This window comes from Methylobacterium sp. 1973 (assembly GCF_040545035.1).
GTDB lineage: Bacteria > Pseudomonadota > Alphaproteobacteria > Rhizobiales > Beijerinckiaceae > Methylobacterium > Methylobacterium fujisawaense.
The window spans coordinates 1-57,671 of the sequence record NZ_JBEPLA010000019.1; the positions used below are offsets into that span (position 1 = coordinate 1).

Here is a 57,671-nt window from a genome sequence, read left to right on the forward strand (position 1 = left end):
CCGGCCAATCCCGCCGCTTGTCAGAAGATGCCTCAGCGCCCGGTCCACTTCCGCGGCCGGCGCCGATGAGCCGGGGTATAGGCCCTCGGGTTCGGCCCGTCAACCGGCGTTTCGCGATTCCGTTCCGAACCGCCGCGTCTTCCCGTTCTCGCCGGCCTTGGCCAACATGTCGGTTCCTCCAACGGCCAGGGGTCAAGGCGCCTCAATCTCGACACGCTGGGCCGTGAGATGAGTTCATAGGGACAGATGCCGCTTCCGGCATCATCAGATTCGGCTTCAGCGCCTCGAGTCCTGCGAGGACGCCCGTTCGCCGTTGTGTTTTCAGGGCCTTCGAGTGAAGCGCGAGCGACTCAAGATCGGCGATGTGGCCGCCCTCTCCCCGGCGCGTGGAGTTCAGGCGCCCCTCGATCATCTCGGCGCAACGGCGACCCAGATCGACCGTCGCGCCGTCAACCTGCGATGGCTCTGCGCCAGCAGCCTCACCGGCCTGACGGGGGCCGGCCTGATCGCGGCGGCCCTCCATGTTTCCCTTCAGGGAGACGTGTCCTTCGCGGCCATTCCCGAGAAGGCGACGGTCTTGCCGCGACCGCAGCCGAGCGAAAGCGGCGCCAATATCGCCCGGAAGGGTGACCGACTGATCCGCAACCTGATGATCGCGTCGGCCAAGCAGAGCTTCCGGGCGCCGGTCACGGTCCGCCTCGGGGATCGCGAGATCATCAAGGCCAAGGCGTTCGTACGGCTCACCACACCCCTGTCGATGACGACGGGCGTTTACGCGAGCGAGCCCCCCCGCTTCGATCCGATGAAGTTCGTATCCGACGAACCGTTGGAGCGTGCCCCCGAGGCCTCTGCCGATGCCCCCGGCGCCGAGGTCACCGTGGTGAAGCGCGATCTGGCTGAGGCCGCCGTCGACCCCAACGCACCCGCACTCACCGACGACGACGTCACCGCGCAGGTGGAGGAGGAGCGCCGCATCGCCGCCGAGGCGGGCCGTCGTGCCGCGATCCCGATCGCCCCGCAGATCATGCTGTCGCGCACGCTCCAGCAGGGCGCGACGGGGGATGGTGACGGCACGGCGCCGAAGGATGCCAACCCGTTCAAGGCGATCGAGGTGCTGGTCGTCCCCGAGAATGTCACGAAGGTCGCCAAGGTCGAGCTCAAGCCCAATGAAGCGCCCCTCGTCGAAGAGCGCGACCTCGCGCTGAAGCGCGGCGAGACCCTGGAATCGACCCTCAAGGCCATCGGCTTCGCCAGCGACGACGCGATCCGCGGCATCGTCGCGGCGCTCGGCGGCAAGGCCCGCACGGCCGCCCTCAACGAGGGCCAGCCGATGCGCGTGCAGATCGCGCCGGGCCCTCATCCCGGCGATCCGCGCCAGGTGACCCGCGTCGTGCTCTATGGCGAGAACGGCATCGAGGGCATCGCCGCCCTGAACGATCGCGGCGCCTTCGTCTCGGTGGCGCCGCCCTCCGAGGAATCCCCCTCCCCCAAGCCGCAGGCTCAGGCTGAACCCGGCGAAGACGAGGATGCGGATTCCGGTTCGGGGCCGCGGCTGTATCAGAGCCTCTACGAGACGGCCGCGCGCCACGACCTGCCGCGGGCCGCCGTCGAGGATATCGTCCGGGTGTTCAGCTACGACCTGGACTTCCAGCGCCGCATCAGCAGCGGCGACGGGCTCGACGTGTTCTACAGCACCGACGACGATGCCAGCGCCGACCGTCCGGACCTTCTCTACGCGGCGCTGACGCTCGGTGGCGAGACCCGCAAGGTCTATCGCTTCCAATCCCCGGATGACGGGACGATCGACTATCTCGACGAGCAGGGCCGCTCGCTGAAGAAATTCCTGCTGCGCAAGCCCATCGCCGACGGGATCATGCGCTCCGGCTTCGGCTACCGGCGCCATCCGGTCCTGGGTTATGCCAAGCTTCACACCGGCGTCGACTGGTCCAATCCGATCGGCACCCCGATCATGGCAGCCGGCAACGGCGTGGTGATCCGCTCCGAGATGACCTCGGGCTACGGCAACCGGGTCGAGATCCAGCATGTCAACGGCTACGTGACGACCTACAACCACATGTCACGGTTCGGCCGCGGCATCCGGGAGGGCGTCAAGGTCCGGCAAGGGCAGGTCGTGGGCTATGTCGGCTCGACCGGCCTGTCGACCGGCGCCCATCTTCACTACGAGGTGATCATCAACGGCCACTTCGTCGATCCGATGAAGATCCGTGTCCCGCGCGGCCGGGAGCTCGACGGGCGCCTGCTCGCCGAGTTCAAGCGTCAGCGGGAGCAGATCGACGCCACCATGCAGAAGTCGAAGAGCGCCACCGCCATCGCCCAGCGCGATGCGGCGGTGCGCTGAGGCGATCGCTCAGGCGAAGCCGAGCCGGGCGCGGATGTCCCCGGGGGTCTGGCCGGCTTGCCGAAGGTCGGCGAGGGATTGCGAGCCGCGCGATTTGGACAGCTTCTCGCCCTCAGCGTCGTGCAGCAGCGGGTGGTGGTGGTAGCGCGGCGTCGGCAGGCCGAGCAGCGCTTGCAGGAGCACGTGCAGGTCGGTGGCGGACTCCAGGTCGCGGCCGCGAACCACATGGGTGATCCCCTCGGCGGCATCGTCGTGAACCACCGCGAGGTGGTAGCTTGTCGGCACGTCGCGGCGCGCGATCACCGTATCGCCCCAACGCCCCGGATCGGCCGCGATCCAGCGCTCGCCCGCCTCGTCGAAGGCGACGTAGCCGTGCGTCGAGCCTGCGCCGCGCAGGGCGGCCGCCATGTCGAGACGCCAGGTATGCGGATCGCCCCTGGCGAGACGGTCCGCCACGGACACGGCAGATTCGTGCCGGCAGGTGCCGGGATAGAGCGGCACGCCATCCGGATCGCAGGGGACCTCGCCCGCAGACGCGATCCGCGCCCGGATCTGCCCGCGCGAGCAGAAGCAGGGATAGGCGAGCCCGCGGCCGACGAGCCCGTCGAGGGCCGTCCGGTAGGCATCCATATACCGGGACTGACGCCGCACCGGCTCGGGATAGCTCAGCCCGAGCCAGGCGAGGTCCGAGACGATCCCGTCGATGAAGTCCGGCTTCGAGCGCGCCGGATCGATGTCCTCGATCCGCAGGCGGCAGAGGCCGCCCAGCCGGGTGGCGAACTGCGCGTTGAGAAGCGCCGAGTAGGCGTGGCCGAGGTGCAGGCGTCCATTCGGGCTCGGCGCGAAACGCAGGACCGGTCCTCCCGCACTTCTGAGCCGCTCCGCCGAGGCGCCCGGATCGGCCGGTCTGCGCGGGTGCCGCGTCAGCCCTCGCGGCGGCGGAGGCATTGCAGCGCGCCGGGCTGGCAGGCGAAGCCGGGGAGCGAGCAGGCCGGGCCGTCTGCGAGCCGCTGACAAACCTTGCAGCCGTCGCTCCATTCGAGGCAGGCCGGATCCTCGGCCGCCGAGCGCAGCGGTGCTGGGTGACGGGCGGGCGCCAGGGCGCCGATGAGCACGGTGGCGATCACGAGGATCGCGATGCCCCAGGCGGCAAGCGCGCCGCTCGACGAGCGCGGTGCGGGCGGCAGAGGGCTGGCTGTCGACATGGGCGTCCTGTTGGCGCGGGACTCGCCCGCCTGTCAACGCGCGCCCTCAGGCCGCGCGCGCGGATTGGCGCTCCAGCAGCGGGGGGAGCAGCTTCAGATTGAGCGGCTTGGCCAGGAACCCGTCGAAGCCGGCCGCCCGGGCGGCGATCTCGTCCTCGCGGCCCGCATTGGCGGTCAGTGCGACGAGATGGAGCCGGTGCGCGCAGCCCGATTCGGCCGCGCGGATCCGCCGGGCGGTCTCGTGCCCGTCGAGGCGCGGCATCCGCACGTCGATCAGCGCCAGGTCGAAGGGGCCGTCCGACTCAAATCGCTCGAGGGCCTCGACGCCGTCGGCCGCATGGACCACCGTGGCGCCGAGGCGTTCCAGCGCCCGGGTCGCCAGCAGGGCGTTGATCGGATTGTCCTCTGCCAGCAGGATCCGAAGGTGGCTGCCGGTATGCGAGGGGGCCTCGGGCGGGGCGGCTGCGGCCTCGACCGGGCCCGTCGATGCGAGCAGGCGCTCGAAAAGGGAGCGCGGGCGGACCGGTTTGATCAGGTAGCCGTCGAAGCCCGCCGCACCGGGCGCCCCGAAGCCGCGCCGGTCGAACGGCGAGAGGAGCACGAGGCTCGTGCGAACCCCGCAGGCCCGCGCCGCATCGGCGATCTGCCGCACGGCACCGTCGCCCAGCGCCCGGTCGGCCAGCACCACGTCGAAGGCGGCGCCCGACAGGGCGTCGAGACCCGACTCGAGGCTGTCGACGATCACGGTGGCGGCTCCGGCCCGGGACAGGCTGCGGGCGAGGTACGGCGCCTGGAACGGCGAGTCGGCGACGATCAGACAGCGTCGCGCGGAGAGCGGCGGCAATGGGACCCGTCCGCCGTCATCGATGCCGGCCACCTCGGCCAGCGGCAACAGGACCCGGAAGGTCGAACCCCGCCCGAGGCGCGACTCCGCCTCGATCCGGCCGCCCATGCGGGTCACCAGACGCCGCGTGATGGCGAGACCCAGACCGGTGCCTTCATGGCTGCGGCTCGCGCTGCCGTCGCCCTGCTCGAACTCCTCGAACAGGATCGGCAGCCTCTCCTCCGGGATGCCCGGGCCGGTATCGGCCACGGCGAGCACGACCTCGCCGCCGGCTGCGGTCCGCACGAAGCTCAGGCTGACGCCGACGCCGCCCCGCTCGGTGAACTTGATGGCATTGCCCGCGAGATTGATCAGGATCTGCCGCACCCGGTCGGCGTCGCCCAGAACGGCGGCCGGAAAGTCCTCGGTCACGTCGAGGGCGATCTCGATCCCCTTGTCCTGCGCGCGGGGCGCGAGCAGCTCGACGACGCCCTCGGAGAGGGCCGGCAGGTCGAAGGGCTCGGCCGCGAGGTCGAGGCGCCCGGCCTCGATCCGCGAGAAGTCGAGGACCCCATCGATCAGGCCGAGCAGCGCTTGGCCGCTGGTGCGCACCGCCTCCACGTAGGTGCGCTGCTCGGGGTTCAGCTCGGTTCCGAGCACGAGGTCGGCCATGCCCAGGATGCCGTTGAGCGGCGTCCGCATCTCGTGGCTCACCGTCGCCAGGAAGCGGGATTTCGCGACGCTCGCCGCCTCGGCGCGCTCCAGGGCCGCGTCGCGGCTGCGGATCGCCTCGACCCGCGCGGTGACGTCCCGGCCCGCGCGGAGCCAGTGCGTCGCGTCGCCGTGCGCCACCGGCATCTCCACGAAGGCGAACCAGCGCGCCCGCCCGTCCGCCGCCCGGACCTGCGCCTCCAGGCGGCGGACCCCGTCCGGCCCGATCTCCACGGCGTTGCGGTCGAGGATCTCGAGATCGTCCTGAGAGCCGATCAGCGCGATCGGCTCGCGGCCGAGCAGGCGGGCGAAATCCTCGTTGGCGTAGGTGATGCGCCCGCGGGCATCGCGCTGGACGATGATCTCGGTGGTGGCGGCCACCAGGGCGCGATAGCGGTCCTCGCTCTCGCTGATCCGCCAGATGCGGTCCTGCAGCCGCTCGGTCTCGCGCTCGGCGCGCCGCGTTCCGCGCACGCGCCAGAGGCCGAGGCCCAGCGCGGCCGCTGTCAGGAGCGCCAGGATAGGCGCCATCATGTCGATCATTCCGGCCTCCCCGGCTTCAGGCCGGTCCGCCGCAGGATCGCAGCCGAAGCTGAAGGCCGCGTTGGGAAAGGCGCTTAACCGCCGGTTGCAGACTTCGCGGAGCCCGGGACGCCGCGCGCGCTTAACGGAACCGTGAGGTGATCCGAAAAGCGGCTCGCGAGTTGCCTGCCAGGACGCAGGTCCGGACGGAGACGCGACATGCCCGGTGAGCACTACGACGTCATCATTGTCGGGTCCGGTCCCGGCGGCGGCACGATGGCGTGGCGCCTCGCCCAGACGGGCAAGCGGATCCTGCTGGTCGAGCGCGGCGACTACCTGCTGCGGGAGCCGCGGAACTGGGACAGTCAGGCGGTGATCGTCGACGGCTACTACCAGGCCAAGGAGACGTGGTACTCCTCCGACGGCAAGAGCTTCCACCCTGGCCTTCACTACTATGTCGGCGGGAACTCGAAGTTCTACGGATCGATCCTCTTCCGCCTCCGCGAGAAGGACTTCTCCGAGATCCGCCACCAGGACGGCGTCGCGCCGGCCTGGCCCGTCGGCTACGACGTCTTCGAGCCGTACTATCAGGCGGCCGAGGAGCTGTTCCACGTCCACGGGCTGCGCGGCGAGGACCCGACCGAGCCCTGGTCGACGAAGCCCTACGCCCATCCGCCGGTGGCGCACGAGCCGCGGATCCAGGAGCTGTTCGACAACCTGAAGCGGGCCGGCCACCACCCGTTCCACCTGCCGGTGGGCGTGCGGCTGGTGGAGAAGGACGGCCGCGCGGTGCCGACCTCGCCCTGCATCAAGTGCGAATCCTTCGACGGATTCCCCTGCCCCACCAACGGCAAGTCCGATGCCCAGACCATGGTGGTGGACCCGGCCCTGCGGGACTGCCCGAACCTGACGCTGCTCACCCGCACCTATGTCGAGCGCCTCGTCACCGACACCTCCGGCCGCACCGTCACGGGCATCGTCGGCGCGCGCGACGGCGCGCCCTTCGAGGCCTCGGCCGACCTCGTGGTGGTGGCCTGCGGCGCCCTCTCCTCGGCGCTGCTGCTGCTGCGCTCGGCCAGCGACCGACACCCGAACGGCCTCGCCAACGGGTCGGACCAGGTCGGGCGCAACTACATGCGCCACAATAACTCGACGGTGCTGGCGATCTCGAAGGTCCCGAACCCGACCCGATTCCAGAAGACGCTCGGCCTCAACGACTTCTACTTCGGCGATCCGGACCCGAAGGACGGCTGGGAGTTCCCCCTCGGCCACATCCAGATGGTCGGCAAATCGGACGGGGCCCAGATCCACGGCGAGGGCCTGCCGGGCTTCCTGCAATGGTTCCCCGACAAGCCCTTCGACTGGATCGCCAAGCACTCCGTCGATTTCTGGCTGACCTCGGAGGACGTGCCGCTCCCGCAGAACCGGATCTTCTACAAGGACGGCAAGGTCCATCTCGACCTCACCGAGACGAACGTCGAGGCGCACAAGCGGCTCCGGCAGAAGCTGCGCGAGATCTGCAGCTTCACCGACATCCACCCGCACCTGTTCGACCGCTCGCTCTATCTCGGCAAGAACGTCCCGATCGGCGGGACGGCCCACCAGGCGGGGACCCTGCGGTTCGGCGAGGATCCGAAGACGTCGGTGCTCGATCCGAACTGCAAGGCGCACGAGTTGGACAACCTCTACGTGACCGATGCCAGCTTCTTCCCGTCGATCGGCGCCGTGAACCCGACGCTGACCATCATCGCCAACGCCCTGCGGGTCGCCGATCATCTCGTCGCCCGGATGGGGGCCCGGGACGCGATCGCGCCGCCCCGGCTCTTCGATCACACCGAGCCGCGGGAGCCGCTGCCCGCCTGAGGATCGGGGGGCGCGGAACACCGCTCCCGCCCGGCGCCGCATCCTGAAGTACCCGCGCCGGCGGGCCTCGAAAGCGGCTTCCAGGACGCGCGCGACCTGTGGAGGGCTCTCCCGAGGTCGCCGCGCTCCGGCACCTCGGGATGCGGGGCCGGCTTCGGATGTGCGTTATCGTCCCCGCGCGCCGGTGGCGCCGGGGGCATGGCCCGGGAGCGAACACGAGGGACGCGGGACGCCGCGGGAACCCAGGTGTCGGCCAAAGTCGCGCGGGATCCGATCCCCGCGGCGCCCCGCGGCATCGACCGGGCGCCTCCCCCGGCCGGTGCCGTCTTTCTCGTCGCGGCGTCTCCAGCGCCCCGGTCCTGCGACTCCCTGTTAGCGGTCTCGGGCGAGGCCCAGGCACGCCGTGCCCGCACCTCCGGAACCCGCATCAGCGCCGTGGCCTTCCAGCCGCCCCCCGCCTCGTAGTGGGCGGGTCCGCAGGTCGCTCAGGGTCGGCCCAGAGGCGGGTCGGCGCGGGGGCATTTCCTCGACCCCGCCGGGCAAACTGCCGCCCGGTCTCACGCCCGCTTCCGAGACACGCCCCGCACCGGTCCGCCGCCCGGGGCGATGGCGGCTGAGAGCCACCGACGCGGGCGCCGCCCCGCCCCCGGACCCGCCCGGTCAGCCACCGGGCGGGTCCCCGAAGGACGCCCCGGGATCGCTCCCGGGCCGCCGCGGACAGGAAGCACAAAATAGGAACATTGTCAAGATGCGGGCGGCGCGGCAGGCGGGACAGGGCCTGTCCGCCGCGGACTCCCGCCCGCCGCCGAGCCGTCATTCCGGGGCGCCGCGGGCGCGCCGGAAATCCGGTGCCGCGGTCGGCGCGTCCGGATCCCGGGCTCCGCGCAGCAACACCGGGATGACGGGGAAGCGGCCGCGTCTGCTATGTCGGCGGTCCGAATCCTCATCGATCGCGCCGCCCGTGGCCATTGACCATATCGATCTCAGCCGGATCGACCTGAACCTGCTGGTCGCACTGGATGCGCTGCTCGACGAGCGCAGCGTCACGCGGGCGGCCGCACGGGTGGGGATCGGTCAGTCGGCGATGAGTTCGAGCCTCGCCCGCCTGCGCCGCCTGTTCGACGACGAACTCCTGACCCGGGCGCCGGACGGGATGCGGCCGACACCCCGCGCCCTCAAGATCGCCGAGCCGCTGCGGGCCACCCTCCGGCAGGTGCAGGCGCTGGTGCATCGGGAGGAGCGGTTCGACCCGGCCACCGTCGAGCGCAGCTTCACGGTGAGCCTGCCGGACAGCGTCGAAGCGCTGCTCGGGCCGCGGCTGATCGCGCAGCTCCGCCGGGACGCGCCCGGCATCCGGCTCCTGCTGCGCTCGGTCGACCGGACCCGGATCCTCGACGAACTCGACGCCGACCAGGTCGATCTCGCCATCGGCCTGTTCTCCGAGGGGCAGCTCCACCACAAGCAGCGCCTCCTCTACCGCGACAGCTACGTGGTGCTGTTCAACGCCGCGCTGATCGGCCTGGAGCCGCCGATCGGGCTGGACGACTACCTGCGCTTCCCCCACGTGCTGACGTCCCTGCGCGAGACCGCCCACGGGGTGGTCGACGACGCCCTCGCGTTGATCGGCCGCTCGCGCACCCTGGCGGTGACGACCCCGCGCTTCCTCGTCGTCCCGTTCATGGTCCGGGCGGCGCCGGTGATCGCCACGATGCACGCCCGGCTCGCCACCTCCTTCGCCAACGCTCTCGCGCTCAGCGTCAGCCCCGTGCCGGTGCCCCTCGACGACGTGGCCGTGTCGATGCTGTGGCACGCCTCGTACGACCACGACCCGGCCCATCGCTGGCTCCGGGATCTGCTGGTCCGGCTGGCCCACGAACCGCCGGCCCCCGGCATCCTCTGAGTTCGGCGCTCACAGCTCGGCGCTCACAGGCAGGGATCGTCCGCGGTCTCCAGGCGGCCGCTCGCGATCGCCGCGCGGAACAGCGCGAAATCGGCCGCATTGCGCTCCGCATAGGCCGCAGCCCAGTCGGCGATCGCCGCGCAGAGGTCGTCGTGTTTGCCGCTGCCGCAATAGCCGGCGATCGCCGCCGCATCGCCGGTCCGCGCATGGGCGCGGGCGAGGAGCGTGCCGTAGGCGTACGAGAAGGTCAGGAGCGGCGCGCCGGACATCCGCGCCAGCGGGATCGCGCCCTTCAGATTCTTCATCTGCCGGACGTAGAACGGGCGGCCCGCGATGCTGGTCCAGCCGAGCAGCGGATCGCCCACCGCCTGGAGCAGGCGCTGGCCGTAGATCACGCGCTCGCCCTCGTGCCCGGAAAAGGGCGCCGGCACCCGCGGCAGGTACGGCGCGTGCGCCGGACGGACCGCCTCCTTGACCTGGAGGAAGAGTGCGTCCGCGTCGGAATTGCCGAACAGCAGCGCCAGGTAGGCGCGGGTCCCGACGCTGCCCACGCCGACGACCCGATGGGCGACATCGACCACGTGGTAACGGTCGAGCATGAAGCGCCGCTCCCGCGGCAGGGTCTCGGCGTAGCGCTCCAGACCGGTGACGACGCCCTCGCGGGTCGCCTCGTCCACGGGCGTCAGGATCGGCGGATCGGTTTGCAGGCGCCAGCTGCCGTCGGTGCGCCGCTCGGCGACCTGGGCGAGGAGGCTGCGGTTGTTCCGCCGCCGCGCCTTGTCGACGGCCCGCCGCACCACGGCCCGGGCCTCGGCATCCATCTGCAATCCGGCGATGTGCGGCGCGTCGGCACGCGTGGTCTGGTACCAGACGTCGAGGGAGCCCTGCGGCGCCAGGCGCCGCATCGTGTGCTGGTAGCCGGAGACCGCCTCCATGACGGAAGCGCGCCGCTCGGCCGCCGGCGCGCCCGCATCCGCGATGGCGACCGCGAGGCCGGCCGCGAGGCGCTTGAGATCCCATTCCCACGGGCCGATCGTGACCTCGTCGAAATCGTTGAGGTCGAGGACGACGTCGCGCTGCGGCGTACCGAACAGGCCGAAATTGTCCGTGTGCGCGTCGCCGTTCATCACCACGTCGATGCCGCTGCGCGGCCCGCGCGACAGGTCCCAGGCCATGACATGGGCGGCCCCGCGCAGGAACGCGAAGGGCGAGGACGCCATCCGGGCGACCCGCAAGGGGATCAGATGCGGCTGACGGCCCTTATGCGCGGCCTCGATCAGGGCGATCGGGTCGGGCCGGTCCGGACCGGGATCCAGCGTGGCTTGGCTCGCATGGGGCACCTCGGCGCGCAGCCGCTTGCCGGCCTTGCGGCGCTTGTCCCAGGCCTCGACGCCCACGCGGAGGTCGATCCGCGGAAACTCCGCGACCGGCGCGAGCACCGAGTCCATACCCGGGGCGTCGGAGACGCCGGTTTCCGGGGCAGTCCTGTCGCTCTCGATGCGATCCATCGATGTCCCATCGCGGCATGCAGGGCGGCCGCGGCCGTACGGGTCTCCCCCCCGAGCCGGGAGCGATTTCCATACGGTAGCATCGGCCCCGCTCTGTGACGTCCCGGGCCCGAACGGCCCTTGACCACTCTATAGGCGAGCCCTCTAACGAACCGAGTATTCGCGGGGCGTTTCCGGGTGCCGGGCCGTTCACAGCGTCGCGATCAGAGTTCCGGAAGTGGACGGGGCGTTCCGGGAACGCCGTTGCATCAGCGAGACTTCGCATGCCCAAGGGTTCAGATCTCCTTGTCGCCGCCCTCGAGAACGAGGGGGTCGACCGAATCTTCGGGATTCCCGGCGAGGAGAATCTCGACGTCGTCGAATCCCTGCGCAACTCCAAGATCGAGCTGATCCTGACCCGCCACGAGCAGGCGGCGAGCTTCATGGCCGCCACCCATGGCCGCCTCACCGGCCGCCCCGGCGTCTGCCTCTCGACCCTGGGTCCCGGCGCGCTGAACTTCTCCACCGGCGCCGCCTATGCCCATCTCGGCGCGATGCCGATGATCATCATCACCGGCCAGAAGGGCATCCTGTCGTCGCGGCAGGCCAAGTTCCAGATCGTCGACGTGATCAGCTCCATGAAGCCGATCACCAAGATGGCCCGGCAGATCGTCTCGGCCTCCTCGATCCCCACCATCGTGCGCGACGCCTTCCGGGTCGCCACCGAGGAGCGGCCGGGCCCGGTGCTGCTGGAGCTGCCCGAGGACATCGCGGCCGAGGAGGCCGAGGCCCACCTCGTGCCCTCGCACCCGATCGACATCCCGGTGGCCCATCCCACCGCCATCGCGCGCGCCGCCGCCATGATCCTGAAGGCCGAGCGCCCGCTGATCATGCTGGGCGCTGCCGCGAGCCGCCCCCGGGCCACCGGCGAACTCGGCGGCTTCGTGCAGCGGACCCAGATCCCGTTCTTCACCACCCAGATGGGCAAGGGCACGGTGGCGAGCGGCACGAACCTCTACATGGGCACGGCGGCGCTCTCCGAGCGCGACTACGTCCACGAGGCGATCGACCGGGCCGACCTGATCATCGCCATCGGCCACGACACGATCGAGAAGCCGCCCTTCTTCATGGGCCAGCACGACCAGAAGGTCCTGCACATCAGCTACATGCCGGCCAATGTCGAGCAGGTCTACTATCCCGACGCCGAGGTGGTGGGCGACCTCGGCCCCACCCTGAAGCTGCTCGCCGACCAACTCGACGGCAAGCTCCCCAACGCCGGCGCCCTGCTCCACCTGCGCGAGCACATCCTCAACCACATCGCCGACCGGGCCGGCGAGGACCGGTTCCCGGTGACGCCGCAGCGGCTCGTGCGCGACGTGCGCCGGGTGATCCCCGAGGACGGCATCGTCTGCCTCGACAACGGGATGTACAAGATCTGGTTCGCCCGGAACTACCGGACCTACGTCGCCAACACGCTGCTCCTCGACAACGCGCTGGCCACGATGGGCGCGGGCCTGCCCTCGGCCATGATGGCGGCGATGCTCTACCCGAACCGGCGCGTCATGGCGGTGTGCGGCGACGGCGGGTTCATGATGAACAGCCAGGAGATGGAGACCGCGGTCCGCCTCAAGCTCAACCTCGTGGTGCTGGTGCTGGACGACTCGGCCTACGGGATGATCCGCTGGAAGCAGGCGGTCGACAAGTTCGCCGATTACGGGATGACCTTCAGCAACCCGGACTTCGTGCTCTACGCCAAGTCGTACGGGGCCACCGGCCACCGGGTCGAGTCGGTCAACGACCTCGTGCCGACCCTCGACCGGGCCTTCGCGGCGGGCGGCGTCCACCTCGTGGCGGTCCCGATCGACTATTCCGAAAACACCCGCGTGCTGGTCGACGAGCTGCGCGCCAAGGTGAAGGATTTCGAGCCGGCCGAGTGAGGCTGGTGTCGCAGTTGGGTCGGGACCAAGACAGGGCAGCGTGATGAACCCGTTCACCTTCCAGACCACGCCGAACGTGCTGTTCGAGGCCGGCGCCTCCAGGAAGCTGCCCGAGATCGTCGGCCGCTTCGGGGCGAAGCGCGTCCTGCTGGTCACCGACAAGGGCGTGCGCGGCGCCGGGCTGACCCAGGCCGCCGAGGCGGCGTTGGCGGCGGCCGGCGTCACCCTCGACGTCTACGAGGACGTAGTGGCCGATCCGCCCTCCACGGTGATCGAGGCGGCGGCCAAGCGCGCCCGGGAGCTCGGGGCCGACCTCGTCCTGTCGATCGGCGGCGGCTCGGCGCTCGATACCGCCAAGCTGGTTGCCTACCTCGCCAAGTCCGACGAGCCGCTCGACGCGATCTACGGCGTCGGCCTCGCCACGGGCGACCGGCTTCCGCTGATCCTCGTTCCCACCACCGCCGGCACCGGCTCGGAGGTGACGCCGATCTCGATCGTCACGACGCCGACCACCGAGAAGAAGGGCGTCGTCGCGCCGAAGCTCCTGCCCGACTGGGCGGTGCTCGACCCGGAGCTGACGCTGGGCCTTCCGTCCCACGTGACGGCCGCCACCGGCATCGACGCCATGGTCCACGCCATCGAGGCCTTCACCAGCAAGAACAAGAAGAACCCGATCTCCGACCAGCTCGCCAAGCAGGCGCTGGCGCTGCTCTCGGCCAACATCCGCACCGCCTGCACGGACGGGGCGAATCTCGAGGCGCGCTCCGGCATGCTGCTCGGCTCGATGCTCGCCGGCATGGCCTTCGCCAACGCGCCGGTGGCGGCGGTCCACGCCCTGGCCTACCCGGTCGGGGCGATCTTCCACGTGCCGCACGGGCTCTCGAACGCGCTCGTGCTGATGGGCGTGATGCGCTTCAACCTCTCGCACGCGGAGGCGCTCTACGCCGAGCTGGCGCCGATCCTCGATCCCGCGGCCGCGGATCTGCCGCCGTCCGAGGCCGCCAAGCGCTTCGTGGAGAGCCTCGACGCGATCTGCCGCGACTGCAAGGTTCCGGCGTCCCTCGCCGAGGTCGGCGTCGCCCGGCAGGATCTGGAGCGCATGGCCTCCGACGCGATGAAGCAGACGCGGCTCCTCGTGAACAACCCGCGCGAGGTCACCTACGACGACGCGTTCGCGATCTACGCCGAGGCGCTGGGCGAGGCACGCCCGGCGGCGTGAGGGCGGAAGCGGCGCTGGACTGCCGCTCGGCCAGTCCCGGCCACGCCGTCATCGCGAGCGCAGCGAAGCGACCCAGGGCAGCGCGACCTCGCCGAGCGAGACGCTGCTGGATTGCTTCGCTCCGCTCGCAAGGACGGAGGCGACGTTTCAGCCCTAGGGCTGTGAGGAGAAACGCCAGCATGGACCAGTTCGACGCGTTCCGGGCGATGGGCGAGTTCTGGACCCGGGCGGGCACGGGCTTCTTCACGCAGGGTCTGGGGCCATCCGCGCCCGGCTTCGGCTGGCCGACCTTTCCGGCGCCCGATCTCGCCGGCATGGCTGCCGCCCAGTCCAAGCTCACCGAGGCCTGGACCGCCGCCAACACCCTCTCGCAGACACTCGCGACATCGCTCCAGGGCGGCCCCGGGGCGCCGGACCCGACCGCCGGGGCGGTGCTCGCCCGGATCTTCGATCCCCAGGCCTGGCTCGGCGGCTCGGGCGAGTTCGACGCCGCGCTGACCCGCATGGCCGAGGGCCCGCAGCTCGCCGACCTGTGGCAGACCGAGCGACGCTACGCGGCCCTGTTCACCGCCTGGACGACGCTGCGGCGAGCGCAGAGCGAGCATCAGGCCGTGATGCTCGACGCCTGGACCCGCGCCGCCGGCACCTTCGCCCAGGAGGCCAATGCCCGCGCCGAGCGCGGCGAGAGCTTCGCCTCCGCCCGGGAGATGATGACGCGCTGGATCGAGACCGCCAACGCGGTCCTGCTGGAGGTCCAGCGCTCGGACAAGTTCCTGGCCTCGCAGCGGGCGGTGCTGCGGGCCTCCACCGATCTCCGGCTCGCCCAGCAGGACGTCGCGGCCTTCCTGTCCGAGTTCTACGGCCAGCCGACCCGGGCCGAGCTCGACGACGTCCACAAGAGCCTCACCGAGCTGCGCCGCGAGGTGCGGGCGCTCCGCCGCGAGCGCCGGCAGGCCGGCAAGGTCGCGCAGGCGGGTGGTTCAGAGGTCGGGAAGGAAGCCCATGGCTGACCAGGAAAGCCCGAAGGGGCCGGCCGCTCCGCTGAATCTCACACCCGCCGCGTTGCTGGCCGAAGTCGGCACCCTCGGCCGCCGGATCAGCGAGGGGGCCAAGCTGTTCGCCGATGTCAGCGACGCCGACGTCGCGATCGCCACCACGCCGAAGGATCTGGTCTGGAGCCAGGACAAGGTCCGGCTCTACCGCTACCGGCCCCTCGCCGAGAGCAAGGGCCTGCCGCCGGTCCTGATCGTCTACGGCCTGATCGGCCGCTACACGATGGCCGACCTGCAGGAGGACCGCTCGCTGGTCCGCAACCTGCTGAACCTCGGCCTCGACCTCTACGTGGTCGATTGGGGCAATCCCGGCCGGGCCGACCGCTACGTCACCATCGACGATTACGTGGACGGCTACCTCGCCGAGTGCGTCGCCGTCATCCAGGAGGCGGCGAAGCGCGACAGGATCAGCCTGCTCGGGATCTGCGAGGGCGGGGTCTTCACCACCTGCTACGCGGCGCTCTACCCCGAGACCGTCAACGCGATGGTGCTGACCATCACGCCGATCGACTTCCATGCCGATGCCCGGGATGCCCGCGCCGGCCACGGCTTCATCAATGTCTGGACGCGCTCGCTGACGCCCGAGGACGTGGACCGGCTGATCGACGCGCAGGGCTCCCTGCCCGGCGCTTTTATGGGCTCGGTGTTCTCCATGATGACGCCGATGCGCACCCTGACGAAGTACAACCTCGACCTGCTCGACGCCCTCGACGACAAGAAGAAGTTCTTGAACTTCCTGCGCATGGAGAAGTGGATCGCCGACCGTCCGGACCATCCCGGCGAGGCGGCGAAGCAGTGGCTCAAGGATCTCTACCAGGACAACAAGCTGGTCCAGAGTGCCTTCGAGCTCGGCGGCCGGACGGTGGATCTGAAGGCCATCACATGCCCGGTGCTGAACGTCTTCGCCCAGGACGACCACATCATCCCGCCCGCCACCTCGCAGGCGCTGAAGGACAAGATCGGCACCGCGGATTACACCGAGATGGGGCTGCCCGGCGGCCATGTCGGCGTGTTCGTCGGCGGCAAGGCCCAGAAGCTGCTTGGGTCGGGCATCGCCGACTGGCTCGGCCAGCGGGGGTAGGATGTCGGCCCGACGGTTCTCGATGAGCAGGACGCCCCTCCCCTCCCCCCGCTGTGGGGACGGCGACTGGACACACCCATCGTGCGCTGCGCCGCGGCGGCGGGATCAAGCGCGGGTCCCCTCTCCCGTGCGGGAGAGGGACAGGGTGAGGGATCAGGTCCGTCCGATAAAGGCGCGACCTGACGGCGCTTCGAGGGCGTGCTCCATCCTGACGCGGCCCGTCCCTGACCCCGACCCTCTCCTGCACGGGAGAGGGGGCGCCTCGCGATCTGCCGCGGAGGCCAGCGTTCAATCCGGGCCGATGGACATCGTCGCTTCCCGGAGAAGGGCGAGCGCAGCCGCTCCGGCCGCATCCCGGGCGCCGAGGATCACCCGATGGGCAGCCTGAAGAACAAGATCGTCAGCGCCGACGAGGCAGTCGCCATCCTGCAGGACGGTGACATGGTGGCGGTGTCGGGCTTCGTCGGCATCGGCACGCCCGACGAGCTGATCCTGGCGCTCGCACGCCGCTTCGAATCCGGCGCCGGCCCGCACGGGCTCGGTCTGATGTTCGCCGCCGCCCCCGGCGACGGCAAGGAGCGCGGCCTCAACCGGCTGGCGCTCCCGGGCCTCGTCCGCCGCGTCGTCGGCGGCCACTGGGCCCTGGTGCCGAAGCTCGGCGCCATGGCGGTCGAGGGCCTGATCGAGGCCTACAACCTGCCGCTTGGCGTGGTCTCGCACCTCTACCGGGAGATCGCGGCCCACACGCCGGGCCACATCACCAAGGTCGGCCTGCGCACCTTCGTGGACCCGCGGCTGGAGGGCGGCAAGCTCAACGCCGTGACGCACGAGGACCTCGTCAGCGTGGTCGAGCTCGGCGGCGAATCCTGGCTCCACTACAAGGCGTTTCCCATCAACGTCGCGCTGATCCGCGGCACCACGGCCGATCCCGCCGGCAACATCACCATGGAGCGCGAGGCGCTCACCCTCGACAACCTCGCCGCCGCCATGGCGGCGAAGAACTCGGGCGGCTTCGTCATCGCGCAGGTGGAGCGGCTGGCCGAGGCCGGCTCGCTCAACCCGCGCGAGGTGCAGGTGCCCGGCGTGCTGGTCGATTGCGTGGTGCTCAGCCAGCCCGAGAACCACCGCCAGACCTACGGCACGCCCTACAACCACGCCTTCACGGGCCGCCAGCGGGTGCCCCTCGACCGGATCGCCCCCATGGCGCTCGATGCCCGCAAGGTCATCGCCCGGCGCTGCGCCTTCGAGTTGCCGCCGGGCGGCGTGGTCAATCTCGGCATCGGCATGCCGGAGGGCGTCGCGGCGGTCGCCGCCGAGGAGCGGGTGCTGAAATACCTGACGCTCACCGCCGAGCCCGGCGTGATCGGCGGCCTGCCGCAGGGCGGGCTCGATTTCGGCGCCGCCCTGAATCCGGCCGCGGTGCTGCACCAGAACCAGCAGTTCGATTTCTACGACGGCGGCGGCCTCGACCTCGCCTGCCTGGGCCTCGCCCAGTGCGACGCGGAGGGCAACGTCAACGTCAGCCGCTTCGGCAAGCGGCTCGCGGGCGCGGGCGGCTTCATCAACATCTCGCAGAACGCCAAGAGCCTCGTCTTCGCCGGCACCTTCACGGCCGACGGGCTCAAGGTCGCGGTGGAGGATGGCGGCATCCGGATCCTCACCGAGGGCCGCTCCCGGAAGTTCATCGCCGCGGTGGAGCAGGTGACCTTCTCGGGGGCCTACGCGGCCGAGCGCGGCCAGCCGGTGCTCTACGTGACCGAGCGCTGCGTCTTCCGGCGGACGCGGGCCGGCATGGAGCTCGTGGAGGTCGCGCCGGGCATCGACGTCGCGCGGGACATCCTGGGCCAGATGGGTTTCGCGCCCATCGTGCAGGACCCGAAACCGATGGATCCGCGCCTGTTCCGCGAGGCCGTGATGGCCCTGGAGCCCTGGCTGCTGGGCCTCTCGCTGTCGGAGCGGATCAGCTACGACCCGGAGCGCAACATCCTGTTCTCGAACCTGGAGGGTTTCCAGGTGCGGACCATCGACGACGTCGAGCTGGTGCGCCGGGAATACGAGCGCGCCTGCCAGGAGATCGGCCGCAAGGTCCACCTGATCGCCAATTACGACGGGTTCGAGATCGACCCGACGGTGAGCGACGCCTATTTCTCGGCGATCGCCTATCTCGAGAACCGCTATTACGAGACCGCGTCGCGGTACACCACGAGCGCGTTCCTGCGATTGAAACTCGGCGCCTCGTTGGCGAGCCGCGATCTGGCTCCCCATGTCTTCGAGACCAAAGCCGAGGCGCAGGCGCGGAACACCGCCCAGAGCGTGCCCCTCAAGCCGCGCCCCGGCCTGTCCCAGCCCGACAGATCGCAGCCGCCGAAGGAACCGTTGGATGCCTGAGTTCGAGACCCCCGCCCTGACGGACCGCGCCTTGCTGGTCGATGCCTGCCTGATCGGCGGCACATGGTCGAAGGCCGGCTCCGGCAGCATCGACGTCACCAACCCGGCGACCGGCGCCCTGATCGCCCGGGTGCCGAATGCCGGCGCCGCTGAGACGGCCCAGGCGATCAAGGCCGCCCACGCGGCCTACCCGGCCTGGCGCGCCAAGACCGCCAACGAGCGCGCCGTGCTGCTGCGCAAGCTCGCGGCGCTCGTTACCGAGCATCAGGAGGACCTCGCCCAGATCCTCACCGCCGAGCAGGGCAAGTCACTGACCGAGTCCCGCGGCGAGGTCGCCATGTCGGCCGCCTACGTGCTGTGGTTCGCGGAAGAGGCGCGCCGCGTCTACGGCGACGTCATTCCCTCCCCCTGGGGCGACCGCAAGATCCTCGTCACCAAGGAGCCGGTCGGCGTCGTTGCGGCGATCACGCCGTGGAACTTCCCGTCCTCGATGATCGCCCGCAAGATCGCCCCGGCTCTGGCCGCCGGCTGCCCGATCGTGATCAAGCCCGCCTCGCAGACCCCGCTCTCGGGCCTCGCCTGGGGCGTCCTGTGCGAGCGCGCCGGCTTCCCCGCCGGCACGGTCTCGATCCTCACCGGCTCGGCCCGCGCCATCGGCGCCGAGATGACCGGCAATCCGCTCGTCAAGAAGATCACGTTCACGGGCTCCACCGAGGTCGGCAAGGTGCTGCTGGAGCAGGCCGCCCACACGGTGAAGAAGGTCTCGATGGAGCTGGGCGGCAACGCACCCTTCATCGTGTTCGACGACGCCGACCTCGACAAGGCGGTGGCCGGCGCGATGCTCGCCAAGTACCGCAATTCCGGCCAGACCTGCATCTGCACCAACCGCTTCCTGGTGCAGGACGGCATCTACGACGCCTTCGCGGAGAAGATGGCCGAGGCGGCCAACCGCCTGAAGGTCGGCAACGGCGTCGAGGACGGCGTCGCCCAGGGGCCGCTGATCGACATGGCCGCGGTGGAGAAGACCGAGGCGCATATCCGCGACGCGCTCGAGAAGGGCGGCCGGGTGATCGCGGGCGGCCACCGGCACGCGCTCGGCGGCCAGTTCTTCGAGCCCACCGTGATCACCGGCGCCACGCCCGCCATGGCGGTGGCCCGGGAGGAGACCTTCGGACCGCTGGCGCCGCTGTTCCGGTTCCGCGACGAGGCCGAGGCGATCCGCATGGCCAACGACACCGAGTACGGGCTCGCCTGCTATTTCTACACCCGCGACCTCGGCCGCACCTTCCGGGTCGCGGAGGCGCTGGAATACGGCATGGTCGGGATCAACGAGGGGATCATCACCACCGAGGTGGCGCCCTTCGGCGGCGTGAAGGAATCCGGCCTCGGCCGCGAGGGCTCGTATCAGGGCATCGAGGATTACCTGAACACCAAGTACCTCTGCGTGGGCGGCCTCGGCGCGTAGGGCCGAGTCCCAGGTCGACCCGGATCGGGGCCTGATTGGTTCTCCCTCCCCTGCGGAGGAGGGAGAACCGGTGCGCCTTACTTCCCGCTCGGCGCCGCGCCGCTGCCCGTGGCGCCGTTGCCCGAGCTGCTGCCGGCGGGCGCGCCCGGGGTGCTGACGCGCGGGCCGCCGCTGGTGCCGGGCGCCATGCCGGTGCCGGTGGAGCCGGTGCTCTCCATGGAGCCGGCTCCCGTCCCGGTGCCGCCCACCGCGCCGGACTTGTTGACGTTGCCCTGGTTGGCGCCGCCGGTCTGCGGCGCCTGAGCCAGCGCCGCGCCGGACGTGGCGAGCACGAGGGATGTGGCGAGGGCGAGGATCGTCTTCATGGGGACTCCTGACAATGGTGGGTCGTGTCAGGGCAACCCGGCGGCGCCGGGAATGTTCGGTCGCCTTTAGCGGGCGAGCGCCTCCCGCCACGCCGTCCAGGGCCAGCGCAGGGCCTCCCCGCCCGCCGACGGCGCGATCGACACCGTCGCGGTCCGGCCGCTGACCAGCCGCGGGTCCGCCGGGCCGCCGTCGAGGGTGATCCGCACGGGGATGCGCTGGGCCAGCCGCACCCACGAGAAGGTCGGGTTGACGTTCGCCAGCAGGTTGGTGGCGTCGCTGCGACCGGTCTCGCCGATGCCCCCCGCGATGCTCGCCACGCGGCCCGTGAGCACGCCGTCCTCACCCATCAGCTGGACGGTGACCGGCGCGCCGACGCGGATGCGCGGCAGCTTGGTCTCCTCGAAATAGCCCTCGATCCGGACGGTGTCGCGGTCGATCAGCGCCATGACCCCGCGGCCCGTGGTGACGTAGGCGCCCGGACGCAGCTCCATGTTGGTGATCCGGCCGTTGACCGAGGCCCGCACCGCCGAGCGTTCCAGGTTGAGCTTGGCGAGGTCGCGGTCGGCCAGGGCCTGCTCGTAGGCCGCCTGGGCGGACAGGTCGGCGGCCTTGGTGGCCTCGACCTTCTGCTGCGAGACGGCCGCGTCGGAGAGCTTGCTGTAGCGGGCATAGTCGGCGGCGGTCTGCTCGGCGGTGGCCTTGCGGCCCTCCACCATCGCCTCCGCCTGCCGCAGCCCGATGCGGAACCGGTCCGGATCGATGCGGAACAGGACGTCGCCCTTCCGCACGACCTGATTGTCCTCCACCAGCACCTCGGTGACGAGGCCGGACACGTCGGGGGCCACCGCCACGACGTCGGCGCGCACGCGCCCGTCCCGGGTCCAGGGGGCATCCATGTAGTAGTCCCACAGGCCGAGGCCGACGATCAGCGCCGCGGCGACCATGCCGAGGGTGACCAGGAGGCGGCCGAGGACGGAGAACAGGGCGGTCATTGCAGGGTCCGGTGGGCGAGGGTCACGACGCCGCCGAGCAGGACGACGTAGAGGGCGAGGTCGAAGAGCGGCCGGTGCCAGACGAGGCGGTAGAAGCCGGTCGCCGACAGGAGACGGCGGAGCGGCAGGCTGAGCGCGAAGGCGATGGCCATCCAGAGCGCGAGGCCCGGCACGAACACGCCGTAGAGGTCGATCTCGCCCATCATGCCGCCATCTCCCGGTCGTCCCGCGCGGGGGGCGCCGCCCGGTAGGCCGGCGCGTCGGGGAAGAGCCCGCGGCGCAGGCCGGTGAGTCCGATCAGGGCGGCCCGGCGTTCCGGCCCGGGGGCCGCATCCGCGACGGCGTCAAGCCCGTCGTCCAGCGCCGCCAGGAGCGCCGAATCCGGTCGGCCGGTCCGGCCGCGGAGCTGGCGCGCCGCCAGCGCGAGGGCCCGGTCGACGGCGGTCCGGGGCGGACCCGTCAGCCGCCGGCGCACCCGACGGACCTCCACGAGGTTGATGCCCACCCGGACATCGGCCAGCAGGTCGCCCACGGAAGCCGACGTCTCGGCCGGCAGCGTCGCCAGCCGCGGGGCGATCAGCCCGATGCGGTCGAGCATCAGGGCGGCGAGTTCGAGGCCGTGGCCGCTGCCGCGCCCGTCCGCGGCGGCTGCGAGGCTCTGCCGGTTGATCCGCACGAGCCGCCGGGCGCTCCAGCCGGCGCCCACCGAGCGGATCAGCCGGGTGACCACCGCGCCGACCCACATGCCCACCACCGAGGCGATCACCCCGTTGGCGAAGGGCGCGAAGTCGCCGCTGTAGCCGTTCTGGAGCGCCAGAAGCGTCGCGCCGTTCAGCGCCGCGCCCATGCCCATCGGGGCGGTGCGCGGCTGCGTCATCATCAGGCCGCACAGGATCAGGGCGGGCGCGAGCGCCAGGGCCAGCATCTCGAAGGAGGTGGCGAGGGGCAGCACGGCGAACAGGTAGAGGCCCGCGCCGAGGGCGCCGACGATCGCCGAGTTGGTGAAGCTCAGGATCTGCGGCGCGGGATCGTCCTGCGCGGCGAACAGGCAGCAGGCGACCGCACCCATCATCGGCGCCGCGGATCCGTCGGGCCAGCCGGTGGCGATCCAGATCGCACAGCAGACCAGCAGGCCCACGAACACCCCGAAGGCCGAGAACGCCGCCAGCCCATGGTCGCGGTGGCGGATGGACCGGACCCGGGCCGTGTAGGCGAAGGCGAGCGGCGCCCGCGGCGGCGTCCCGGCGGCAAGGTGGCCACGGAGTGCCCGCAGGTCCTGCCGCAGGTCGATGACGTCGCGCAGGCGTGCCGCGAGGCTCGCGAGCAGCAGCGTGGTCCAGTCCGGATTCCGGCCGAGGGTCGGCTCGAACCCGTCGATCCGGCCGCGCAGATGCGCGGCGCACTCCGGATCATCCGCCTCGTCGGCGAGCCAGACGGCGAGGTCCGACAGGAACGACCGGACCCGCGCCGGCAGCGCACCCGCCCGCTCCAAGGTCTCGACGCGGTCCGCCACGGCGGCGACGATCGGCAGAACCATCAGCATGTGCTGCCGGAGCGGCGCGAAGGCCTCCGCGGCGCGCTCTGCACCCGTCGCCTCGTTGCGCAGGGCGAGGCCGAGGGCATCGAGGCCGAGGGCGTCCGAGGCGAGGCGCAGGCGCCGGCCCTGGCTCGTCCCGGAAGCCTCCGGCGCCCGGGCCGCCGCGAGGGCGCCCTGGATCCACGCACGGGCTTCCGCCAGCCAGAGATTCAGACGCCCGACGATCAGGGGGGCCGCCGATTGCGGCAGGATCAGCGTGGCGGCGAGGCTGGCGCAGAGGATCCCCAGGGAGATCTCCTCGGCCCGCGCCACGGCGGTGTCGAAGATCGCCCCGGGATCCTCGACGGCGGGGAAGCCGATCAGCGCCGCCGTGTAGCCGGCGAGCATCGGCAGGTAGCTCGCCGGGGTACGATCGAGGAGCGAGACGTAGAGGCAGAGCGCGACCCAGAGGGCCACCGCGAGGCTCAGCAGGATCGGCTCGTTGACGAGGTTCGGCACCAGCACGACGCTCACCGCCGCGCCGAGCACCGTGCCGCCGACGCGGTAGACGGCCTTCGCGCGCGTCGCGCCCGAGAGGACCTGGCTGGTGATGTAGACGGTGCCCACCGCCCAGTAGGGCCGCGGCAGGTCGATCCAGAGCGCGAGGAACAGGGCGAGCATCGCCGCCGCGTAGGTCTTCAGCGCGAACGCCCAGTCGCGCCATCCGGGAAGGGTCACGACGCCGGCTCCAGCTCGGGGGCGGCCGCGGCGGCCTCCCGCCCGTAGCGCTGGAGCGCCGCGAAGACCCGCAGGCTCGCTTCGAGATCGGCGTCGTCGACCTCAGCGAAGACCCGCGCGCGCAGGGTCGAGAGCGCCGCCTCGATCTCCTCGAAGACCTGCCGTCCGCGCGGGGTCAGACCCAGCACCTTGGCGCGGCGGTCGGAGGGATCCTCGCGGCGGACCACCAGCCCGGCGACGGCGAGCTGGTCGAGGAGGCGGACCAGCGAGGGGCCTTCGATGCCGACGGCCTCCGCCAGGACGTTCTGGCGCGGTTCCTCTTCCATCCGACCGATGATGATCAGCGGGTGCGCGGTGGCGTCGGACAGGCCATGCGCCTCCGCGACATTGTTGGCGGCGCGCCGCCAGTGGCGTCCCGTCGTCAGCAACGCGTGCGTGATGGCCTGCTGCAGCCGCTCGCGCGTCCTGGGATCGTCGATGTCGGTCACGGTCTGATCCCCCGCCGCGAGGACCCGGCGAAGACGCCGGATCAATCAGTTCACATACTCATAGATAGCATCATATCGATTTGGACAGGGTGACATCGTGGTCGGTCAGGGTTGCGGGCAACGAATGGGCACGTCCCTCGTCGCGAGAGTGTGCAGCGTCAGCGGAATGCAGCTCAGGGTCCGGCACGCACGTGTGCGGAACGGTGAGCGGGCCAGTCCATCCCGCCCCTTCATCCTGAGGTGCCCGCGTCAGCGGGGCTCGAAGGCGGGCTTCGGGGATCGCGCGGCTGGCTGGAGCCCGCCTTCGAGGCCTCCGTTGCGCTCCGGCACCTCAGGATGAGGTGGAGCGGGGGGCGCCGATCAAGGGCGTCGCGGTCTCGCAGCCGCGCCGTCAGGCCGGATGCGTGTTGTGGATCTGGTCGAAGTCCAGCGACGCCGTATCGATCACGATCTGCGTCCGGCTGATGACCTCGAGCTTGCGCAGGATTTCCGAGACGTGCGCCTTCACGGTCGAGTCACCGACCTGCAGTTCGTGAGCGATCTGCTTGTTGAGCTTGCCCTGCCGGATCATCATCAGCACCCGCAATTGCTGCGGTGTCAGCCGGGCGAGGCGCTCGGGGAGCGGCGCCTTCTTGCTCCGTGGTGCGGGCGTTGTGGCCTCGGCGAGACCCGGCGGCAGGAACAGCGCCCCGCGCATCACCTCGGTGATCGCCCGGGTGAGCGTCGCCTTGTCCATGGCCTTCGGGACGAAGCCCGCCGCGCCGTGCTGCAGCGCCTCGCGCACGATGCGCGGATCCTCGTGGCCGGAGACGATCAGGATCGGGATCCGCGGAAAGCTCGCCCGGATGGTGATCAACCCGTCGAAGCCGGTCACGCCCCGCATGGAGAGGTCGAGGAGCGTCAGGTCGATGCTGCGATTCGCGGCGAGCACCGCGCAGGCCGCCTCGATCCCGTCCGCCTCGTGAAGGACCGCGTCCGGATGCGCGAGGCGGATCGTGGCCGCCAGGGCGTCACGGAACAGCGGGTGGTCGTCGACGATGAGGAGATTCACGCAGACCTCGGTCCTTCGCTCGAGATCCTCACAGGATCCGCCGAACCCGCGGGCGGGAGGTCCGAAGGGTGATCGATGCGGCCCCGGGGCGCAAGCGGGTGTTGAGACGAACGCCGCGCCCCGAGGCCCAGGCGTGCCGGCCCGGGAAGGCCGACACGCTTTCGGTTGCGCGCCGTCAGCGCGCCGCCACCGTCTTCGGCAGCTTGAACGCCCAGAAGCTGCCGCCCTGGTTGATGCCGGCCGTGGACTTGGCGACCTCGCCGCCCCAGAGCGGCACCGCGCCGCCCCAGCCGGCCGCGACGCCGACCCACTGCTCGCCGTCCTGCTCCCAGGTGATCGGCGAGGAGACCACGCCGGTGCCGACCTGGAACTTCCACACCTCCTCGCCGGTCTTGGCGTCGAAGGCCTTCAGGAAGCCCTCCGGGGTACCGGTGAAGACGAGGTTGCCCGCGGTGGTGAGCACGCCGGCCCAGAGCGGGGCCTTGTTCTTGTACTCCCAGACGACCTTGCCGGAGGCCGGGTCGATCGCCTTGAGCGAGCCGATATGGTCGTCGAAGACCGGCTTGATGGTGAAGCCGGCGCCGAGATAGGCGGCGCCCTTCTTGTAGTTCACCGGCTCGTTCCAGATATCCATGCCCCACTCGTTGGACGGCACGTAGAACAGCTTGGTGTCGGGGCTGTAGCCGATCGGCATCCAGTTCTTGCCGCCGAGGAAGCTCGGCACCGCGAAGACCGACTTGCCCTTCTTGTCGTCGCCCTGGGCCTTGCTCGGGTCGCCGGGCCGGTTCTCCTCGTTGTAGATCGGGCGGCCGTTCTCATCGATGCCCTTGGCCCAGTTGATCTTCTCGACGAACGGCGTCGCCGAGATGAACTTCCCGTTGGTGCGGTCGAGGACGTAGAAGAAGCCGTTGCGGTCGGCGGTGGCGCCGGCCTTGATGGTCTTGCCGCCCTTGTTCAGGTCAAACGGCACGAACTCGTTGACGCCGTCGAAGTCCCAGCCGTCGTGCGGGGTGGTCTGGAAGCCCCAGACGATCTCGCCGTTGTCGGGGTTGAGGGCGAGGCGCGAGGAGGTCCACTTGTTGTCGCCCGGCCGCAGCCAGGAGTTCCACGGGCCCGGGTTGCCGGTGCCGAAGTAGATCAGGTTGGTCTCGGGGTCGTAGGTGCCGCCGAGCCACGTGGCGCCGCCGCCGAACTTCCACATGTCGCCCGGCCAGCTCTCGTTGACCTTGCCGGTCATGGTCGAGGGTTTGCCGTTGAGCTCGCCCATGTGGCCCTCGATCACGGGGCGCTTCCAGACCACCTCGCCGGTCTCGGCGTCGCGGGCCTCGATCCGCCCGATCACGCCGAACTCGCCGCCCGACACGCCGGTGATGATCTTGCCCTTCACGATGATCGGGGCGGCCGTGTAGCTGTAGCCGGCCTTGAAGTCGTCGATGTCCTTGCGCCAGACGACCTTGCCGGTCTTGGTGTTCAGGGCGACGAGCTTGGCGTCGAGCGTGCCGAAATAGACGTTGTCCTTGTAGAGGGCGGCGCCGCGGTTCACCACGTCGCAGCAGGGCAGGATGCCCTCCGGCAGGCGGGCATCGTATTCCCACTTCTTCTCGCCGGTGCGGGAATCGATCGCGTACATGCGCGAATACGAGCCCGTGACGTAGATGATGCCGTCCTTGACCAGCGCCTGGCTCTCCTGGCCGCGCTGCTTCTCGCCGCCGAACGAGAACGACCACGCCGGCACGAGGCTCTTGATGTTGTCGCGGTTGAGGGTCTTCAGCGGGCTGAACCGCTGGGCCTGCGGCCCGAGGCCGTAGGTGACGACGTCGCCGGGCGTCTTGGCGTCGTTGATGATGTCCTGCTCGCTCACCCCCTGGGCCATGGCCGGCAAGGCACCGCCCGCCACGAGGGCGGCGACGCCCACCGCGGCGAGGAACCGGGTCCGCATTCTCATGACGTCTCCTCCGTGATCGTCTCCGGTCCCTGCGGCCGGAGCTTTCGGGTTTCGGCGCGATCCGCACGAGTCGCGGGGCGCCCCCTTGGAGAACGACGCTATCGCTGTTCTCAGGAAAGTCTTATTGGCCATTGGTCCAATAAGACCATCGGTTCAATGGCCGATAAGAAAGTATTCGGTGAACCAAGAACAGCTGCCGCCCCGGCGCGCCGCGCCGGTCGGGGACGGAATGCACGGCCGGGTCCGTTCGACGCGCCGGTCTCGAACGGGCCGTTCGAGAGACGCCGATATCCGGCCCACGACCTCATCCTGAGGCGCCGGAGCACAGTGTAGGCCTCGAAGGAGATCTCCAGCTGGTCACGCCATCCCTGCAGATCTCCTTCGAAGCTGCTGCGCAGCACCTCAGGATGCCGTTGAGACTTGGAGATCCGGCTTCGGACCGTGATTTCTCCTTCCCTTCATCGTCCTCCGCCGGAGAGCGGCTCAGCGCCGCTCAGTACCCCTTCGGCGGCGTGTAGGTGACGCCGTAGGTCTCGCAGATCGCCTTGAGGCCGCCGTCCGCGTTCAGCGCCGTGATCGCGTCCCCGACCGCGTAGGCGAGGTCGCGGGAATCGGTGCGCACCGCGCCGCCGATCTCCCAGCGGGTCTTCACCAGCCCGGTCGAGGGGATCGTGGCGATCGGGTTGTCGTCCTTCGGGGCCTTCGCGGCGAACAGGGCGGCCTCGATCGCCGCGCGGGTGCCCGCCAGGATCGGCGCCTCGCCGGCGAGATAGGCCGTCGCGGCCTCCTCGAAGCTCTTGTAATGCTTCAGGTTCGGGCGGAAGCGGCCGCCCTGCGCGGTCAGCAGCATCAGGTCGGCGGCGCTGGTGCCTTCCAGGGCGACGGTCCTGTCGCCGATGTCGTCGAGCCGGTCGAAGCCCTCCAGGGCGTCCTTCCGGTACGCGAAGGCGATCTCCTGCTCGACATACGGGGCGGTGAAGAACACCTGCTCGTTGCGCAGGGCGAGCTGCCGGTCGGTCGGCACGTGCAGCATCAGGTCGGCGAGGGGCGTGCCGGCGAGATCGCCCCGCCACAGGTTCAGGCGCAGGTCGCCATCTACGTTCTCGCCGGCATCGACCACGCGCAGGTCGAGCTTCACCTTCAGCCTGTCGGCGATGGCTTGCGCGAGATCGGCATCGATACCCCGGGCCTTGCCCGTCCCCGCGTCGGAGAACGGCGCGTTGTCGCCGTAGACCGCCACCCGCAGGGTACCGTCCGCCACGACCTGATCGAGCGGGCGCGCGGCCGCCTCCGGCTGGAACCGGAGGGCCAGAAGCAATCCGCAGGCGAGGAGGAGCCGCGCGCTACTCCTCATGCTTCGACTCGATGTAGCTGCGGATCGCCCAGAGGCCTTCCTGCGAGATCACCCCGTCGAAGGCCGGCATCTTGGTCACGCCGTTGATGACGGCGCCGTGCTTCATGCGCTCGACGAAGTATTCGTCGCCCTCCTTGCCCTGCGGCAGGTAGCGCAGGTCCGGGGCGAGGCCGCCGGAGATCATCTCCAGGCCGTGGCAGCGGGCGCAGTTCTGGTTGAAGCCCGAGGCGCCGATCGCGATGGCGTGCTTGTCGCCCTTGTAGGGGTTCTCGGCGACCCACTCGGTGCCGAGCGGCTTCAGGCCGTCGGTGTTGACCGGCTGGGGCTGGACGTCGCCGTGTCCGAGGGCGCTGCCGGCGGCGAGGGCCAGCCCCAGCGCCGCGAGCATGCCGCCCGCCGCCGTCTTCATGGTGCGCATCCGCCGCCTCCCCTCGTTGTTGGACGAGGGTTAGCAAGGTTCGGGCAGCGGACCCATTATGCTTTGGTACGGATCTATAGGCTGATCGCCATCCACGACTTGTGTTGCACTGCATCATGATTGATGGGTGCACCTTGGTCCAATATCGGCGGGCACAACTCCGCTTCTAGACTCCGGCTCAACGACAAGGGACGCGGGGCTGGAGGAAACGGGCGGGGATGGTGTCCTCCGGTGCGCGACGGGCCAGGAAACGCGGAGGGCCGCAGGCCGCCCTGCGGCTGGCCGTCGTCCTGGCGGCTCTCGCGCCGGTCTCGCCCGGGCGGGCCGCGCCCGCGCCGGCGGGTCCGCCCCTGACGATCCAGTACCTGGAGCGGCGGGTCGAGCGGCCGGTGCCGCTGAACAACGAGGATCCGATCCCCGCCGATGAGGGGGCGAAGGGCGCGGAACTCGGCCTGAAGGATTCGAACGCCACGGGCCGCTTCCTCGGCCTGAGCTTCGGCCTCGACGCGAAGGTGGTCGAGCCGGGCGACGACATCCGCCAGGCCTTCCGGGATCTCGCCGACCGCCGCTTCGTGGTGCTCAACGCGCCGGCCGCCGACGTCCTCGCCCTCGCCGACCTGCCGGAGGCGAAGGGCAGCGTGCTCCTCAACATCGGCGCCCCGGACACGCGCCTGCGCGACGCCGATTGCCGGCGGAACCTGCTCCACGTCCTGCCGTCCCGCGCCATGCTGGCCGACGCGCTGGTGCAGTTCCTCGCCTTCAAGCGCTGGTCCCGGATCCTGCTGGTGACCGGGCCGGCGCCGGGTGATGCGCTCTACGCCGAGGCGCTGCGGCGCAGCGCCCGGAAGTTCGGCGCGCGGATCGTCGCCGAGTCGCGCTACGACCCGCAGGGCGGCGACGTCCGCGACACGGCTTTGCGCGAGTTCGCCCTGCCGACCCGCGGGCCCGAGCACGACGTGGTCGCGGTGGCCGACGAGGCGGGCGCGTTCGGCGCGAGCCTGAACTACAACACCGCCTCCCCCCGCCCCCTGGTCGGCACCCAGGGCCTTGCGCCGGCCGCCTGGGGGCGCCCCGTCGAAGCCTGGGCCTCCGTGCAGCTCCAGGGCCGGTTCCGGAAGCTCGCCGGCCGCGCCATGCGGCCCGTCGACTGGGCCGGCTGGATGGCGGTGCATGCGGTCGGCGAGGCGGCCGTGAAGGCGCGCAGCGCCGATCCCGCGACGGTCCGCGCCGCCCTGACGGCGCCCGGCTTCGAGATCGGCGGCTTCAAGGGGCGCCCCCTGAGCTTCCGTGCCTGGGACGGGCAGCTGCGCCAGCCGGTCTTCCTGCTCTGGCCCGGGGCCGTGACCGCGACGGCGCCGATCGAGGGCTTCCTCCACCACCGCACGGAACTCGACACCCTCGGCCTCGACGAGCCCGAGAGTGCCTGCCGCGCCTTCTCGGGGACACCAGGATGAGCCGGCTCGCCGCCCTCGCGCTGCTCCTCTGCCTCGCAGGCCCCGCGCGGGCCGAGGAGATCTTCGTCTCGAACGAGCGCGACAACACCGTCTCGGTGATCGACGGCGACAGCCTGGAGGTGCTGCGCACCTTCCCGGTCGGCCGTCGGCCCCGCGGGCTGACCTTCTCGCAGGATGGGCGGGCCCTCTACGTCTGCGCCAGCGATTCCGATGCCGTGCAGGTGATCGATCCGGATACCGGCGAGGTGCGGCACAACCTGCCCTCCGGCGAGGATCCGGAGCAGTTCGCCCTGGCGCCGGACGGGCGCACCCTGTTCATCGCCAACGAGGAGAACGCCACCACCACGGTGGTCGACGCGCAGAGCCGCAAGGTGCTGGCGCAGATCGATGTCGGCATCGAGCCGGAAGGCGTGGCGGTGAGCCCGGACGGCCGCACCGCCGTCACGACCTCCGAGACCACCAACATGGTCCACTGGATCGATACCAAGAGCCTGGCGGCGGTGGACGCCACGCCGGTCGGCCAGCGGCCGCGCTTCGCCGCCTTCACGGCGGACGGGGCCCGGCTCTGGGCATCCTCGGAGATCGGCGGCACCGTGTCGGTGATCGACGTCGCCACCCGCCAGGTGATGCGGACGATCGAATTCGCCGTGAAGGGGATCGCGGCCGACCGGATCCAGCCGGTGGGCATCCAGCTTTCGAAGGACGGGCGCCACGCCTTCGTGGCTCTGGGGCCGTCCGACCGGGTCGCGGTGGTGGACACCGCGACCTATGCGGTCGAGAGCTACATCCTGGTCGGCCGCCGGGTCTGGCAGCTCGCCCTGAACGCGGCCGGCACGCGGCTCTTCGCCACCAACGGCGTCTCCGGCGACGTGACGGTGATCGACGCCGCGACGTTCAAGCCGATCAAGACCGTGAAGGTCGGCCGCTTCCCCTGGGGCGCGGCGGCGCGGCCGATGATGCCCGCGCAGGCGCCGGACGGGCGCGCCGCCGGTGCGGTGCCGTGAATCTTCCGCGATTGCGCATGGCCGCATCACCCGCTCCCGTGAGGGCGATCGGATCCACGCATCGGCAGCGGCGACGCGGCTACGGGACGGAGCGCGGGTCCCCTCTCCCGTGCGGGAGAGGGACAGGGTGAGGGACGTGCGGCATCCGGATAAGGCGCAGCGGACCCGCACGTCGACGGCGTGCTCCATATTGGACGTTCCGATCCCTCACCCCAGCCCTCTCCCGCACGGGAGAGGGGGCCCGTCGCGCTCTGCCGCCAGCGGCCGTGTTCAATCCGGATGCGTGACCGACGCTGCCAGGGGCGGAGGCAGGCGGAAGGCCCGGCGGATGCGGTGCGGAGCGTCTCCGCAGCCGCCCGCGCCTCGGGCCGCGGTGGGTGGTGGCCGGGGCGCGGGCCTGCTCCTGCGCGCCGCATTGCTGCTTCTCGCTGTCCTGCTCGCGCACCCCGCCGCCGCCGGCCAGCTCGATCGGGCCGCCCTCGAACGACACTTCCCGCCTCCGCTGGTCGTCGGCGAGAAGGACGACAGGCTCCCGGTCTGGCCCATCCTGAAGCAGCAGGCCGGGTCCTACGAGGTCTTCGCCTACGCCTTCGAATCCGTCGATCTCGCGCCGATCCCCGGCTTCGGCGGCACGCCTCCCGACCTGCTGATCGCGCTCGCCCCCGACGGCACCTTCCGGGACGTGACGGTGCTCTCGCATCACGAGCCGGTCTTCCTCGAAGGCCTAGGCCCGGAGCCGCTCTTCGCCTTCGTCGAGCAGTATGCGGGCCTCTCGGCCCGGCAGGCGATCCGGGTCGGCCGGCCGAACGCACGGGCCGCCGGCGCCGCGCCCCAGACCACGGTGGACGGCATCTCCATGGCCACCGCCTCGACCCGGGTGATCAACCAGTCGATCCTCGCCTCGGCCCTGGCGGTCGCCCGCGCGAAACTCGGCTTCGGGGCGGCCAATGTCGGGCTGAAGGTCGAGGCCAAGCCCGATCTCTACAAGCCCCTGGCCCTGGCCGACCTCCTCGCCCGCGGCTGGGTGAGGCGGCTGACGGTGACGAACGCCGATGCCGCGTCGGCCTTCAGGGGCACGGGCGTGGCGGACCCGTCCGAGGGACCGCCCGATGCCGCCCTGACCGACCTGTACGTCGCCGCCCTGGACCCGCCCGCGATCGGCCGCAACCTGCTGGGGCCGACCCGCTACGACGCGCTGATGCACGAACTCGGCCCCGGCAACCACGCTGTGATGGTGATCAGCGCCGGACCGGAGGACGCGCCCGAGAACCCGGTCGGCGACCGGTTCGTCCTGGGCGCCGTTCCCGAAAGGCTGGCGATCAGCCAGGGCGGCCTGATCGTGAATGCCCGCGACATGGCGGTGGAGCGCCGCGGGGCCGGCCTCGCCGAGGGCCTGCCGCCCGGACCCTGGACGATCCTGCGGATCGACCAGGCCGCCGGGTTCGACCCGTCCGCGCCGTGGGTGCTGACCGAGACGATCGTCCGCGAGCGCGGCCAGATCCTGTCCGAGAAGATCGCCCGGACTTTCACGGTCGAGACCGCCCTCCCCGCCGACCTGTTCACCCGGATCCGGCCGGATGACGGGCCGAGCTGGACCGACCCCTGGCGGGCCCGGGCGCCCGAACTCGCGTTGATCGGGCTAATGCTCGCCGTGCTGGTGCCGGTCCTGAGCCGACAGCGCGCGCTGGTGGCGGACCGGCGCCGCTTCGCCCTCTTCCGCCTCGGCTTCCTGGCGCTGACCCTCGGCTTCGTCGGCTGGTTCGCGCAGGCGCAGCTGTCGATCGTGACCCTCGTCGGCCTCGTGCGGGCCGCCACGGTGACCCACGACCTTGCCTTCCTGCTCTACGATCCGCCCTCGCTGGTGCTCTGGGCCTTCGCGCTGGTTGCCCTGGTCGCCTGGGGGCGCGGCACGTTCTGCGGCTGGCTCTGCCCCTTCGGCGCGCTCCAGGAATTCGTCGGGCTGCTGGCCCGGCCGCTGCGCATCCGCCCGGTCGCGGTGCCGCCCGGCCTCGACCGGGCACTGCGGTCGCTGAAATACGTCGTCCTCGCCGGCATCCTCGGCGCGGCCGCGGCGGGGTCGCCCCTCGCCGACACCTTGTCCGAGGTCGAGCCGTTCAAGACCGCCATCACCCTGTATTTCGTCCGGGCATGGCCGTTCGTCGCCTACGCGGCCGGGCTGCTGGTCCTCAACCTGTTCGTCTTCAAGGGCTTCTGCCGCTACCTGTGCCCGCTCGGCGCCGGCCTCGCCCTCCTCGGGCGGGTCCGGATCCTCGACTGGATCCCGCGCCGGGCGGAGTGCGGCTCGCCCTGCCAGCTCTGCAAGGTCCGCTGCCGCTACGGTGCCATCGCGCCCTCCGGCCGCGTCGATTACGCCGAGTGCTTCCAGTGCATGGAGTGCGTGACGATCATCCACGATCCCGGGCAGTGCGTGCCGGAGGTGGTGGCGCGCAAGCGGGGCCGCCGCGCCGCGCCCCGGCCGGTGACCGTCGGATGAGCGCGCCGGTCCACTTCGCGCCCGGCCGGCGCCGGCTGCTCGTCGGGGCCGCGGGGCTGGCCGCGCTCGGCGGCGTCGCGGCGTTCCGCGCGTACGCGGCGTCAAGGGGGCTGGCGCTGCGCACCCGCGCCGGCCTCGCCTTCGGCACCACCGTGGCGTTGACCGCCGCGGGGCCCGACCCATCCGCCATCGAGGCGGCGCTGAGCGACGGGTTCGCGGCGATGCGCGCCGTGGAGGACGCGGCCAGCCTGTTCCGGTCCGACAGCGCCCTGGCGCGGCTCAATCGCGATGGCGTTCTCGAGGCCCCCGACCCGCACCTCGTCGTCCTGCTGCGGTTCGCCCTCGCCCTCGCGGCCGAGACCGGCGGCGCTTTCGACCCGACAGTCCAGCCGCTCTGGCCGGTCTGGGCCCAGGCCGCCGCCCGCGGCGAGCGCCCCGGGGCGGAAGCCCTGCGCGCGGCCCTGGCGCGGGTCGGCTGGCAGCGAGTGCAGGTGGGGACGGACCGCGTCGTCCTGGAGCCCGGGACGGCCCTGACCCTGAACGCCCTGGTCCAGGGCTATGCCGCCGACCAGGTCATGGCGGCGCTCCGGGCGCGCGGGATCGCGGATGCCTTCGTGGATACCGGCGAGTTCGGCGCCGCCGGCGCGCATCCCGACGGCACGCCCTGGCGCCTCGGGCTGGCCGATCCCCGCCATCCCGGCGCGGTCGCCGCCGTCATCGCCCCGTTCACGGGCTTCGCCGCGACCTCGGGCGACTACAACATGAGCTTCTCGGACGACCGCGCCGACCATCACATCTTCGATCCGGCCACCGGCCGGTCGCCGCGCGCCCTGTCGTCCGTAACGGTGACCGCGCCGACGGGGCTCGCCGCCGACGGGCTGTCGACCGCCTGCATGGTCCTCGGCCGCGCGCGCGGCGCGGGCCTCGTCGCGGCCCGTCCGGGCTGCGCCGTGCGCTTCACCGGCAAGGGCTGACACATCCGGCTCCGGTGCGCGGGGCGAGGCCCGAACTGCGCCACGCGCTCTGCCCCCGCGGGGGCGATGGCTCTACGGATGGTCCGATCCGCGGCGCAGGCCCTGCATGCGTCCGCACCGGAGAGGACCGTCGGGAGAACGCGCGTGACCGAAGCGACCGGGCCGTACTGGCCGACGCAGGACTGGGCCGAGCAGGACCCGGGTGCGGCGGGGCTCGATGCCGGGCGGCTCGCGGACGCGGTCGCCTTCGCGGAGGCCCACGAGAGCGCGTGGCCGCGCAGCCTGTACTATCCCGACGGGCGCTACGTCGGGATCGTCGAGTGGAACGAGACGGGGCCCTGGAGCGCCATCGACGGGCCGGTGCGTCCGCGGGGCGGCCCGGCTGGCGTGATCCTGAAGGGCGGCCGGCGCGTCGCCGCCTGGGGGGACACCGCCCGCCCGGACATGACCTTCTCGATCGCCAAGAGCTACCTCGCGGTGCTGGCCGGCCTCGCCCACGACGACGGACTGATCCCCGACGTCGACGCGCCGGTGCGGGACAGCGTCCCCGACCCGCTGCTCGACGGCCCGCACAATGGCGCGATCACGTGGCGCCACCTCCTGCAGCAATCGAGCGAGTGGCAGGGCACGCTGTTCGGCAAGTCCGATCAGGTCGACCATTTCCGGCAGATCGGCCCCGGCGCCGACAACAGCCGCAAGGGCGAGGCCCGCGCGCTGCGGCGCCCGGGCACCTACTACGAGTACAACGACGTCCGGGTGAACCTGCTGTCGTACGGCCTGATGCGCCGCTTCGGCCGGGCCCTCCCGGAGGTGCTCCGCGAGCGGATCATGGATCCGATCGGCGCCTCCCGCGACTGGGCGTGGCACGGCTACGACACGGCCTGGGTCGAGGTCGCGGGCGCGCGGGTCCAGTCGGTCCCCGGCGGCGGCCACTGGGGCGGCGGCCTGTTCATCGGGGCCGACGACCACGCCCGCTTCGGCCTCCTCGTCGCCCGCGGCGGCGCCTGGAACGGGCGGCAGCTCCTCTCGGAGCGCTGGATCCGCGCCATGCTGACGCCGTCCCCGACGCTGGACAGCTACGGCTACCTCTGGTGGCTGAACCGCGGCGCGGCCGCCAGGCCGCAACTGCCGGCCTCGGCCTTCAGCGCCCTCGGGGCGGGCAACAACGTGATCTGGTGCGATCCCGAGCATGACCTCGTCGCGGTGCTGCGCTGGATCGACAAGGCGGCCCTCGACGGGTTCCTGCTGCGCCTCGTGGCGGCCCTGCGCCCGTAGGCGCGCCGGCGGCGCTAGCGGCCCCGGACGTGATCGCCGAAGCTCCTGAGCACCGGCCGCATCTGGCGGCCGGCCGCGATATCCTGGCCGCCGCCCGCGCCTCGAACGGACAGGCGCGTCCGGCGCCGCGGCGTCCGCCCGGAGACGGCGACCGCCGCGGCGCGGCCGGGCTGGCGACGGTCGGCCTCTGAATCGTCAGAGCGCCGCGATGGTCTCGGCCATCGCGCGCGCCCGCGGCACGAGGCTTCCCACCTCCAGGTACTCCTCGGGCGAGTGGGCCTTGCCGCCCACCGGGCCCACCGCGCAGAGGGTGGGACAGCCGACGCTGGCGGTGAAGCCCGAATCGGCGCAGCCGCCGGCGAACTCGCCGGTGACGGGATTGCCGCCCTGCGCGCTCACCCGGGCATAGGTCTCGAACAGCGCCCGCGAGGCCTCGTCCTGCACGAGCGGCAGGAACTCGCCCTTGATGGTGAGATGCGCGGTGGTGTCCGGCACCGTCGATCCGGCCACGATCGCGGCGATCCGGCCCATGGCCGCCTCGCGGTCGGGTGGGGTCACGTAGCGCAGGTCGATCTCGCAGGTCGCCCGGGGCGCCACGGTGTTCACCGACTGGCCGCCGGCGATCAGGCCGACATTCACCGTGGTGCCGCGGTCGAGGTCGGTGAGGGCGTGGAACGCGACGGTCTTGTGGGCGAGCTCCAGGATGGCGCTGCGCCCGTCGGCGTAGTTGCCGCCGGAATGGGCCGCCTTGCCGAGCACCTCGAGATGCATGAACACCCCGCCCTTGCGGCCGGTGACGACGTTGCCGGTCGGCCGCCCCGGCTCGGAATTCAGCACCGCGCGGGCGCCTCGGGCGGTCTCCTCGATGATCGGGCGGCAGGCCGGCGAGCCGATCTCCTCGTCGCTGGTGAACAGGCCGACGAGCGGCACCGGGGCGCCGCCGGCCCGGTGGTAGGCGGCGAGCACGAAGGCGTTCATCACGAGGCCCGCCTTCATGTCGGCGACGCCGGGCCCGTAGGCGCGGCCGTCGGCGACCCGGAACGGCCGCCGCGTCGGCTCCCCTTTCGGGAAGACGGTGTCGCGATGGCCCATGAGCACGACCGGCCGGTTGCCGCCGCCGGACCCGGCCACGCTCGCCTTCACCGCGTCGCCGTAGCCCTCCACCGGGATCGTCGTGACCGGGATGCCGTGGCCGGCGAGGAACTCCGCGATGCGGATGCCGACCGCGTCGACGCCCGGCTTGTCGTAGGAGCCGGAATCGATGTTCACCAGCTCCTCGAGGAGCGACAGCATCGCGCCCTCCTGCCCGTCGAGCCACTGGAGAACGTCGGCGTCGCGTGCGGTCATGGATCGATCCTGGGCAAGGGTGATGGGACCCGGTCGCCGCGCCCGCCAGCGTGCGCGGTGTGTTGCGGGCCGGCTTCGAGCGAGCCCCGGTTTCCCGCGGCGAAGGTGCCTCGCCGGGTAAGCAAGGACGGCGCCGCGCATCCGTAGCCCGGACGGGGGGCGGTGCGCCTACTCGACCGTGACCGACTTGGCGAGGTTCCGGGGCTGGTCGACGTCTTTCCCCATGAACACCGCCGTGTGGTAGGCGAGCAGCTGGATCGGCACCGCGTACACGATCGGCGCCACGGTGGCGTTGACCGCCGGCATGGTGAAAGTCGCCAGCGTGTCGAGGCCGTGCTCGGCCGCGCCCTTCGCGTCGCCGATCAGCACGATGCGGCCGCCGCGCGCGGCCACCTCCTGCATGTTCGAGACGGTCTTCTCGAACACCGCGTCGTGCGGGGCGATCACGATCACCGGCACGCTCTCGTCGATCAGGGCGATCGGGCCGTGCTTCAGCTCGCCCGCCGCGTAGCCCTCCGCGTGGATGTAGCTGATCTCCTTCAGCTTCAGCGCGCCCTCCAGCGCCATCGGGTAGCTGGTGCCGCGGCCGAGATAGAGCACGTCCCGCGCCTTGGAGACCTCCCGGGCCAGGCCCTCGATCGCCGCCTCGTGGGTCAGCGCCTCCGCCATCAGGCCCGGCGCCTTGATCAGCGCGTCGACCAGCCGACGCTCGCCCGCCGCGTCGAGGGTGCCGCGGGCGCGGCCCGCCGCGATGGCGAGGCACAGCAGCACGGTGAGCTGGCACGAGAACGCCTTGGTGGAGGCGACGCCGATCTCCGGCCCGGCCAGCGTCGGCATCACCACGGAGGATTCCCGCGCGATGGTCGAGGTCGGCACGTTGACGACGCTCAGCGTGTGCTGGCCCTGGCTCTTGGCATAGCGCAGGGAGGCCAGGGTGTCGGCGGTCTCGCCCGATTGCGAGATCACCAGCGTCAGCCCGTCCTTCTCCAGGGGCGCCTCGCGGTAGCGGGCCTCGGAGGCGACGTCGATCTCCACCGGCAGGCGGGCCACCTGCTCGAACCAGTACCGGGCGACGAGGCCGGCGTAGAAGGCGGTGCCGCAGGCGGTGATGTAGACGCGGCTGAGCTTGGCGAAGTCGAAGGGCAGCGCCTCGGGCAGCACGACCCGGCCCTGCGCCATGTCGACGTAGTGGGCGAGCGTGCGGCCCACGACCTCGGGCTGCTCGTGGATCTCCTTGGCCATGAAGTGGCGGTACTCGCCCTTGTCGATCCGGTAGGCCTGCGTGGCAATCTTTTGTCGGGGCCGCTCCACCGTGGCGCCCGAGGCGTCCCGGATCTCGGCGCCCGCCCGGTTCAGGATCGCCCAGTCGCCCTCGTCGAGATAGGTGATGGCGTCCGTGAAGGGGGCGAGCGCCAGGGCGTCGGAGCCGAGATAGGTCTCGCCCTGGCCGAAGCCGACCGCCAGCGGCGCGCCGTGGCGGGCGCCGATCAGCAGGTTCTCCTCGCCGGCGAAGATGAAGGCCAGCGCGAAGGCGCCGCGCAGCCGCGGCAGGGCGGCGGCCACGGCCTCGACCGGGCCCATCTGCCGGTCCATGTTGCGGCTGACGAGCTGGGCGACGACCTCGGTGTCGGTCTCGGTCTCGAACACGACGCCGTCGGCCTCGAGCTCCTGCTTCAGCTCGCGGAAATTCTCGATGATGCCGTTATGGACGACGGCCAGACGCGCGGTGGCGTGGGGGTGGGCGTTGGTCTCGTTGGGCCGGCCGTGGGTCGCCCAGCGGGTGTGGCCGATGCCGAGCGTGCCGGTGAGCGGCTCCTCAGCGAGCTTGGCCTCCAGGTTGACGAGCTTGCCCGAGGCCCGGCGGCGCGCCAGCCGGCCGTGCTCCAGGGTGGCGATGCCGGCGGAGTCGTAGCCGCGGTATTCGAGCCGGCGCAGGGCCTCGATCACCTGTCCCGCCACCGCGTCGCGCCCGACGATGCCGACGATGCCGCACATGGGTGTGTCTCTCGCTGTCGTGCCCGGCTGGCCGCGCGAGGGTCTTGCGCAAGGTCCAGGCCGCCCCGCTCGATGCTGGGCCAAACGCGACTTGTACCGGATCGGGGCGGCGCAGGGCCAGCCCCGGCCCGTTCGGTCCGTCGGGCCTCAGCTCTTCCCGCGTCGCGCCTTCTCGGCCTGCAGCGCCGCGCGCTTCTTCCCGGCCCAGCCCGGTTTCACCGCCTGCCGGCCGCGGGCCACCGCCATGGCGTCCGCCGGCACGTCGTCGGTGATCACCGAGCCCGAAGCCACGTAGGCGCCCTCCCCCACCGTGACGGGGGCCACCAGCGCCGAGTTCGAGCCGATGAACGCGCCCGCGCCGATCGTGGTCTTGTGCTTGAGGACGCCATCGTAATTGCAGGTGATCGTGCCGGCGCCGATATTGGCCTTGGCCCCAATCTCCGCGTCGCCGAGATAGGTGAGATGCGCGGCCTTGGCGCCGGCACCCATCCGGGCGTTCTTCAGCTCCACGAAATTGCCGAGCTCCGCGCCGGCCTCCAGCACGGCGTGTCCGCGCAACCGGACGAACGGCCCGATCTTCACCCCCGCCTCCAGGCTGGTCTCGGTGAGATGCGCGAAGGCGCGCACGGTGCACCCGTCCGCCACCCGCACGCCCGGCCCGAACACCACGTTCGGTTCCACGATCACGTCGCGCCCCAGCACCGTGTCGTGGCTGAGGAACACCGTCTCGGGGGCGATCAGCGTGGCGCCGCCCAGCATGGCGGTGCGACGCAGCTGCGCCTGGAAGGCGGCTTCCGCAACACTGAGCTGCACCCGGTCGTTGACGCCCTGCGCCTCGGCCTCGTCCACCGGCACGACCGTGACCGGAAGCCCGTCGGCCACCGCCAGCGCCACCGCGTCGGGCAGGTAGTACTCGCCGGCCGCGTTGTCGTTGCCGATGCGGGCGAGCAGCGCCAGGGCGTGCCGTCCGGCGAGCGCCATCAGCCCGGCATTGCACAGGGTCACGGCCCGCTCTGCGGCGCTGGCGTCCTTCTCCTCGCGGATCGCCAGGACGCGGTCGCCCTCGGTCAGAACACGTCCGTAGCCGGTGGGCGTCGCCGTCTCGAAGGCCAGCACGGCCACCGCGGCGCCGTCGGCCAGGGGCGCCCGGAGGCGCAGGAAGGTCTCGGCCGAGATGAGGGGCGTGTCGCCGAAGGCGATCACCACGTCGTCGTCGGGCTCGGCCAGGATCTCCCGGGCGGCCAGGACCGCGTGGGCGGTGCCGAGGCGCTCGGCCTGCGGGAAGACCTGGGCGCCGGGGGCCGCCCGCGCGATCTCGGCGGCGACGTCGTCGCGGCCGGGCTCGGCCACCACGGCGATCCGGCCCGCCCCCGCCGCCTGTACGGCGGCCAGGACATGGCCGAGCATGCTGCGCCCGGCGATCCGATGCAGGACCTTCGGCAGGTCCGAGCGCATCCGCGTGCCCTTCCCGGCCGCGAGCACGATGGCGGTGAGGCTGCGCGGGGGCGTTCCGGTCGGGGTCATCGCAGGTCCAGGCGTCGAGCAAACGGCACGACGGATGGGCCGGACGCGCGCCCGGCGCAACCCCATCCGGGCGATCAGCGCAGCGCCAGGGCGGCGTGCTGGCCCGAACCGTGGGCGAAATGCTCGCGGCGGCGCTCGATCGAGCTCGGGATCCGCAGGGATTCCCGGTATTTCGCCACCGTACGTCGGGCGATGTCGACGCCTTCCCCGCGCAGCTTCTGCACCAGCGCGTCGTCGGACAGCACGTCGTCCGGCGTCTCGCCGTCGACCAGCTGCTTAATGCGGTGGCGCACCGCCTCGGAGGAATGGGCGGCCGCGCCGGCCGCACCGGGGATCGCCGCGGTGAAGAAGTACTTCATCTCCAGGGTCCCCCGGCTCGTGCCGATGGCCTTGTTGGAGGTGACTCGCGAGACGGTCGATTCGTGCATGCCGATCGCCTCCGCCACGGTCTTGAGGTTCAGGGGCCGCAGGTGGGAGACGCCGTGGACGAAGAACCCGTCCTGCTGGCGGACGATCTCGGTGGCGACCTTGAGGATGGTGCGGGCCCGCTGCTCCAGCGAGCGGGTCAGCCAGTTGGCGTTCTGCAGGGCCTCGGACAGGAAGGCCTTATCGCCCTCCGCGGCGGCATTGCGCGAGACGCGGGCGTAGTAGCTCTGGTTCACCAGGACGCGGGGGAGCGCCTCGCTGTTGAGCTCGACCAGCCAGGACCCATCCGGCGCGGCGCGCACGAACACGTCCGGAACCAGAACCTCGACGGCGCTCGATCCGAAGGCGCGGCCCGGCTTCGGATCCAGGCGGCGGATCTCGCCCAGCATGTCGACGAGGTCCTCGTCGTCGACGCCGCAGAGCCGGCGCAAAGCCGCGAAATCGCGCTTGGCGACGAGGTCCAGACGCGAGACCAGCGCCTGCATCGCCGGGTCGAACCGGTCGCGCTCGCGCAGCTGGATCGCGAGGCATTCGGCGAGGTCGCGGGCCGCGATCCCGGGCGGATCGAAGGTCTGCACCAGCGCCAGCATCCGGCCGACGAGGGCGGGGTCGGCGCCGAGCCGCTCGGCCACGTCCTCCACGGTCTCGCGCAGGTAGCCGGCCTCGTCGACGGCGTCGATCAGGAAGCCGCCGATCAGCCGCTCGGCGGGATCGCGGGTCGCGAGATCGAGCTGGCCCGCGAGGTGATCGCGCAGCGAGGTCTCGGCCGTGAGGGTCGCCTCGAAATCGGGCGCCTCGGCGTCGAAGCTTCCCCCGGTGCTGCCGTAGGGCGGCGGCGTCAGCGAGAGCATGTCGCCCCCACCCGCCTCGCGCGCCTGGACCGGTGTCTCGTCCGGGAAGACGTTGTCGAGGCGCGTGTCGAAATCGCTCTCGATCTCGCCGCGGCTCGGGTTAAGGTCGGCGGACAGCCATGATTCGGGTTCTGTGACCTCCAGGCCGTCGGAGGAGGCATCGTCCGAATGGCCGCTCGATTCGGAGGTCTCGCCGGGGCCGGGCAGTTCCGGCTCGGCGCGCTCCAGCAGCGGATTGCGTTCCAGCTCGGCCTCGACATAGGCCGCGAGATCGAGCTGCGACAATTGCAGGAGTTTGATCGCTTGCAGAAGCTGCGGCGTCATCACCAGGGCCTGGCCCTGACGCACTTCCAGCCGTTGCACCAAACTCATGTGAGGCCTCGATGCCCTTCCGGCGCGGTTCGCCAGCCTGAGCCACGCTGCTCACGGCATGGTTCTTGCTTGCTCCGCCAGGCCTTCTCTAGCCCGAACCGTGGCGCGGGTCAAAGCGCGGCCTTGCACAGGCGTGTTGGCAACTGCGCTGAAGTTCCGGGGGTGTGGCGCTCCCGCTCCATCGCCAGGAGGCCACGGTCAGTCTGAGAGCAGGTCTCGGGGGCCGCTGTGTTCCCCTTTATCCCGGCGTGTCTGCCGAGATGTCCGACTAAGCTGCGCGTTGCTTTGTTCGGTTGCGGACGGTTCCGCGACGGGATGCGATATCCGCTCGCTATTGTCCGATGATCCGAGCATGGCTCCCTGGGCACAATGGCTCGCGGACTTGAGCTGGCGTGCCAATGCCGAATTCTGCGTACGCTTGCGGCCGATGCGACACCAAAACCGTCTTCTGGCTGCCCTATCCGAGGCGGATGGCGCGCTGCTCGGACCGCATCTCGAGGCGATCGACCTCCCATTGGGCCATGTGCTCGTCGAACCGGCGGCCGAGATCCCGTATGCGATCTTCATCGACACCGGCCTGTGCTCCATGGTGTCGACGCTCGACCAGGGCGGGCGCATCGAGGTCGGCCTGGTGGGCCGCGACGGCATGGCGACGCCGGCGCTGCTGCTGGGGACGGACACGATCCCGTACCAACTTTTCATGCAGGTTGCCGGTCACGGGCACCGGATCGCGGTGCCGGCGCTGCGCGACGCGGTGAAAGCCAGCGCTTCGCTGCGCACTCTTTTTCTGCGCTACGTCCAGACCTTCCTGGTTCAGGTGGCCCAGACCGCCATCGCCAACGCGGGGGCGCCTGCCGAGGAAAGGCTCGCGCGGTGGCTGCTGATGTATCACGACCGTCAGGACGGCGACGACCTGTCCGTGACGCACGAGTTCCTGTCGATCATGCTGGGTGTGCGTCGCCCGACCGTCACGGTGGCGATCCACACGCTGGAGGGGGCCGGTCTGATCCGGGCTCGGCGCGGGCGGATCCGGGTCCTGAGCCGTGCCCGCCTGGAGGAGGCTGCCGGCCAGACCTACGGGCCGGCCGAAACCGAATACGAGCGCCTGATCGGCCCGCTGCGGCGGTCTGAGGATTCGCCGGCGTAAGGCACCTCTGCGCCGACGAGGCCGGTTCATCGGTGATCCCGACCGTATCCGAACGCCAGGTCCGTGGCGTGCCGACGCGCCGGTCACGTCCCCACCGGAGAGAGGCCGGCCGGGTATCGGTGCCGATGCGCCGCGTCCCGCCGCGCAGGCGGTGGTCCTCTGTCAGGGACACGCGGCCCTGTCCGCACCGCGATCGCCGTCTCTGCGCCGCAATCCGCGTCGGACCGGCTTGGACCGGGCCGGGCAGGCGCCGGCCTCAGACCGGTCCATGCCCCTTGGACCTCCAGGCGTGCTTGCACGGGACGCCGCCAGGGCCGGCTGTCCCGCACCGCGGAAGGGCCGCGATTCGGCGATCGTCACCAGGCCTGTCGCGCGGCGGCGGCAGTGCCGGGCGAAACCGGGCAGGCCCGGCTCCGCCTCAAGGCTGACCGGCCTGCCGTCGGAGAGGACGGCGCGGTGCAGGCGACGCGGGCCCGGAAGCCCGCTCGGTGGCATCCTCTTCCGCGTTGACCCGCCCGCACGCCGGATCGGCCAGGAGGTCGACGGGCGAGACCCGGCTCTACCAGCCGCAGTTCGGGACCGGCGGCTGGGCCTTGGCCATCGCCGACTTCTCGATCGGCACCATCGCGCCCCAGGCGTACTTCTGGGCGTGGGGCGTGACGTTGGCGAAGAGGCAGCCGAGCTGGAAGTGCGTCGCGCCCATCTCGCCCGAGAAGCCCATGCAGTCCAGGAACGTCCAGGTCTTGGGCACCGGGGTCATGGAGCGCCAGCGCGGCATCGCCACGGGCGAGCAGACCTTGACCGCCCCGGTGCCGTCATCGGCGTTGAGCGCATCGCCCGGGCTCTGTGCCGCGCCGGGCCGGACGCCCGGGCCGAGCAGCAGGGCCGCCGCGACGAGTGTCCGGCGGGTGATCAGGGCAAATCGGCTCATCGGGTCAGCGCATCGTCCACCACAGCGCCGCGAGGATCGCGAAGCCGAGGACGTTGTAAAGGATTGCCCAGATCCAGACACCCAGCACGGCGCGGCTCGGCTGGCGGGGGCGCGGCCGGCCGGGGCGCAGGCGATGGCGGTCCTCCGGCGTCGGCCAGATCGCTGCTCTGGGCGCCTTGAGGAGCCGCGTCAGCGCCTCCGGAAGATGCGGGCCGGGCGGTCCCTCGCCGGTCATGACGGTCTCGGATGCGGCGGGGGGCCTGTGCGGGGCAAAGCGGCACGCAGACGGACATGGGCGCAGGCCCTGCGGCCCTCAAGACCCACGCGCCGCATCCCGCATCCGCCGCGCCCGGCTCACAGCACCGTGCCGGGCGCCTGCGGGTCGTACCGGTAGGCCCAGGTTTCGGAGAGCAGCCGGTCTCCGGACTTGAGCTGCAGACGCATCTCCACGGGCTCCAAGCCCTCGGCATAGACCTTGAAGAAGACCCGCCAGGGGCTCGGCTTGCCGTAGGGCGCCCAGGTGGCGCCGACCTCCTCGGCGCTGCCGCGCGACAGGGTCAACGCCACCGTGGCCGTCTCGGGATTGAGGCCCGACAGGGCCGCACCCGCGAATTCCAGCACGAATTGCCGCACGAGATTGGCGCGGCCCGGGCGCCGGTCCCCGTCCGCGAGCCACGCGGCCTTGGTGGCCCGTGTGGCGACGCAGCGGGCGAGATCGGTGGCGACCGGTTCCTCCACGGTCCAGCGCAGCCGGTAGGCGAAGCTGCGGTCGGATCCGGCCTGAGGCGGGTCGTCCGGCACCCAGAGGGCGACGATGTTGTCGTCGGTTTCCTGATGGGTCGGGATCTCCACGAGCTGGACGCTGCCCCGGCCCCAGTCGCCCTGCGGCTCGACCCAGATGTCGGGCCTGTTCTCCTCGAAGCCGTCGTCGATGTAATTCTCGTACGCGCGGTCGCGCTGGAGCAGGCCGAAGCCCTTCGGAGCGCGGTCCGCGAAGGCGCTGACGCTGAGGCGGTGCGGGTTGTTGAGCGGCCGCCAGATCAGCTCGCCGGCCCCGGTCTGCATCAGCAGACCGTCGGAATCATGCACCTCGGGCCGCCAGTCGCTCGCGAGGAAGCGGCTCATGCCCTCCGAGTACCAGAGCATCGAGGTCAGGGGCGCCATGCCGAACCGCTCCACCGACTTGCGCATGTAGACCGTACAGGCGACGTCGATGACGACATGCGGCTCCTTCCGGGCGACGAAGCGGTAGGCGCCCGTCAAGCTCGGACCTTCGAGGAGCGCCAGCACGGTCACGGCGCCGTCCGCGGCCGGGCTCACGTAGAAGCGCGTGAAGACCGGGAATTCCTCGGTTCTGCCCGGTGCCGGCGCGGTGTCGATGGCGATGCCCCGGGCCGAGGCGCCGTACTGCGCGCCGTCTCCGGCGGCGCGGAAGTAGGAGGCCCCCAGAAAGGCCAGCCAGTCGCCGTCGTCGCCGGGCTGTCCGGCGGGCGCCTTCTGGAAGCGGAACCCCGCGAAGCCCGCCCCGTCCGGGACGTCCTTGGCCGGGTTGCCGGCCGGATAGGTGAACAGGTCGTGGGCGTAGAGCACCTCGCGCGCCTGTCCGCCCTCCAGGGCATAGACCTTCACGGGGTGGCGGAAGAAGTTGCCGAGGTGGAAGAACGTCACCGGGTACGGGCTCTCGGCGAACAGCGCGTGGCCCGGCGGGTAGCGGATCTCCTGGAGCGGTCCGTAGGTCAGGGCGTCGAGGGCGGCCGAGGCCGGGGCTTCGGGCGGCGGCGCATAGGGCCGGTCCCGCAGCGTCCGGGCGAGAGCGTTCAGCCGGTCGAGATCCATGGGTTCCGGCGGCGCGAGGCGCGGCCCCCCGGAGGCGGCCCTGGCGAGGCCGGGGAACGGCGCGAGAGCGAGGAGCCCGATGGCAGTCAGGACGCGGCGCGTGATCAAGCTGGGGCCCCCGGATTCGGCCGGGCCTCGCGACCCGCGCCGCCCTCTAGCCACGCGGGCGCCACGGCGCAATTTCCCGGGCTGCAGCTCAGCTCCGCGGGCCGCAGCTGCCGGTGCTGCCGTCGGTGGCCCAGAGATTGGCGCCGCCCCCCGGCGGGCATTGGCCCGGCAGCGCCAGGGTGATCAGCTTGGCGAAGGCGCTGGCCTCGTCCTCGCCGTAGCCGATCTCGCCGACCATGCGGCCGGACTTGTCGAACAGCGCCACGGTGGCGGAATGCTCCATCGTGTAGTCGCCGTCCTTGGTCGGCACGCGCTTGTAGGCGACGTGATAGGCGTCGGCCATGCGGGCGACCTGCTCGGGCGTGCCGACGAAGCCGCGGATGCGCGGATCGAAGGAGGCGAGATAGTCCCGCAGGGTGTCGGGCGTGTCGCGCTCCGGGTCCAGGGTGACGAAGACGACGTTGAGGCGATCCGCATCGCGGCCCATCCGGCCGAGGGCGGTCGACAGGGTGGCGAGCGTCGTCGGGCAGACATCCGGGCAGTGGGTGAAGCCGAAGAACAGGACGGCCGGTTTGCCGCGGAGGTCGGCCTCGGTCACCGGGCGGCCCTCGAGATCCGCCATCGTGAACGGGCCGCCCACCTTTCGGGGATGGCTGAACCGCGAGCCCTGCTGCAGGACGATCGCCCCGGTTCCGGTGGCGACCACGGCGACGAGGGCGGCGGAGGCGATGAGTGCGAGGGGGCTCGGTGCCATGCTGTGACCTGCGACGGCGCGTCGATGCTGCCCATATGGGGTTCGTGTCGACCGGCGTGAGGCCGCGGCGCGCCGTGCCGCGCCAGTCTTACGTCCGGGCCGAGCCGGTTGGCCAGGCTCCGGTCGGCCACCCGGAGCGGCGCGAGGCCGCGCGTCGCAGGGGCCGGAGCGCCGCCCCGAAACTTGTCCGTCCCGCGGACCACCCGCACGGGCCAGCCGACGGGAGGCCGCGACGCTCGGACGGCCAACTGCCCTTACGAGGCCTGCGCCAGAGGCCGAAGCGGGAGCGCGGATTGCGCGGTGGCGAGGATCTCGTCCATCTCGGATTTCGGCATGGCGTGACCGAACAGGTAGCCCTGGCCGAATTGGCAGCCCTGGTCGGACAGCCAGTCGAAACTCGCGTCCGTCTCGATCCCCTCGGCGGTGGTGGAGAGGCCGAGGCTCGCCCCGAGCTTGATGATGGCATCGACCAGCTTGGCCCGCTCGTCGCTCATCGTGATCGCGTCGACGTAGCTGCGGTCGATCTTCAGCTTGTCGAACTTCAATTCACGCAGGTGGTACAGGCTCGAATAGCCGGTGCCGAAATCGTCCAGCGCGATGCGCACCCCGAGCTCACGCAGCGACAGCAGGGTCATCCGGGTCGCTTCCAGGTCCTGGATCAGGGCGCTCTCGGTGATCTCGACTTCGAGGCGCTGCGGTGGGAAGCCGGTCTCGGTCAGGATCCCCAGGATCCGCTGGGCGAGCCACGCGTCTTGGAACTGCTGCGGAGCGATGTTGACCGCCAGGATCAGGTGGGGCGGCCAAGCCCGGGCATCCAGGCAGGCGCGACGGATCAGGTTGTAGCTGAGATCGCCGATCATCCCGGTCTCCTCCGCCACCGGGATGAACTCGCTGGGGGCGACCAGTCCGCGCGTCGGATGGCGCCAGCGCGCCAGCACCTCGACGCCGACGATCTCCCGCTCGGGCAAGGACACCACCGGCTGGTAGAAGGGTTCGATCGCCCCGGTCTCGATGGCGCTGCGGAGTTCCGTCTCCATGCGGGCCCGGGCCCGCAGCTCCGCGTCCATGGCGCTGCGGAAGAACCGGAATTTGCCGCGCCCGTCCTTCTTGCCCTGGTACATCGCGAGGTCGGCCGCATGCAGCACCGCGTCGGCATCCCCATGGTCGGCCGATACCGCGGCGACCCCGACCGTCGCGCCGACCTTGAGGTCGTTCTGGTTCCACGTCACCGGCTCGGCGATCCGCGCGATGACAGTCTGGGCGAGGCGCCTCAGCCCCTCGCTCTCGTAGCGCAGCGGGACCAGCATGGCGAATTCGTCGCCGCCCAGCCGAGCCGCGAGGCCGCCCGGCGGGACGAGCTGCTGGAGACGCTCGGCCACGGCGCACAGGACGGCGTTGCCCGCAGCATGGCCGTAGAGATCGTTGACCGGCTTGAACCGGTCGAGATCGATCAGCAGCACCGCCGAATCCCCGGTAGCCGAGGCATGCGCGCGCTCCACGGCATCGATGAAGCGGCGACGGTTCGCGAGGCCCGTCAGCCCGTCATGTCGAGCGATCGCTTCGGCCTGCGCGGCGGCGGCGGCGCGTTCGAGCATCAGCCGGCGGAGGATGATCGACTTGCGGATGCTGGCGCCGCATTGGGCGACGCCCATGCAGGCGGCCAGCAGCAGGAGGTCGGTGAGGTTGTAGGCGGCAACGAGACCGTTGAGGTAGTCGAAGGTCCCGAGGGTGACGCCGACGAACCAGATCCCGACGCCGATGACGAGCAGGCACAGGGTCTCGTAAAGCTCGCCGCGACCCCACGTGGTCGGCGTCTCGATCGGCATGTTCTGGACCCGGTTCCCGAAACGATCTTGAAGCATGCTGTCCGCTAAGGCGGCGTAAATGTCATGTCCAATGCGGTCGGCTATTTACATCGTTGCGCACGAAGGTCTTGGTTTAATTTGAATTAAGGCGCGTATCTCTATCGCGCCTGTCGAATCATGCCGTCGGCAGGGTCGCCGCCTTCTCTGGATCCCGCCGGCGGCCCGAACGGCGACCGTCCGGACGTTTCGCCGGTTCGGGGTGCCGGACCGGCGCCCTCACTCCCGGGCCGCGGCTTCCGCGCGCTGCGCACTCGCGCGGCTCTCCTGAAGGGCGGCGGCCGCCTTGACGATCGACAGGATGCCGCTGCGGGTCGTCTCGTCGGGGATGCTGGTGAAGGCCAGGACCAGTTCGAGCACCTTCGGATCATCGAACAGGGCCGCAGGTCCGGCCTTATCCCGTCCGCTCTCCTGCAGATCGGCGAAGAAGGTATCCACCGGCACCCTCAGCAGGTCGGCGATGGCCTGGAGACGGCCGGCACCGATGCGGTTGCGGCCCTTCTCGTACTTCTGAACCTGCTGGAAGCTGACGCCGATCGCTTGGCCGAGATTCGTCTGGCTCAGCCCCTGCGCCACCCGGAGCGCCGCGATGCGTCCGCCGATCGTGCGGTCGGCGTCGGTGGCGGATTTGGGCTTCGGGGAGGATGACATGGATGAGAGCTTTCGGCGTGGTGGATTGATCGCGAGTTAACTCGCCGTGGAGGCGAAAAACACAACCGAGAAATGCTTAGTGCACCAACAAGTTGCGCGTGCCAAGTCTGCGTGGGACGCATACCTTGGCCATTGGCCGGGCGCGGCTGGGCCATTCGTCGCGCGCACGCCGCGTTGTCGGCTCCGATGAATAGCGGTTCAGATCAGCCTCGAAACGCTATCGACCGAGACTCTGAGTCTATTCGGGCGACGATTTAGCGGAAATCGGAAGCGATAAAGAGTACTGAGATGTTGAATTGCGTAGGACCGGGCTGATCAGGCGCGGAAACTGCCGGCGACGTAACCGGGATGGTGCCGGCCGTGCCGTCTCAGGACTTTAATGGTGTCGCAGGAGGATCATGAGCCCGCTGAAGCCGCGCTCAAGGACCGTGCCGGTGTCGGGATTTTCCCTATGTGGCGGGGTGAACACTTTAAATTTGAGATAAAGAAATCTATGAAATGATGTATTCATTGACCGACCCCAGCGGTAGGTTCGCCGTCCATTCACAGCGCCCGCGTCGATGACCGACTCTCTGACCACCCTCTCGGAGACTGCCGATTCCGTCCTCCGGGCCGATGCGATGGCCGAGATCTCGGCCCTGCGCGCCCATATCCGGCGAATCCTGCGCAAGCTCGCTGCGGCCAAGTCGACGCGGCGGATCGGCTGAGTGCGTCCCGGGTGCCCGCCTGGGCGCCGGCGCGTGCGCCCTGCGACCCTCTGCCTCAACCCTGCAGGCGGGGCGCGGAGGCTGACCGGAGCGGGGATGTCGCGTCGCGACCCTCACGGCTCGCGGCCCGTTGAATCCGGGCCTCCCAACCCGTGACGAGGGTTCGGTCGTGCGGCCCGGCGGTCACCGGGATAAACAATCCTCGGTTGAGCAGATGTTTAAGCGTCCGTTTACCCTGCGGCTCGAGAGTTCCGAACTCAGTCGGAGCTTAATGAGCAGCCATGCTTGATGTCGCCTTCTGGTGGTGTGTAGCCGTGGCGATGACCGGATCGGTCGGCCTGGTCGGCATTGCCCTCGTCGCCGGACGCCCAGACCGATCGCAGCCGCGCGGCGTTCCGCTCTCTCGGAGCGAGCCGCTCGTCCTGCGTCACTTCGGTCGGGCTTGATGGAGGGAGCCTGCGGGCACGGCGGCCGCTACAGAAAGTCCGCGACCGGCTGAGCGTCGCAGAAGAAAAATGGTCGGAGTGGCCGGACTTGAACCGACGACCCCCTGTCCCCCAGACAGGTGCGCTACCGGGCTGCGCTACACTCCGACGCCGCTTAGGCTCGCGGCTCTTAGCCTCCGCGCAGCGCCCGCGCAACCCCTTCCGGCATCCGGGTTCCGCGCCGCGAGGCCGGCAGATGCTGGCACTTGCGGATCAGGACCGCTACGGGGAGCCCCCGCCCCGACGATTGCCAGAGGATCATGACGGACCGACCGATCGCCTTCGATCTCACGCGCCTCGTCACGCGCCTGCGTCACGCCAGCCCGTCCGGGATCGACCGCGTCGACCTCGCCTACGCTCGCGCCTTCCTCGGCTCGGCCGAGACAGGTGTCGGCGTCGTCTCCACAGCCGTCGGACCGCGCATCCTCGATCGCGCGCAGGCTCTGGAGATCGTCGAGGCGGTGGCGGCCGGCTGGGTCGAGGACCGGGACGCCGCCTCGGACCCGGTCTATCGGCGGCTCGCCGCCCTCTGCGGGGATCCGGCCGCGGGACCGGCATCCCTCTCGGAGACGCCGGCCAACACCGCCGACCGGCGGCGGATCCAGGCGCGGAAGACGCTCGACATCGCCCTGCGCGGCCGGTCGGTCGCCACGCTGCCCCGGGATGCGCTCTACCTCCACACGTCGCATCTGCGCCTCAACGATCCGCGGCGGTTCGACTGGCTCTACACGCGGCGGGACGTGCGGGCCGCCTTCTTCGTCCACGATCTGATCCCGATCACCCATCCCGAATACGGCCGGTCCGGCGAGGCCGACCGCCACCGGGCGCGCCTGCGCACGATCGGCCGGCACGCCGCCGCGATCCTGGTGAATTCGGAGGATACCGGCCGGCGCACCCTCGCGCATCTCGCCGCCGAGGGGTTCGGCCGGCCGCCGGTGGCCGTGGGCCATCTCGGGGTCGAGCCCGCCTTCGGGCGCACGGGACCGCGGTTCAGGCCGGACCGGCCGACCTTCCTGGTCTGCGGCACCATCGAATCGCGCAAGAACCACCTGCTGCTGTTCCAGATCTGGCGGCACTTGGCCGAGCGGCACGGGGCTGCCACACCCCGGCTCATCGTCGTCGGGCGCCGGGGCTGGGAGGCCGAGAGCGCGATCGACATGCTCGAACGCTGCCCTGGCGTGCAGGCCCATGTCATCGAGGCGTCGGGATTGTCCACGCACGGGCTGGCCGCGCTGATGCGCAGCTGCACGGGATTGCTGATGCCGTCCTTCACGGAGGGCTACGGCATCCCCGTGGTCGAGGCCGCGGCTTCGGGTCTGCCGGTCATCGCCTCCGACATCCCCGTCCATCGAGAGATCGCCGACGGGTTCGCCCTGTTCCGCGACCCTCTGGACGGGCCGGGCTGGATCGAAGCGATCGAGGCGCTTGCGCAGCCCGCCGCGTCCCTGCGCGCCGAACTGGCGGGACGTCTGAACGGATATCGACCGCCGGACTGGCCCGCGCATTTCGCCGCCGTGACCCCCACCCTGGCCATGCTCTGACCGAGCCGTTCCGGTTTGATGTCCGGTCGCGCCGCCTGCGCGCCCGGCCGCACAAGTTGCGCCGCTCGGGTCTGACGAATAAGGAAAAGCGTCAGTCAACCAGCCTGGCCGAGAGCGGGCGGAACGGAGATCCTGCCGATGCGGGTGGTCGACCTCGATCGCGACACGGTCAAGCGCGGGCTCAGCGACGGCTCGATGCTGATCATCGATGTGCGTGAGCCGCACGAATTCGAGGCCGGGCACATCCCCGGTTCCGTCTCGCATCCCCTCTCCAGCTTCGATCCGCAGGCGGTGGCGGATCTCGTGGCCGCCGATGGCCGGCGCGCGGTCTTCTCGTGCGGCTCGGGCGTCCGCTCGATCCACGCGCTGATGGCCGCGCAGAATGCCGGACTCGATCTCGCCGAACACTACAAAGGCGGGTTCAAGGACTGGTACAGCGCAGGTGAGACGATCGCCTGACCTGCGGATTCAATCCGGTACACGAGACCGTGATGTGCGCTCGCGCACAAGCAACAGCGTGGCGCGCGGGTTAGGCCGCACCCGCGGCGGAACAATCGTCAAGCTCGGCGCGACCGCACGGTCAGCCAACGGACAGCAGGACCCGATGCGCAGCCGGCTTCCCAGCCTTCTCACCCTCTTGTCAGCCCTCGTCGCGGGTCTCGCGGCAGGTCCCCTCACCCCGGCGGCCCGCGCCCAGGCGCCGGGCGGGCCGCCGCCGAAGGTCACCGTGGCCAAGCCCGTGGTGCGCCAGATCGTCGAGCAGGACCAGTATACCGGTCGCTTCGACGCGATCGATTACGTCGAGGTCCGGGCCCGCGTCACCGGATATCTCGAGAAGATCAACTTCGTCGACGGCCAGACGGTGAAGAAGGGGGATGTGCTGTTCGTCATCGACCGGCGCCCCTACAAGGCGGCCCTGGAGCAGGCCCAGGCCGCGCTGGCCTCGGCCAAGGCGCGCCAGTCCTTCTCGCAGACGGATCTCGAGCGCGCGCAGACCCTGTCCCGCAGCGGCAACATCTCCGAACAGGTGACCGACCAGCGCCGGCAGGCCTCCCAGACGGCCCAGGCCGACGTCGACAGCGCGCAGGCCGCCCTCAACAACGCCCAGCTGAACTACGATTTCAGCGAGGTGAAGGCGCCCATCAACGGCCGCATCAGCCGGCGCCTCGTGACCGAGGGCAACATCGTCAGCGCCGACCAGACGATGCTGACCACGATCGTCTCGCTCGATCCGATTTATTTCAGCTACACGGTCGATGAGAAGGCGTTCCTCAAGTACCAGAACAGCCTCGGCATCGGGATGGGCCAGACCCAGCAGGGCAAGGGCGTGCCGATCCTGATCTCGCTGTCCGGCGAGGCGAAGCCGACCCGCAAGGGCACCCTCGACTTCGTCGACAACCGCGTCGACAACGCCACCGGCACGATCCTGCTGCGCGCCACCGTCCCGAACGCGGACCTGTTCATCAAGCCCGGCCTGTTCGGCATCGTCGCGATGCCGGCGACGAAGCCCTTCCAGGGCGTGCTGGTCCCCGACGAGGCGGTTGCCGCCAACCAGGACAAGCGCATCGTCTACGTGGTGGGGCCCGAGAACGTCATCCAGCAGAAGGATGTCGTGCTGGGACCGAAGGTCGACGGCTACCGGGTGATCCAGTCGGGGCTGAAGGGCGACGAGACCATCGTGGTCAACGGCCTCGCCCGGGTCCGGCCGGGGGCGAAGGTCACGCCCGAGACCGTCGAGTTGCCGCCGAGCAAGACCTGAGCCCGCGCGGCTCGTCACGAATGCCTTCGTGCGCGCCCCAGGGTGCGCCCCGCACCGACGACGCAGGGCCCCGTCCGGGAGACCGGCGGGCCTCAGAGGTTTGACCGATGCGTTTCGCCCATTTCTTCGTCGACAGGCCGATCTTCGCGTCCGTCACGTCGATCGTGTTCCTGATCCTCGGCTTCGTGGCCTACGAGAGCCTCCCGGTCTCGCAGTATCCCGAGATCGTGCCGCCGACCGTGACGGTGCGTGCCTCCTATCCGGGCGCCAATGCCGAGACCGTGGCCGCCACGATCGCGACGCCGATCGAGCAGGAGGTCAACGGCGTCGACAACATGCTCTACATGACGTCGTTGTCGACCAACGACGGCAACATGCTGCTGACCGTGACCTTCAAGGTCGGCACCAACCTCGATATCGCCAACGTGCTGGTGCAGAACCGGCTCTCGGTGGCGCAGCCGCGCCTGCCGCCGGACGTGCGCAACCTCGGCGTCACGGTGCGCAAGGCCTCCCCCGACCTGATGCTGGTCGTGCACCTGCTCTCGCCGAACAAGACCTACGACCAGAACTACCTCGCCAACTACATCTACCTGAACATCCGCGACGAGCTGCTGCGCCTCGACGGCGTCGGCGACATCACGATCTTCGGCGGCAACGAGTATGCCGAGCGCATCTGGGTCGATCCCAACAAGCTCGCCGCCTACGGCCTGTCTGTCACCGACGTCACCACGGCCCTGCAGGAGCAGAATGTCCAGGTGGCGGCCGGCCAACTCAACGGTCCGCCCGCGGCCAAGAGCGAGGCGTTCCAGCTCGTCGTTCAGTCGCAGGCGCGGTTCAAGACGCCCGAGCAGTTCGCCGAGGTGATCATCAAGGCGCAGGACGGGCGCCTCGTCCGGGTGAAGGACATCGCCCGCGTCGAGATGGGCCAGAAGGACTACACGACCAACTCGTTCCTCAACGACACGCCCGCGGTGGGCATCGGCGCCTTCCAGCGGCCGGGCACGAACGCCCTGGACGCGGCGGCGTCGGTCAAGAAGGTGATGGAGGAGGTCAAGAAGAAATTCCCGCCGGACGTCGAGTACCGCATCGCCTACAACCCGACGGAGTTCATCGAGGAATCGATCCACGAGGTCTACAAGACCCTGTTCGAGGCCGTCGGCCTCGTCGTCATCGTGGTGCTGGTCTTCCTCCAGAGCTGGCGCACCGCGCTGATTCCGGTGATCGCGATTCCCGTGTCGCTGATCGGCACCTTCGCGGCGATGGCGGCCTTCGGCTTCTCGCTGAACAACCTGACCCTGTTCGGGCTGGTTCTCGCCATCGGCATCGTGGTCGACGACGCCATCGTGGTGGTGGAGAACGTCGAGCGCAACATGGCCGAGGGCCTGTCGCCGGGGGACGCCGCCCACAAGACCATGGACGAGGTCGGCGGCGCGGTCATCGCCATCGCGCTGGTGCTCGCCGCGGTGTTCGTGCCCACGGCGTTCATCCCGGGCATCTCGGGCCAGTTCTACAAGCAGTTCGCGCTGACCATCGCGGCCTCGACGCTGATCTCGGCCTTCAACTCGCTGACCCTGTCGCCGGCGCTCTGCAAGCTGCTGCTGGTCCCGCATCATGCGCGCAAGGAGCCGAAATTCTTCCTGACGCGGTTCGTGAACTGGCTGGCGAACGGCTTCAACCGCGCCTTCGACGCGACGTCGAACGCCTACGGCCGGACGATCCGCGTCCTGACCGGCGGCATCGTCGGCCTGGGCGTGATGCTGCTAGTCTATGCGGCCGTGATCGCCGGGACGCTCCATCTGGCGCAGACGACGCCCACGGGCTTCATCCCGGACCAGGACCAGGGTTACCTGATCGGCGTCGTCCAGCTCCCGTCCGGCTCGTCCCTCGACCGCACCACGGAGGTGTGTCTGCGCGCCGCCAAGCAGGCCCGGACCGTCGACGGCGTGGCCAACGCGGTGATCATCGCGGGCTTCGACGGCGCGACCTTCACCAACACGACCAATGCCGGCGTGATGTTCCTGACCCTCAAGGGGGCGAAGGAGCGCGCGGAGGTCGGTCGAAGCGCGGCCGTCATCACCGGCGACGTGCTGAAGGCCACCTCGGACATCCAGGAGGCGCGGGTCATCGTGATCCCGCCGCCGCCCGTCCGCGGCCTCGGCAACGGCGGCGGCTTCAAGATGCAGATCGAGAGCCGCCAGTCGTCGGATATCGGCCCCCTCATGGCCGCGGCCGGCGAGGTGATCGCTCAGGCCAACCAGAGCGCGGACGTGCAGCGCGTCTTCACGACCTTCGACAACTCGACGCCGCAGCTGTTCCTCGACATCGACCGCACCATCGCCCGGATGCTGAACGTGCCGCTGGCGAACGTGTTCTCGTCGGTCCAGGCGGATCTCGGCGGCACCTACGTCAACGACTTCAACACGCTGGGCCGGATCTATCAGGTGCGCCTGCAGGGCGACGCGGCGTTCCGCACCTCGGTGCAGGACATCTCACAGATCAAGGTGCGCTCCTCCACCGGCGCGCTGGTGCCCATGGGCACCCTCGCCTCGGTGCGGGACGTGACCGGTCCGCAGATCGTGCAGCGGTTCAACCTCTACTACTCGGTCCCGGTCCAGGGCGTGGCCAAGCCGGGCGTCTCGACCGGTCAGGCGCTGACCGCCATGGAGGAGATCGCCAAGAAGGCTTTGCCCGACGGCTACTCCTACGACTGGACCGAGATCGCCTACCAGCAGAAGGCCGCGAGTGGCACCGCGGGCGCGGTCTTCGCCCTCGGCGTGCTGCTGGTCTTCCTCGTCCTCGCCGCGCAGTACGAATCCTGGGCGCTGCCGCTGGCGATCCTGCTGGTGGTGCCGACCGGGGTGCTGGCGGCGCTCGCGGGCGTGCAGTTCCGCGGCCAGGACAACAACATCCTGACCCAGATCGGCCTGATCGTGCTCATCGGCCTCGCGGCGAAGAACGCGATCCTGATCGTCGAGTTCGCCCACGACATCGAGCAGCGGGAGCATCGCGGCCCGGTGGAGGCGGCGGTGGAAGCCTGTCGCCTGCGCCTGCGCCCGATCCTGATGACCGCCTTCGCGTTCATCCTGGGCACCCTGCCGCTGGTGATCGCCACCGGCCCCGGCGCCGAGATGCGTCAGGCGCTCGGCACGGCGGTGTTCTTCGGGATGATCGGCGCGACCTTCTTCGGCCTGTTCCTCACGCCGGTCTTCTACGTGGTGATCCGCCACTTCTCGCTCTGGATCGGGCGGTTCCGGAAGAAGCACACCCACGGTGATTCCGGCGGCGCCGCGCCCG

The 57,671-nt window shown here is 70.8% G+C and carries 43 protein-coding genes and 1 tRNA gene (1 of these 44 running past the window's edge); 20 read left to right on the forward strand and 24 right to left on the reverse strand.

Annotated elements, in window-relative coordinates; all coding sequences use genetic code 11:
- Window positions 1–334: 334 nt before the first annotated feature.
- The gene (locus ABIC70_RS25650) at window positions 335–2,359 is read left to right on the forward strand and encodes a M23 family metallopeptidase (RefSeq protein ID WP_043757645.1); all 2,025 of its coding nucleotides are present in this window, start codon (window positions 335–337) and stop codon (window positions 2,357–2,359) included.
- A gap of 9 nt (window positions 2,360–2,368) precedes the next feature.
- On the opposite strand, the gene gluQRS is transcribed toward ABIC70_RS25650, so the two are convergent.
- From gluQRS to ABIC70_RS25665, 3 genes are read right to left on the reverse strand one after another with little or no spacing between them, the layout of a single operon-like run.
- On the reverse strand, window positions 2,369–3,307 hold the full coding sequence (gene gluQRS / locus ABIC70_RS25655) for a tRNA glutamyl-Q(34) synthetase GluQRS (RefSeq protein ID WP_354441819.1): 939 nt from the start codon (window positions 3,305–3,307) through the stop codon (window positions 2,369–2,371).
- Complete coding sequence (locus ABIC70_RS25660) at window positions 3,283–3,564, reverse strand: hypothetical protein (RefSeq protein ID WP_354441821.1); 282 nt, start codon at window positions 3,562–3,564, stop codon at window positions 3,283–3,285. Before ABIC70_RS25660 ends, gluQRS begins: the two co-directional genes overlap by 25 nt.
- Before the next feature lie 46 nt (window positions 3,565–3,610).
- Window positions 3,611–5,641, reverse strand: coding sequence for an ATP-binding protein (locus tag ABIC70_RS25665; RefSeq protein ID WP_354441823.1), 2,031 nt, complete (start codon window positions 5,639–5,641; stop codon window positions 3,611–3,613).
- A 198-nt stretch (window positions 5,642–5,839) separates the two neighbouring features.
- Between ABIC70_RS25665 and ABIC70_RS25670 the strand changes: the two genes are divergently transcribed.
- Together ABIC70_RS25670 and ABIC70_RS25675 are read left to right on the forward strand one after the other, a co-directional pair.
- Window positions 5,840–7,483 (forward strand): GMC oxidoreductase, encoded by a 1,644-nt coding sequence (locus ABIC70_RS25670; RefSeq protein WP_053608456.1) that lies wholly within the window; start codon window positions 5,840–5,842, stop codon window positions 7,481–7,483.
- Window positions 7,484–8,444: 961 nt separating this feature from the next.
- Entirely contained in the window at window positions 8,445–9,383 is a 939-nt protein-coding gene (locus ABIC70_RS25675) for a LysR substrate-binding domain-containing protein (RefSeq protein WP_182591493.1), read from the forward strand.
- A gap of 23 nt (window positions 9,384–9,406) precedes the next feature.
- Here the strand turns inward: ABIC70_RS25675 and ABIC70_RS25680 are convergent, their stop codons facing one another.
- Window positions 9,407–10,891 carry a DUF2252 domain-containing protein gene (locus tag ABIC70_RS25680; protein WP_081948867.1) on the reverse strand — a complete coding sequence of 495 codons (1,485 nt, stop codon included), beginning with the start codon at window positions 10,889–10,891 and terminating at the stop codon, window positions 9,407–9,409.
- 263 nt (window positions 10,892–11,154) lie between these two features.
- Here ABIC70_RS25680 and ABIC70_RS25685 point away from each other — a divergent pair, with 263 nt between their 5' ends.
- The 6 genes from ABIC70_RS25685 (at window position 11,155) to ABIC70_RS25710 (ending at window position 20,012) form a co-directional block, all read left to right on the forward strand.
- Window positions 11,155–12,807 carry an acetolactate synthase large subunit gene (locus ABIC70_RS25685; RefSeq protein ID WP_053610259.1) on the forward strand — a complete coding sequence of 551 codons (1,653 nt, stop codon included), beginning with the start codon at window positions 11,155–11,157 and terminating at the stop codon, window positions 12,805–12,807.
- A gap of 43 nt (window positions 12,808–12,850) precedes the next feature.
- The gene (locus ABIC70_RS25690; protein ID WP_354441826.1) at window positions 12,851–14,026 is read left to right on the forward strand and encodes an iron-containing alcohol dehydrogenase; all 1,176 of its coding nucleotides are present in this window, start codon (window positions 12,851–12,853) and stop codon (window positions 14,024–14,026) included.
- A gap of 179 nt (window positions 14,027–14,205) precedes the next feature.
- Window positions 14,206–15,036, forward strand: a complete 831-nt coding sequence (locus tag ABIC70_RS25695; RefSeq protein ID WP_279901232.1) for a poly(R)-hydroxyalkanoic acid synthase subunit PhaE — start codon at window positions 14,206–14,208, stop codon at window positions 15,034–15,036.
- The gene (phaC, locus tag ABIC70_RS25700) at window positions 15,029–16,159 is read left to right on the forward strand and encodes a class III poly(R)-hydroxyalkanoic acid synthase subunit PhaC (protein WP_051045109.1); all 1,131 of its coding nucleotides are present in this window, start codon (window positions 15,029–15,031) and stop codon (window positions 16,157–16,159) included. Before ABIC70_RS25695 ends, phaC begins: the two co-directional genes overlap by 8 nt.
- Before the next feature lie 375 nt (window positions 16,160–16,534).
- Window positions 16,535–18,547 (forward strand): acyl CoA:acetate/3-ketoacid CoA transferase, encoded by a 2,013-nt coding sequence (locus ABIC70_RS25705; protein WP_043387975.1) that lies wholly within the window; start codon window positions 16,535–16,537, stop codon window positions 18,545–18,547.
- The gene (locus tag ABIC70_RS25710; protein WP_354441829.1) at window positions 18,540–20,012 is read left to right on the forward strand and encodes an NAD-dependent succinate-semialdehyde dehydrogenase; all 1,473 of its coding nucleotides are present in this window, start codon (window positions 18,540–18,542) and stop codon (window positions 20,010–20,012) included. The genes ABIC70_RS25705 and ABIC70_RS25710 overlap by 8 nt, the downstream gene beginning before the upstream one ends.
- A 77-nt stretch (window positions 20,013–20,089) precedes the next feature.
- On the opposite strand, the gene ABIC70_RS25715 is transcribed toward ABIC70_RS25710, so the two are convergent.
- The 9 genes from ABIC70_RS25715 to pedF form a co-directional block, all read right to left on the reverse strand.
- Window positions 20,090–20,377, reverse strand: coding sequence for a hypothetical protein (locus ABIC70_RS25715; protein WP_043387974.1), 288 nt, complete (start codon window positions 20,375–20,377; stop codon window positions 20,090–20,092).
- Window positions 20,378–20,443: 66 nt separating this feature from the next.
- On the reverse strand, window positions 20,444–21,370 hold the full coding sequence (locus ABIC70_RS25720) for an efflux RND transporter periplasmic adaptor subunit (RefSeq protein ID WP_043355777.1): 927 nt from the start codon (window positions 21,368–21,370) through the stop codon (window positions 20,444–20,446).
- Window positions 21,367–21,576: a DUF1656 domain-containing protein gene (locus tag ABIC70_RS25725; protein ID WP_043355775.1), complete on the reverse strand. Its 210-nt coding sequence runs from the start codon at window positions 21,574–21,576 to the stop codon at window positions 21,367–21,369. Before ABIC70_RS25725 ends, ABIC70_RS25720 begins: the two co-directional genes overlap by 4 nt.
- On the reverse strand, window positions 21,573–23,624 hold the full coding sequence (locus ABIC70_RS25730; protein WP_354441832.1) for an FUSC family protein: 2,052 nt from the start codon (window positions 23,622–23,624) through the stop codon (window positions 21,573–21,575). The genes ABIC70_RS25725 and ABIC70_RS25730 overlap by 4 nt, the downstream gene beginning before the upstream one ends.
- Window positions 23,621–24,112: a MarR family winged helix-turn-helix transcriptional regulator gene (locus tag ABIC70_RS25735; RefSeq protein WP_081948821.1), complete on the reverse strand. Its 492-nt coding sequence runs from the start codon at window positions 24,110–24,112 to the stop codon at window positions 23,621–23,623. Before ABIC70_RS25735 ends, ABIC70_RS25730 begins: the two co-directional genes overlap by 4 nt.
- A gap of 391 nt (window positions 24,113–24,503) precedes the next feature.
- Entirely contained in the window at window positions 24,504–25,163 is a 660-nt protein-coding gene (locus ABIC70_RS25740) for a response regulator (RefSeq protein WP_043353911.1), read from the reverse strand.
- A 175-nt stretch (window positions 25,164–25,338) separates the two neighbouring features.
- Window positions 25,339–27,108 carry a PQQ-dependent methanol/ethanol family dehydrogenase gene (locus tag ABIC70_RS25745; RefSeq protein WP_043387970.1) on the reverse strand — a complete coding sequence of 590 codons (1,770 nt, stop codon included), beginning with the start codon at window positions 27,106–27,108 and terminating at the stop codon, window positions 25,339–25,341.
- Between the two features lie 493 nt (window positions 27,109–27,601).
- A complete protein-coding gene (locus ABIC70_RS25750) occupies window positions 27,602–28,462 on the reverse strand; it encodes a substrate-binding periplasmic protein (RefSeq protein ID WP_043757677.1) in 861 nt (286 codons plus the stop codon).
- On the reverse strand, window positions 28,452–28,880 hold the full coding sequence (gene pedF, locus ABIC70_RS25755) for a cytochrome c-550 PedF (protein WP_236961383.1): 429 nt from the start codon (window positions 28,878–28,880) through the stop codon (window positions 28,452–28,454). Before pedF ends, ABIC70_RS25750 begins: the two co-directional genes overlap by 11 nt.
- A 218-nt stretch (window positions 28,881–29,098) precedes the next feature.
- Here pedF and ABIC70_RS25760 point away from each other — a divergent pair, with 218 nt between their 5' ends.
- From ABIC70_RS25760 to ABIC70_RS25780, 5 genes are all read left to right on the forward strand, one after another.
- The gene (locus ABIC70_RS25760; protein WP_354441836.1) at window positions 29,099–30,334 is read left to right on the forward strand and encodes a lanthanide ABC transporter ABC transporter substrate-binding protein PedA1; all 1,236 of its coding nucleotides are present in this window, start codon (window positions 29,099–29,101) and stop codon (window positions 30,332–30,334) included.
- On the forward strand, window positions 30,331–31,338 hold the full coding sequence (locus tag ABIC70_RS25765; protein ID WP_354441838.1) for a YVTN family beta-propeller repeat protein: 1,008 nt from the start codon (window positions 30,331–30,333) through the stop codon (window positions 31,336–31,338). Before ABIC70_RS25760 ends, ABIC70_RS25765 begins: the two co-directional genes overlap by 4 nt.
- Window positions 31,339–31,666: 328 nt before the next feature.
- The gene (locus ABIC70_RS25770) at window positions 31,667–33,832 is read left to right on the forward strand and encodes a 4Fe-4S binding protein (protein ID WP_354441840.1); all 2,166 of its coding nucleotides are present in this window, start codon (window positions 31,667–31,669) and stop codon (window positions 33,830–33,832) included.
- A complete protein-coding gene (locus ABIC70_RS25775) occupies window positions 33,829–34,806 on the forward strand; it encodes an FAD:protein FMN transferase (protein ID WP_182591500.1) in 978 nt (325 codons plus the stop codon). The genes ABIC70_RS25770 and ABIC70_RS25775 overlap by 4 nt, the downstream gene beginning before the upstream one ends.
- Window positions 34,807–34,950: 144 nt before the next feature.
- A complete protein-coding gene (locus tag ABIC70_RS25780) occupies window positions 34,951–36,081 on the forward strand; it encodes a serine hydrolase domain-containing protein (protein ID WP_043380573.1) in 1,131 nt (376 codons plus the stop codon).
- Between the two features lie 195 nt (window positions 36,082–36,276).
- Here ABIC70_RS25780 and ABIC70_RS25785 read toward each other — a convergent pair whose 3' ends face one another.
- The 4 genes from ABIC70_RS25785 to rpoN all read right to left on the reverse strand — a co-directional run bounded on the left by ABIC70_RS25785 (window position 36,277) and on the right by rpoN (window position 42,596).
- A complete protein-coding gene (locus tag ABIC70_RS25785; RefSeq protein ID WP_043757692.1) occupies window positions 36,277–37,428 on the reverse strand; it encodes a M20 family metallopeptidase in 1,152 nt (383 codons plus the stop codon).
- Between the two features lie 168 nt (window positions 37,429–37,596).
- Window positions 37,597–39,423, reverse strand: coding sequence for a glutamine--fructose-6-phosphate transaminase (isomerizing) (glmS, locus tag ABIC70_RS25790; RefSeq protein WP_179696711.1), 1,827 nt, complete (start codon window positions 39,421–39,423; stop codon window positions 37,597–37,599).
- Window positions 39,424–39,570: 147 nt separating this feature from the next.
- Window positions 39,571–40,947, reverse strand: a complete 1,377-nt coding sequence (glmU, locus tag ABIC70_RS25795) for a bifunctional UDP-N-acetylglucosamine diphosphorylase/glucosamine-1-phosphate N-acetyltransferase GlmU (RefSeq protein WP_354441843.1) — start codon at window positions 40,945–40,947, stop codon at window positions 39,571–39,573.
- Window positions 40,948–41,021: 74 nt separating this feature from the next.
- A complete protein-coding gene (rpoN, locus tag ABIC70_RS25800; protein WP_043380582.1) occupies window positions 41,022–42,596 on the reverse strand; it encodes an RNA polymerase factor sigma-54 in 1,575 nt (524 codons plus the stop codon).
- Window positions 42,597–43,023: 427 nt separating this feature from the next.
- Here rpoN and ABIC70_RS25805 point away from each other — a divergent pair, with 427 nt between their 5' ends.
- On the forward strand, window positions 43,024–43,743 hold the full coding sequence (locus ABIC70_RS25805; RefSeq protein ID WP_043353123.1) for a Crp/Fnr family transcriptional regulator: 720 nt from the start codon (window positions 43,024–43,026) through the stop codon (window positions 43,741–43,743).
- A 559-nt stretch (window positions 43,744–44,302) separates the two neighbouring features.
- Here the strand turns inward: ABIC70_RS25805 and ABIC70_RS25810 are convergent.
- From ABIC70_RS25810 to ABIC70_RS25835, 6 genes are all read right to left on the reverse strand, one after another.
- Window positions 44,303–44,674, reverse strand: a complete 372-nt coding sequence (locus ABIC70_RS25810; RefSeq protein ID WP_043353125.1) for a hypothetical protein — start codon at window positions 44,672–44,674, stop codon at window positions 44,303–44,305.
- Between the two features lie 4 nt (window positions 44,675–44,678).
- Window positions 44,679–44,909, reverse strand: a complete 231-nt coding sequence (locus ABIC70_RS25815; RefSeq protein ID WP_043353127.1) for a hypothetical protein — start codon at window positions 44,907–44,909, stop codon at window positions 44,679–44,681.
- Window positions 44,910–45,028: 119 nt separating this feature from the next.
- Window positions 45,029–46,618 carry an OpgD/OpgG family glucan biosynthesis protein gene (locus ABIC70_RS25820; RefSeq protein ID WP_354441846.1) on the reverse strand — a complete coding sequence of 530 codons (1,590 nt, stop codon included), beginning with the start codon at window positions 46,616–46,618 and terminating at the stop codon, window positions 45,029–45,031.
- A gap of 88 nt (window positions 46,619–46,706) precedes the next feature.
- Entirely contained in the window at window positions 46,707–47,372 is a 666-nt protein-coding gene (locus ABIC70_RS25825; protein WP_354441848.1) for an SCO family protein, read from the reverse strand.
- A 254-nt stretch (window positions 47,373–47,626) separates the two neighbouring features.
- Window positions 47,627–49,198 (reverse strand): putative bifunctional diguanylate cyclase/phosphodiesterase, encoded by a 1,572-nt coding sequence (locus ABIC70_RS25830; RefSeq protein WP_053610277.1) that lies wholly within the window; start codon window positions 49,196–49,198, stop codon window positions 47,627–47,629.
- A 255-nt stretch (window positions 49,199–49,453) separates the two neighbouring features.
- Window positions 49,454–49,885 carry a helix-turn-helix domain-containing protein gene (locus ABIC70_RS25835; protein WP_354441850.1) on the reverse strand — a complete coding sequence of 144 codons (432 nt, stop codon included), beginning with the start codon at window positions 49,883–49,885 and terminating at the stop codon, window positions 49,454–49,456.
- Window positions 49,886–50,445: 560 nt separating this feature from the next.
- On the opposite strand from ABIC70_RS25835, the gene ABIC70_RS25840 reads away from it, so the two are divergent.
- Window positions 50,446–50,592, forward strand: coding sequence for a hypothetical protein (locus ABIC70_RS25840; protein WP_158498454.1), 147 nt, complete (start codon window positions 50,446–50,448; stop codon window positions 50,590–50,592).
- A 516-nt stretch (window positions 50,593–51,108) separates the two neighbouring features.
- On the opposite strand, the gene ABIC70_RS25845 is transcribed toward ABIC70_RS25840, so the two are convergent.
- Window positions 51,109–51,185: transfer RNA gene (locus ABIC70_RS25845), tRNA-Pro, on the reverse strand.
- A gap of 152 nt (window positions 51,186–51,337) precedes the next feature.
- On the opposite strand from ABIC70_RS25845, the gene ABIC70_RS25850 reads away from it, so the two are divergent.
- The 4 genes from ABIC70_RS25850 to ABIC70_RS25865 all read left to right on the forward strand — a co-directional run.
- A complete protein-coding gene (locus ABIC70_RS25850; RefSeq protein WP_354441853.1) occupies window positions 51,338–52,618 on the forward strand; it encodes a glycosyltransferase family 4 protein in 1,281 nt (426 codons plus the stop codon).
- 138 nt (window positions 52,619–52,756) lie between these two features.
- Complete coding sequence (locus ABIC70_RS25855; protein WP_354441855.1) at window positions 52,757–53,077, forward strand: rhodanese-like domain-containing protein; 321 nt, start codon at window positions 52,757–52,759, stop codon at window positions 53,075–53,077.
- Window positions 53,078–53,222: 145 nt separating this feature from the next.
- Window positions 53,223–54,377 carry an efflux RND transporter periplasmic adaptor subunit gene (locus ABIC70_RS25860; protein ID WP_043380594.1) on the forward strand — a complete coding sequence of 385 codons (1,155 nt, stop codon included), beginning with the start codon at window positions 53,223–53,225 and terminating at the stop codon, window positions 54,375–54,377.
- Between the two features lie 107 nt (window positions 54,378–54,484).
- Window positions 54,485–57,671, forward strand: partial view of an efflux RND transporter permease subunit gene (locus ABIC70_RS25865; RefSeq protein WP_043380596.1) — the 5' portion only. Its footprint extends 11 nt past the window's final position; the window shows 3,187 of its 3,198 coding nt (coding positions 1–3,187); the start codon lies at window positions 54,485–54,487; its stop codon lies beyond the right edge, outside the window.

Excerpts from the sequence above, each read along its gene's own strand:
- gluQRS (WP_354441819.1), bottom strand. The coding sequence starts at position 3,307 with ATGCCTCCGCCGCCGCGAGGGCTGACGCGGCACCCGCGCAGACCGGCC.
- ABIC70_RS25660 (WP_354441821.1), bottom strand. The coding sequence starts at position 3,564 with ATGTCGACAGCCAGCCCTCTGCCGCCCGCACCGCGCTCGTCGAGCGGC.
- ABIC70_RS25665 (WP_354441823.1), bottom strand. The coding sequence starts at position 5,641 with ATGATCGACATGATGGCGCCTATCCTGGCGCTCCTGACAGCGGCCGCG.
- ABIC70_RS25670 (WP_053608456.1), top strand. The coding sequence starts at position 5,840 with ATGCCCGGTGAGCACTACGACGTCATCATTGTCGGGTCCGGTCCCGGC.
- ABIC70_RS25680 (WP_081948867.1), bottom strand. The coding sequence starts at position 10,891 with ATGGATCGCATCGAGAGCGACAGGACTGCCCCGGAAACCGGCGTCTCC.
- ABIC70_RS25685 (WP_053610259.1), top strand. The coding sequence starts at position 11,155 with ATGCCCAAGGGTTCAGATCTCCTTGTCGCCGCCCTCGAGAACGAGGGG.
- ABIC70_RS25690 (WP_354441826.1), top strand. The coding sequence starts at position 12,851 with ATGAACCCGTTCACCTTCCAGACCACGCCGAACGTGCTGTTCGAGGCC.
- ABIC70_RS25695 (WP_279901232.1), top strand. The coding sequence starts at position 14,206 with ATGGACCAGTTCGACGCGTTCCGGGCGATGGGCGAGTTCTGGACCCGG.
- phaC (WP_051045109.1), top strand. The coding sequence starts at position 15,029 with ATGGCTGACCAGGAAAGCCCGAAGGGGCCGGCCGCTCCGCTGAATCTC.
- ABIC70_RS25705 (WP_043387975.1), top strand. The coding sequence starts at position 16,535 with ATGGGCAGCCTGAAGAACAAGATCGTCAGCGCCGACGAGGCAGTCGCC.
- ABIC70_RS25710 (WP_354441829.1), top strand. The coding sequence starts at position 18,540 with ATGCCTGAGTTCGAGACCCCCGCCCTGACGGACCGCGCCTTGCTGGTC.
- ABIC70_RS25715 (WP_043387974.1), bottom strand. The coding sequence starts at position 20,377 with ATGAAGACGATCCTCGCCCTCGCCACATCCCTCGTGCTCGCCACGTCC.
- ABIC70_RS25720 (WP_043355777.1), bottom strand. The coding sequence starts at position 21,370 with ATGACCGCCCTGTTCTCCGTCCTCGGCCGCCTCCTGGTCACCCTCGGC.
- ABIC70_RS25725 (WP_043355775.1), bottom strand. The coding sequence starts at position 21,576 with ATGATGGGCGAGATCGACCTCTACGGCGTGTTCGTGCCGGGCCTCGCG.
- ABIC70_RS25745 (WP_043387970.1), bottom strand. The coding sequence starts at position 27,108 with ATGAGAATGCGGACCCGGTTCCTCGCCGCGGTGGGCGTCGCCGCCCTC.
- ABIC70_RS25750 (WP_043757677.1), bottom strand. The coding sequence starts at position 28,462 with ATGAGGAGTAGCGCGCGGCTCCTCCTCGCCTGCGGATTGCTTCTGGCC.
- pedF (WP_236961383.1), bottom strand. The coding sequence starts at position 28,880 with ATGCGCACCATGAAGACGGCGGCGGGCGGCATGCTCGCGGCGCTGGGG.
- ABIC70_RS25760 (WP_354441836.1), top strand. The coding sequence starts at position 29,099 with ATGGTGTCCTCCGGTGCGCGACGGGCCAGGAAACGCGGAGGGCCGCAG.
- ABIC70_RS25765 (WP_354441838.1), top strand. The coding sequence starts at position 30,331 with ATGAGCCGGCTCGCCGCCCTCGCGCTGCTCCTCTGCCTCGCAGGCCCC.
- ABIC70_RS25770 (WP_354441840.1), top strand. The coding sequence starts at position 31,667 with ATGCGGTGCGGAGCGTCTCCGCAGCCGCCCGCGCCTCGGGCCGCGGTG.
- ABIC70_RS25775 (WP_182591500.1), top strand. The coding sequence starts at position 33,829 with ATGAGCGCGCCGGTCCACTTCGCGCCCGGCCGGCGCCGGCTGCTCGTC.
- ABIC70_RS25785 (WP_043757692.1), bottom strand. The coding sequence starts at position 37,428 with ATGACCGCACGCGACGCCGACGTTCTCCAGTGGCTCGACGGGCAGGAG.
- glmS (WP_179696711.1), bottom strand. The coding sequence starts at position 39,423 with ATGTGCGGCATCGTCGGCATCGTCGGGCGCGACGCGGTGGCGGGACAG.
- glmU (WP_354441843.1), bottom strand. The coding sequence starts at position 40,947 with ATGACCCCGACCGGAACGCCCCCGCGCAGCCTCACCGCCATCGTGCTC.
- rpoN (WP_043380582.1), bottom strand. The coding sequence starts at position 42,596 with ATGAGTTTGGTGCAACGGCTGGAAGTGCGTCAGGGCCAGGCCCTGGTG.
- ABIC70_RS25805 (WP_043353123.1), top strand. The coding sequence starts at position 43,024 with ATGCGACACCAAAACCGTCTTCTGGCTGCCCTATCCGAGGCGGATGGC.
- ABIC70_RS25810 (WP_043353125.1), bottom strand. The coding sequence starts at position 44,674 with ATGAGCCGATTTGCCCTGATCACCCGCCGGACACTCGTCGCGGCGGCC.
- ABIC70_RS25815 (WP_043353127.1), bottom strand. The coding sequence starts at position 44,909 with ATGACCGGCGAGGGACCGCCCGGCCCGCATCTTCCGGAGGCGCTGACG.
- ABIC70_RS25825 (WP_354441848.1), bottom strand. The coding sequence starts at position 47,372 with ATGGCACCGAGCCCCCTCGCACTCATCGCCTCCGCCGCCCTCGTCGCC.
- ABIC70_RS25830 (WP_053610277.1), bottom strand. The coding sequence starts at position 49,198 with ATGCCGATCGAGACGCCGACCACGTGGGGTCGCGGCGAGCTTTACGAG.
- ABIC70_RS25835 (WP_354441850.1), bottom strand. The coding sequence starts at position 49,885 with ATGTCATCCTCCCCGAAGCCCAAATCCGCCACCGACGCCGACCGCACG.
- ABIC70_RS25840 (WP_158498454.1), top strand. The coding sequence starts at position 50,446 with ATGACCGACTCTCTGACCACCCTCTCGGAGACTGCCGATTCCGTCCTC.
- ABIC70_RS25850 (WP_354441853.1), top strand. The coding sequence starts at position 51,338 with ATGACGGACCGACCGATCGCCTTCGATCTCACGCGCCTCGTCACGCGC.
- ABIC70_RS25855 (WP_354441855.1), top strand. The coding sequence starts at position 52,757 with ATGCGGGTGGTCGACCTCGATCGCGACACGGTCAAGCGCGGGCTCAGC.
- ABIC70_RS25860 (WP_043380594.1), top strand. The coding sequence starts at position 53,223 with ATGCGCAGCCGGCTTCCCAGCCTTCTCACCCTCTTGTCAGCCCTCGTC.